The organism is Paenibacillus sp. FSL R5-0636, assembly GCF_037974255.1.
Taxonomy (GTDB): Bacteria; Bacillota; Bacilli; order Paenibacillales; family Paenibacillaceae; genus Paenibacillus_AQ; species Paenibacillus_AQ odorifer.
The window spans coordinates 4,094,672-4,152,342 of sequence record NZ_CP150232.1 but is presented as its reverse complement, the minus strand read 5'-3'; the positions used below and the strand labels follow the sequence as shown (position 1 = coordinate 4,152,342).

The 57,671-nt window shown below is 44.2% G+C and carries 47 protein-coding genes (2 of these 47 running past the window's edge); 40 read left to right on the top strand and 7 right to left on the bottom strand.

The window, feature by feature from the left end:
• The 7 genes from MKX34_RS18865 to MKX34_RS18835 all read left to right on the top strand — a co-directional run.
• Positions 1 to 1,515 carry the 3' portion of an extracellular solute-binding protein gene (locus MKX34_RS18865; protein ID WP_036688263.1) on the top strand. It extends 72 nt beyond the left edge of the window, so 1,515 of the gene's 1,587 nt are visible here — the last part of the coding sequence; its start codon lies off the left edge, out of view; the stop codon is at positions 1,513 to 1,515.
• A 107-nt stretch (positions 1,516 to 1,622) separates the two neighbouring features.
• Positions 1,623 to 3,059, top strand: coding sequence for a glycosyl hydrolase family 28 protein (locus MKX34_RS18860; protein WP_076146463.1), 1,437 nt, complete (start codon positions 1,623 to 1,625; stop codon positions 3,057 to 3,059).
• 31 nt (positions 3,060 to 3,090) lie between these two features.
• Positions 3,091 to 8,610, top strand: coding sequence for a discoidin domain-containing protein (locus tag MKX34_RS18855; RefSeq protein WP_076296251.1), 5,520 nt, complete (start codon positions 3,091 to 3,093; stop codon positions 8,608 to 8,610).
• 193 nt (positions 8,611 to 8,803) lie between these two features.
• Positions 8,804 to 9,226, top strand: coding sequence for an SRPBCC domain-containing protein (locus MKX34_RS18850; RefSeq protein ID WP_036688260.1), 423 nt, complete (start codon positions 8,804 to 8,806; stop codon positions 9,224 to 9,226).
• Position 9,227: 1 nt separating this feature from the next.
• A complete protein-coding gene (locus MKX34_RS18845) occupies positions 9,228 to 9,560 on the top strand; it encodes a metalloregulator ArsR/SmtB family transcription factor (protein WP_036688259.1) in 333 nt (110 codons plus the stop codon).
• A gap of 109 nt (positions 9,561 to 9,669) precedes the next feature.
• Entirely contained in the window at positions 9,670 to 10,701 is a 1,032-nt protein-coding gene (locus MKX34_RS18840) for an ATP-binding cassette domain-containing protein (RefSeq protein ID WP_076146459.1), read from the top strand.
• Between the two features lie 2 nt (positions 10,702 to 10,703).
• Complete coding sequence (locus MKX34_RS18835) at positions 10,704 to 11,519, top strand: ABC transporter permease (RefSeq protein ID WP_036689061.1); 816 nt, start codon at positions 10,704 to 10,706, stop codon at positions 11,517 to 11,519.
• 132 nt (positions 11,520 to 11,651) lie between these two features.
• Here MKX34_RS18835 and MKX34_RS18830 read toward each other — a convergent pair whose 3' ends face one another.
• The gene (locus tag MKX34_RS18830) at positions 11,652 to 12,305 is read right to left on the bottom strand and encodes a TetR/AcrR family transcriptional regulator (protein ID WP_036688255.1); all 654 of its coding nucleotides are present in this window, start codon (positions 12,303 to 12,305) and stop codon (positions 11,652 to 11,654) included.
• 199 nt (positions 12,306 to 12,504) lie between these two features.
• On the opposite strand from MKX34_RS18830, the gene MKX34_RS18825 reads away from it, so the two are divergent.
• The gene (locus MKX34_RS18825) at positions 12,505 to 13,290 is read left to right on the top strand and encodes an SDR family oxidoreductase (protein ID WP_076296250.1); all 786 of its coding nucleotides are present in this window, start codon (positions 12,505 to 12,507) and stop codon (positions 13,288 to 13,290) included.
• Between the two features lie 49 nt (positions 13,291 to 13,339).
• Here MKX34_RS18825 and MKX34_RS18820 read toward each other — a convergent pair whose 3' ends face one another.
• Positions 13,340 to 13,645 carry a hypothetical protein gene (locus tag MKX34_RS18820; protein ID WP_076296249.1) on the bottom strand — a complete coding sequence of 102 codons (306 nt, stop codon included), beginning with the start codon at positions 13,643 to 13,645 and terminating at the stop codon, positions 13,340 to 13,342.
• 853 nt (positions 13,646 to 14,498) lie between these two features.
• Between MKX34_RS18820 and MKX34_RS18815 the strand changes: the two genes are divergently transcribed.
• From MKX34_RS18815 to MKX34_RS18755, 13 genes are all read left to right on the top strand, one after another.
• Positions 14,499 to 14,825: a PadR family transcriptional regulator gene (locus tag MKX34_RS18815; protein ID WP_036688249.1), complete on the top strand. Its 327-nt coding sequence runs from the start codon at positions 14,499 to 14,501 to the stop codon at positions 14,823 to 14,825.
• A gap of 6 nt (positions 14,826 to 14,831) precedes the next feature.
• Entirely contained in the window at positions 14,832 to 15,794 is a 963-nt protein-coding gene (locus MKX34_RS18810) for a permease prefix domain 1-containing protein (RefSeq protein WP_076225189.1), read from the top strand.
• A 250-nt stretch (positions 15,795 to 16,044) separates the two neighbouring features.
• The gene (locus MKX34_RS18805; protein ID WP_076098952.1) at positions 16,045 to 16,803 is read left to right on the top strand and encodes a Wzz/FepE/Etk N-terminal domain-containing protein; all 759 of its coding nucleotides are present in this window, start codon (positions 16,045 to 16,047) and stop codon (positions 16,801 to 16,803) included.
• Positions 16,751 to 17,458 carry a CpsD/CapB family tyrosine-protein kinase gene (locus MKX34_RS18800; protein WP_076296248.1) on the top strand — a complete coding sequence of 236 codons (708 nt, stop codon included), beginning with the start codon at positions 16,751 to 16,753 and terminating at the stop codon, positions 17,456 to 17,458. The genes MKX34_RS18805 and MKX34_RS18800 overlap by 53 nt, the downstream gene beginning before the upstream one ends.
• A 5-nt stretch (positions 17,459 to 17,463) precedes the next feature.
• Entirely contained in the window at positions 17,464 to 18,699 is a 1,236-nt protein-coding gene (locus MKX34_RS18795; RefSeq protein ID WP_076296247.1) for an oligosaccharide flippase family protein, read from the top strand.
• 75 nt (positions 18,700 to 18,774) lie between these two features.
• Positions 18,775 to 20,001, top strand: coding sequence for an O-antigen ligase family protein (locus MKX34_RS18790; RefSeq protein WP_076296246.1), 1,227 nt, complete (start codon positions 18,775 to 18,777; stop codon positions 19,999 to 20,001).
• Positions 19,949 to 21,259, top strand: a complete 1,311-nt coding sequence (locus MKX34_RS18785) for a glycosyltransferase family 4 protein (RefSeq protein WP_081383843.1) — start codon at positions 19,949 to 19,951, stop codon at positions 21,257 to 21,259. Before MKX34_RS18790 ends, MKX34_RS18785 begins: the two co-directional genes overlap by 53 nt.
• Before the next feature lie 66 nt (positions 21,260 to 21,325).
• On the top strand, positions 21,326 to 23,236 hold the full coding sequence (locus MKX34_RS18780) for a nucleoside-diphosphate sugar epimerase/dehydratase (RefSeq protein WP_076296245.1): 1,911 nt from the start codon (positions 21,326 to 21,328) through the stop codon (positions 23,234 to 23,236).
• 3 nt (positions 23,237 to 23,239) lie between these two features.
• The gene (locus MKX34_RS18775) at positions 23,240 to 24,358 is read left to right on the top strand and encodes an LCP family protein (RefSeq protein ID WP_256717597.1); all 1,119 of its coding nucleotides are present in this window, start codon (positions 23,240 to 23,242) and stop codon (positions 24,356 to 24,358) included.
• Positions 24,359 to 24,382: 24 nt separating this feature from the next.
• On the top strand, positions 24,383 to 25,009 hold the full coding sequence (locus tag MKX34_RS18770) for a sugar transferase (RefSeq protein WP_063829847.1): 627 nt from the start codon (positions 24,383 to 24,385) through the stop codon (positions 25,007 to 25,009).
• Positions 25,006 to 25,803 carry a GNAT family N-acetyltransferase gene (locus tag MKX34_RS18765; RefSeq protein ID WP_076225191.1) on the top strand — a complete coding sequence of 266 codons (798 nt, stop codon included), beginning with the start codon at positions 25,006 to 25,008 and terminating at the stop codon, positions 25,801 to 25,803. Before MKX34_RS18770 ends, MKX34_RS18765 begins: the two co-directional genes overlap by 4 nt.
• Positions 25,796 to 26,929, top strand: coding sequence for a GNAT family N-acetyltransferase (locus MKX34_RS18760; protein WP_076272689.1), 1,134 nt, complete (start codon positions 25,796 to 25,798; stop codon positions 26,927 to 26,929). Before MKX34_RS18765 ends, MKX34_RS18760 begins: the two co-directional genes overlap by 8 nt.
• On the top strand, positions 26,926 to 28,092 hold the full coding sequence (locus MKX34_RS18755; protein ID WP_076296243.1) for a DegT/DnrJ/EryC1/StrS family aminotransferase: 1,167 nt from the start codon (positions 26,926 to 26,928) through the stop codon (positions 28,090 to 28,092). The genes MKX34_RS18760 and MKX34_RS18755 overlap by 4 nt, the downstream gene beginning before the upstream one ends.
• A 6-nt stretch (positions 28,093 to 28,098) precedes the next feature.
• Here the strand turns inward: MKX34_RS18755 and MKX34_RS18750 are convergent, their stop codons facing one another.
• Positions 28,099 to 29,745: a glycosyl hydrolase family 28-related protein gene (locus MKX34_RS18750; protein WP_036688232.1), complete on the bottom strand. Its 1,647-nt coding sequence runs from the start codon at positions 29,743 to 29,745 to the stop codon at positions 28,099 to 28,101.
• 101 nt (positions 29,746 to 29,846) lie between these two features.
• Between MKX34_RS18750 and MKX34_RS18745 the strand changes: the two genes are divergently transcribed.
• From MKX34_RS18745 to MKX34_RS18720, 6 genes are all read left to right on the top strand, one after another.
• Entirely contained in the window at positions 29,847 to 30,791 is a 945-nt protein-coding gene (locus tag MKX34_RS18745) for an NAD-dependent epimerase/dehydratase family protein (protein WP_076296242.1), read from the top strand.
• A gap of 27 nt (positions 30,792 to 30,818) precedes the next feature.
• Entirely contained in the window at positions 30,819 to 31,937 is a 1,119-nt protein-coding gene (locus MKX34_RS18740) for an acyltransferase family protein (RefSeq protein ID WP_052097105.1), read from the top strand.
• Between the two features lie 838 nt (positions 31,938 to 32,775).
• Positions 32,776 to 33,831, top strand: a complete 1,056-nt coding sequence (locus tag MKX34_RS18735) for an LLM class flavin-dependent oxidoreductase (RefSeq protein ID WP_076296241.1) — start codon at positions 32,776 to 32,778, stop codon at positions 33,829 to 33,831.
• 82 nt (positions 33,832 to 33,913) lie between these two features.
• Positions 33,914 to 34,597 (top strand): Crp/Fnr family transcriptional regulator, encoded by a 684-nt coding sequence (locus MKX34_RS18730; protein ID WP_076146443.1) that lies wholly within the window; start codon positions 33,914 to 33,916, stop codon positions 34,595 to 34,597.
• A 108-nt stretch (positions 34,598 to 34,705) separates the two neighbouring features.
• Positions 34,706 to 35,518 (top strand): DNA alkylation repair protein, encoded by an 813-nt coding sequence (locus tag MKX34_RS18725; RefSeq protein ID WP_076296240.1) that lies wholly within the window; start codon positions 34,706 to 34,708, stop codon positions 35,516 to 35,518.
• 239 nt (positions 35,519 to 35,757) lie between these two features.
• Entirely contained in the window at positions 35,758 to 37,308 is a 1,551-nt protein-coding gene (locus MKX34_RS18720; protein WP_076296239.1) for an acetamidase/formamidase family protein, read from the top strand.
• A 76-nt stretch (positions 37,309 to 37,384) separates the two neighbouring features.
• Here the strand turns inward: MKX34_RS18720 and MKX34_RS18715 are convergent, their stop codons facing one another.
• Positions 37,385 to 37,831: an Lrp/AsnC family transcriptional regulator gene (locus tag MKX34_RS18715; protein ID WP_038571749.1), complete on the bottom strand. Its 447-nt coding sequence runs from the start codon at positions 37,829 to 37,831 to the stop codon at positions 37,385 to 37,387.
• Between the two features lie 569 nt (positions 37,832 to 38,400).
• Here MKX34_RS18715 and tyrS point away from each other — a divergent pair.
• The 3 genes from tyrS to MKX34_RS18700 all read left to right on the top strand — a co-directional run bounded on the left by tyrS (position 38,401) and on the right by MKX34_RS18700 (position 41,622).
• Positions 38,401 to 39,660 (top strand): tyrosine--tRNA ligase, encoded by a 1,260-nt coding sequence (gene tyrS, locus MKX34_RS18710; RefSeq protein WP_076098963.1) that lies wholly within the window; start codon positions 38,401 to 38,403, stop codon positions 39,658 to 39,660.
• Between the two features lie 205 nt (positions 39,661 to 39,865).
• A complete protein-coding gene (locus tag MKX34_RS18705; RefSeq protein ID WP_036688213.1) occupies positions 39,866 to 40,153 on the top strand; it encodes a hypothetical protein in 288 nt (95 codons plus the stop codon).
• Between the two features lie 224 nt (positions 40,154 to 40,377).
• A complete protein-coding gene (locus tag MKX34_RS18700; protein WP_038571746.1) occupies positions 40,378 to 41,622 on the top strand; it encodes an anaerobic sulfatase maturase in 1,245 nt (414 codons plus the stop codon).
• Positions 41,623 to 41,685: 63 nt separating this feature from the next.
• Here the strand turns inward: MKX34_RS18700 and MKX34_RS18695 are convergent, their stop codons facing one another.
• Positions 41,686 to 42,885, bottom strand: a complete 1,200-nt coding sequence (locus MKX34_RS18695; RefSeq protein WP_076296238.1) for an ROK family protein — start codon at positions 42,883 to 42,885, stop codon at positions 41,686 to 41,688.
• Positions 42,886 to 43,071: 186 nt separating this feature from the next.
• On the opposite strand from MKX34_RS18695, the gene MKX34_RS18690 reads away from it, so the two are divergent.
• The 5 genes from MKX34_RS18690 (at position 43,072) to MKX34_RS18670 (ending at position 47,660) form a co-directional block, all read left to right on the top strand.
• Positions 43,072 to 43,734, top strand: a complete 663-nt coding sequence (locus tag MKX34_RS18690; protein ID WP_256717124.1) for a chromate transporter — start codon at positions 43,072 to 43,074, stop codon at positions 43,732 to 43,734.
• Between the two features lie 11 nt (positions 43,735 to 43,745).
• A complete protein-coding gene (locus MKX34_RS18685; protein ID WP_036688207.1) occupies positions 43,746 to 44,279 on the top strand; it encodes a chromate transporter in 534 nt (177 codons plus the stop codon).
• Between the two features lie 35 nt (positions 44,280 to 44,314).
• A complete protein-coding gene (locus tag MKX34_RS18680; protein ID WP_081382414.1) occupies positions 44,315 to 45,292 on the top strand; it encodes a formylglycine-generating enzyme family protein in 978 nt (325 codons plus the stop codon).
• 39 nt (positions 45,293 to 45,331) lie between these two features.
• Positions 45,332 to 46,165 (top strand): AraC family transcriptional regulator, encoded by an 834-nt coding sequence (locus tag MKX34_RS18675; RefSeq protein WP_076296237.1) that lies wholly within the window; start codon positions 45,332 to 45,334, stop codon positions 46,163 to 46,165.
• A 106-nt stretch (positions 46,166 to 46,271) separates the two neighbouring features.
• Complete coding sequence (locus MKX34_RS18670; protein ID WP_036688200.1) at positions 46,272 to 47,660, top strand: sulfatase; 1,389 nt, start codon at positions 46,272 to 46,274, stop codon at positions 47,658 to 47,660.
• An 81-nt stretch (positions 47,661 to 47,741) separates the two neighbouring features.
• Here the strand turns inward: MKX34_RS18670 and MKX34_RS18665 are convergent, their stop codons facing one another.
• Positions 47,742 to 49,520 (bottom strand): histidine kinase, encoded by a 1,779-nt coding sequence (locus MKX34_RS18665; protein ID WP_036688197.1) that lies wholly within the window; start codon positions 49,518 to 49,520, stop codon positions 47,742 to 47,744.
• Positions 49,507 to 50,946, bottom strand: coding sequence for a response regulator (locus tag MKX34_RS18660; protein WP_076296236.1), 1,440 nt, complete (start codon positions 50,944 to 50,946; stop codon positions 49,507 to 49,509). Before MKX34_RS18660 ends, MKX34_RS18665 begins: the two co-directional genes overlap by 14 nt.
• 249 nt (positions 50,947 to 51,195) lie before the next feature.
• On the opposite strand from MKX34_RS18660, the gene MKX34_RS18655 reads away from it, so the two are divergent.
• The 5 genes from MKX34_RS18655 to MKX34_RS18635 all read left to right on the top strand — a co-directional run.
• On the top strand, positions 51,196 to 52,164 hold the full coding sequence (locus MKX34_RS18655; protein ID WP_038571727.1) for an ABC transporter permease subunit: 969 nt from the start codon (positions 51,196 to 51,198) through the stop codon (positions 52,162 to 52,164).
• A gap of 24 nt (positions 52,165 to 52,188) precedes the next feature.
• A complete protein-coding gene (locus tag MKX34_RS18650) occupies positions 52,189 to 53,088 on the top strand; it encodes a carbohydrate ABC transporter permease (protein ID WP_051491567.1) in 900 nt (299 codons plus the stop codon).
• Between the two features lie 57 nt (positions 53,089 to 53,145).
• Positions 53,146 to 54,777, top strand: coding sequence for an extracellular solute-binding protein (locus MKX34_RS18645; RefSeq protein ID WP_076296235.1), 1,632 nt, complete (start codon positions 53,146 to 53,148; stop codon positions 54,775 to 54,777).
• Between the two features lie 121 nt (positions 54,778 to 54,898).
• Entirely contained in the window at positions 54,899 to 56,794 is a 1,896-nt protein-coding gene (locus tag MKX34_RS18640) for a family 20 glycosylhydrolase (RefSeq protein ID WP_076296234.1), read from the top strand.
• A gap of 15 nt (positions 56,795 to 56,809) precedes the next feature.
• Positions 56,810 to 57,671, top strand: partial view of an arylsulfatase gene (locus MKX34_RS18635; RefSeq protein ID WP_076146426.1) — the 5' portion only. 638 nt of this gene lie beyond the right edge of the window; 862 of the gene's 1,500 nt are visible here — the first part of the coding sequence; it begins with the start codon at positions 56,810 to 56,812; its stop codon lies beyond the right edge, outside the window.

Here is a 57,671-nt window from a genome sequence, read left to right as displayed (position 1 = left end):
TGTGGCGGGAATGCGGCGAATAATAGCACTAACGAAGCTAAGCCGACGAATCAAGGTCAAGGGGGGACATCAGCAGCTGAAGCTCCGATTGAAATTATTTGGGCGAACAACTTTAATACGCCAGAAGAAGACGGTAACTATGTGCAAACCGAGCTAGAGAAGAAATTTAATGTAAAAATCAAAAATATTAAATTGGAACGTGGAACTTGGAAAGAACAATTTTCGGTGCTTCTAGCTTCTGGAGATATTCCTGATATCTTCCCGGTCGATGCAAACGAAACGGATATGGTGCAATGGGCAGATCAAGGGATCATTGCGACAATTGATAAGGCTGAAATTGAATCCCTGATGCCGAAATATGCAGCAGCATTGGATTCCGTTGATTCCGGGGCATGGGGCGTAGGCTTATACAACGAAAAAAACTGGGGGATCCCGAAAATTTGGCCAGGTGGTCTTGATGGATTTATTCCGGGCTATAATGAAGCCTGGCTGAAAAATATTGGCTACTCAGAACCACCCAAGACATTGGAAGAGCTTGAAGATGTACTCACCAAATTTGTTAATGAAGATCCGGACAAAAATGGGAAGAAAGATACTTACGGCTTAATCGGCCGCGGCAAGCTTCCAGAACAATTGTTCACAAGTGTGTTCTCAGCCTATGCTGTTTCCCCTTATCAATTCAAGAAGGATGCTTCCGGGAACGTAGTTTATGGAGGCGTTACAGAAGAGACACGATCAGCATTGGCGTTATTGAGCAAATGGTACAAAGCGGGTCTGATTGATCCTGAATTCATAACTAGTGACAATAACGAAATCAATATTAAATTTGCTGATCAAAAAGTGGGTATGGTGGATAACGGGAAGTGGGGCAATTTTTATAAAGAATCTGGGTTTGTCGCAAAACCTGGTCTAGAGAAAGGTCAAATATTCGTGCCTGGCAAGCCGTTTACAGCTCCAGATGGCGTTGCTTATTCATTCGCGTATGGTGCAAGACAGGCGCCAGTATTGTTCGGTGTTCAACTCGAAAAGGATGAGAAAAAACGCCATAAAATTATGGAAATTCTTGAATATGTGTCTACGGATTCCGAAGGTTTTCTGCTGACAGGTTTCGGTCAATTGGGGGTGAGCTATGATATGGAAGGGGACCTTGCCATTCCAAAAGCGGATGAAGAGGTTAGTGCTCCGAAGATGGGAGCGGGCAATTTCTATAATCCACTTAGCTCCACAGACACTTCAATGGAAAAACATACGGTAAAACAAGAATTGCTAGATTTGAGAGACAAGATCACTCCAGGTGTTACACCATTGCTTGATGTACTAGGCCCAGCGGTATTGACAAGCAAACCCAAGTATTGGGGCAATCTGAAGACGTTACAAGATACGTTTGTTATCAAGGCGATTACAGGAGAAGCGAACACGGGTAAAGATTTTGATAATTTCAAGGATAGCTGGCTAAAAGCCGGAGGTCAGGAAGTAACGGATGAAGTAAATAAAGTGTTGGCGGATCGTAAATAGAGCGGTTGCCCGCTGATTAGTACTGGATGATAGGCTGGAGCAAAAGCTTGCTCCAGCCTATTTATTAAACCCTTAAGAGAGTTGATTCTAAGATAACGGAGGTAGAAATGAGCGAATTAATTATTTATGAGCAGCCGAATGAAGCCCTGGGGAAAGACGATTTTACAGTAAGCGTAAGAGAGCCTGGTGGGGTATGGCAATCTCTGTTTGTTTTTGAAGCAAAGGTGGATATGCATCAGGTTCGGTCGACATCGATGGTTTATTTTGATATGGATGGCACGGTGGAGGTCTCTGTTCATTGTAAAAAACAACAGATTGAACAAGCGGTTATTCGCCCTTTGGCATCCCAAATCTCCTTTCAAATCGAAGAGAATACCCTTTTGTTCACATTGGAGCACCCGTGTAAGCTTTCCATTGAAATCAATGGAGAACGTTTTAGTAACTTGCATCTTTTTGCCAACCCCTTGGAGACAGCCCCTCCTAGACATGACGATGATAATGTAGTGCTTGTCCAACCAGGAATACATCAATTTGCGGCTATCGCAGAACAAGTTCAGCGTTTGTCAGAAAGGGCTAACGGGGAGCGTCAGACGATCTATTTTATGCCCGGCTATCATCAATTCGAGAATCCAATGCTGCATATCCCTTCTGGGACCACCGTTTATATTGCCGGAGGCGCGATCCTTTGTGGATCCATAATGATTGACCATGCTGAGAATGTTGTTGTTCGCGGCAGAGGTGTTCTGTATTTGGCGGATATGGAGAAAACGACTTATTTAAGAGGCGTTCAAATCCAGCATTCTGAACAGATTGAGATCGAAGGGATCATCACGCTTGATCCTCCGCATTACAGTATATATATCGGAGCGTCTAAGCATATTCGCATTCATAACTTCAAAGCTTTTAGTACACGCGGCTGGTGTGATGGAATTGATATGATGGCTAGCTCAAATGTGGATATTAAAGATGTGTTCTTGAGAACTTCTGATGATTGCATTGCCATTTACGGCAGTCGTGGAGAGTATTACGGAGACTCACGCCATATCACGGTTAAAGATTCCATACTCTGGGCGGACGTCGCTCATGCCATACATGTCGGTATTCATGGTGATCACCAACATAATGGCGATTTTATAGAAAATATTTGGTTCGAAAATATCGATGTGCTTGAACATCACGAGCCGCAGGAAAATTATTGGGGCGTTATGGCAATTTGTGCAGGGGACAACAATACCATTCGTAAGGTTACTTTCAAAAATATCCGGGTGGAGGATTTCGAACTAGGTCAGCTGTTTGATGTCCGCGTGGTGTGGAATAAAACCTATAATCCGGTGCCAGGACGCTGTATCGAAAATATTGAATTTAGCGATATCCACTACAATGGGAAGAATGCCCATCCTTCCCGTATATTCGGCTATGACGAGGAAAGAGGTGTGAAGGACATTTATTTTTATAATCTCCAGATTAATGGAGAGGTTATTGTCGACCTGAATAACAAACATTTTGTAGTGAATGAATTTGCCAACGGTATTTATTTGCATTAAATCAGAGGATGTAAATGAATGGAGGAGAACAATGAATTCATTTAAAGAGCTACTCTTTGGAAAATCGCTTAAACGTATTTTTAGGATCACAGTTTCCTTAAGTTTGTTGGTAACGCTAGTGCCTTTATCGGCAGAAGGAGCCGCAGTAGAATCGACAGAGCTGTCGATAATTACGGATTACCAACCTGCCATTAATGAGGTTATAGATGAAAGCGGATTCAAACATCCGGGTGTTGGCCTGACCAAGGATATTCTTGAGAATATTAGGACACAGGTACGGGCGCAAAAAGAACCCTGGATCACTTATTATAATCAGATGCTTCTCTCTCCGGCAGCTTCAAGAACGGTCACTTCCAACAATCAGAGTGGTGCGGATCCGTTGAAACCAGCGAGCGATGCTTTTAATAGCCAAGGCTTTAATTCAAGATTTATAGCGGATGGGTTGAAGGCTTATACACAAGCTCTATTGTATGTAATATCGGGTGATGAGGTTTACAGAGCTAATGCCATGCATATTATCCGGATTTGGTCACAGATGGACCCTGAGAAATACGTGTATTTTAATGATGCACATATTCATACAGGAATTCCGCTTAATCGAATGGTTACTGCGGCGGAAATCTTAAGGTACACAAGTACTCAAACTGAAGAGCTGAAATGGACGGAACAAGATGTCGCTGATTTTACGAATAATCTTATTAATCCGCTTATTGAAACATTCCAACACACAAATGATCGTTTTATGAACCAGCATCTTTATCCGCTGCTTGGAGCTATGTCAGGTTATATTTTTACAGGAAATAAAGATAGGTACAATGAGGGAGTTGAATGGTTTACCGTCAATAAAACCGCTGTCGATCAGGGGCAAAATGGCGCGATAAAAGCATTATTCAGATGGGTTGATACAAATATTGTAACAGGGGAAAAAGTTAATCCTCCCGTAGTTCAGCATGTTGAAATGGGCAGAGATCAGGCGCATGGCGCTGGGGATATAACGAATGTAGAGATTTTATCACGTTTATTATTGGCTCAGGAAACAAAGGTAGATCCGGTAGAGGGGACTGTTTCTAGTGCGCCAAATGCGGTGGGTCCGTATGAATTTCTAGATCAACGGATTTTAAAAGCTGCCGACTACTTTGCGCAGTATATGATTGGCCATAATACACCATGGATTCCAGTGGCGGCACATACAGATGTAAATGGAAATCCAACGATTATCTATAAACACTTGGCTGGCGGTTACAGGGGGAGAATTGGCGGTAATGTATATGACCTTTATTATTATTATAAATATACAGCTGGAATAAATATGGAGGTTGAAGCTCCTTACTTTAGCGAGATGTTTACTAAGAGATTGCCTTTCTATTGGGAGTCTCCGGATGGAGGCGGGGATTATTGGCTGTACATCCCTAAAGAAGCAGAGGGCGAGGGTACGCTCAATCTGCCGAAGGGGATAACGAATCCAGATTTGAGAGAACTAGAAGACCGGTACACGAAGCTTGATAGTCACTCCACCACAAAACAAGAAGGAGACACTACTTACGTTGAGATTACCGCAACAGATGAGGGCAGTAAAATTGCTTATGTGGGTGCAAGCAGCGGCGAACGAACCATTGCTTTTAAGATTCGGACTAATGGCATAGCAACCATGGAGGTGTTTGGCGATACCGTTACGCTGCCTGATACAAAGGGGCAATGGAGGTATATCCAGTATGCGTTCAATGAGTTCCAAGGCTTCAGCGATCTTGTCTATTTTAATGTGAAAGGAAATGGGACAACAGTCGATATTGACCATATTAATTTAAAAGCTGGGGCACAGCTTACCCCTCCAGTATTTACATCAGGGAAGGCACCGGTATCTTTATTTACCTATGAGGGATCTACAGCGGCAATTCAATTTGATTTCTCTGCGACAGACGCAAGTGCAACGGATGTTGTTGCCTATCAAGCGGATCAATTACCTGAGGGCGCACTGTTCAATGAAACTTCAGGTGTGTTCTCTTGGTCTGGAGCACATGCGGGAACGTATTCCTTTGTAGTGAGTGCCTCAGACGGAACTTCGGTTACAACCAAGGATGTTACTGTTGTAGTAGCGAATGATCGGCAATCTGCCGTCAACGCCGTCATTTCTCCTTATCATGCTGATGTGCCTTACATTTCGGCAACGTTAGCTCACTATAAGCAAGTGCATGCTGAGGTAATGGATGTAATTACTAATGTCACTGACGAGGTCTTCTATCAGAAGTTATTTGACCTGAATCTTGCAGTGCAAAGTCTTAAAGAATTGACGCCTTTAATGAAAGATGGAAGTGTTAATTTTACGAATATGTTTGTCAGCTCAACCTTTGGTAATGCAGTCCCGAACCTGCTGGACAACACAAATGATAGTTTTGTGGGGTATTATACAGCGCAGGATCGGGCGCATTACATGGATTTAGGACCGGATTTTCAAATATCAGCAGAAAGCTTTGAGCTTCAGGTAAGAGCTAGTTTTCCGGAGAGAATTGGCGGCGTTGCAATGTTCGGATCAAATGACAAAGAAAATTGGACCCGCTTAACTCCCGGTTTGACAACAGTTACTGAAGAGATGCAGAGACTAGAGGTTCAAGCAGGCCTGGAGCATGAAAAATTCCGATTTTTGAAAATGGAAATGATAAAGCCTTCGAGTACTATGCTGGAAATTGCTGAATTTAGAATCTTTGGCCAGCGGTATGAGACAGTAAATCAATTAGAGTCCGTGTCCATTCACTCAGATCAAAGCTTAAAAAATCGGATTATTCCAGGGGATACGATTCAATTATCCTTTAAGTCTACAGAAATGATCCATAATGTCACGGCCAATATACAGGGTCAACCTGTTGCAGTCAGTTCTGTGGACAATATCAACTGGACAGCTAAGCTTGTGGTGAATGAAAATGTTCCGTCAGGTACTGTGAAATTTAAGATCAATTATAAAACGGCAGCTGGAGAGGATGCAGTAGAGACTATTTTTACAACAGATGGTTCTACTTTATTCATTGCAGATCAGACAGGGCTTGTCGCTAATGTGCTTGAGATAGCAAATCTAATCGATTCCAGTGGAAGGAATCCGGCTGATCTTTTGGCAACAGCAAAAGTTTTATTTGATAATAATTTAGGTTCCATCACGGATTTTCGTTTAAATGGCAGTGGTTATGGTGCATATCTAACCTTTGACTTTAAAGAAGGAGGCCAGGCATTGCTGTCTAGGGTAGAAGTAATCGGAAGGCAAGATAATTATGCGGGCAGAATTAATGGAACAGTGATGCAAGGCTCCAACGACAATGTGACGTGGACTACGATTTCTAATGCAGCCTGGAATACGCCGGAATGGCAGACGCTGACGATTAACAGCACAGAACCCTATCGTTATATCCGCATCACCAATGGGAACAACTGGTATGGAAACATGGCTGAACTACGTTTGTACGGTGATGTTAAAATTAATTCAAAGCTTGATGCGGTGTCCATTAGCTCCGACCAAAGTATCCAGAAACGAATTGTGTCTGGGAACACGGTGAAATTGTCTTTTAAAGCAAGCGATGCAATAAACCAAGTGAATGTCAATATTCAGGGTCAAGTCGCAACCATTGCTACTGTCGATAAGATCAATTGGACGGCTGAAGCGGTGATGGGCAATAACGTACAACCTGGACCTGTGAACTTTAGTATTAAATACAAGACAAAGGAGGGAATCGAGGGGCCGGAAAAAACATCAACTACAGATGGTTCATCTCTGTACATTCCCGATGAGACCGAGTTGATTAGTAATGTGCTTGCGATTACTAATTTAAGTGATTCCAGTGGGAGAACATCCACTGATCTCAGAAATGTTGCGGGATCATTATTCGATGGAAATGCAGGCTCAATTACGGATTTTCGGGTAAATGGCAGTGGGTATGGAGGATTTATAACGTTTGATTTTAAAGAAGGGAATAGGGTTCAGCTGTCCAAGGCAGAGGTGCTTTCCAGGCAAGATAATTATTTTACACGAATCAATGGGACTGTGGTTCAGGGTTCGAATGATAATACAAGCTGGACGACAATCTCCTCTCCTGCAGGAAAAACGATGGATTGGCAGACCTTAAGTATTAGTAATGCAGAAGCCTATCGTTATATCCGGATCTATAATAGTAGTAATTGGTTTGGAAACATGGCAGAATTACGCTTTTATGGTGTAGTAAAAGGGGCAGATCATACAGCTCCGGTGACAATGGATGATGCGCCACAAGGTTGGACTAACAAGGATACGTTGGTAACCTTCACAGCCACAGATGCGGGCTCTGGTGTTGCGGCAACCTATTTCACTGTAAACGGTGGAGAGCAGCAAACCGGGAATTCAGTTATTTTGTCCAATGAAGGAACACATAAGTTAGTTTATTGGAGCGTTGACCGGGAAGGTAATGTGGAACAGCCGCAGAAGACTGCTGTGGTGAAGATTGATCGGACCGCACCACAGGTGGCAATAAACGGAGAGGTTTCCTATACCATTGAGCAGACATTAAACATCACCTGTAGTGCAGCTGATACTGTATCAGGCATCACTTATTCGCCATGTGATTCAACGCTCGCAGATGTAAAGGCGTATACGCTGGAACCGGGAACTCATAGTGTAACTGCGAAAGCCGAGGATGCGGCGGGCAATGTCGGGTTGGCAGAGCATTCGTTTAGTGTATATGCGACATTTGACAGCTTGTCGGCATTAACCGAAACTTTTGCAGCTGAGACGGGTGCTCCAGATTTAGAAAACGTAACCAACTCACTTTTGCAGCAGCTGGCTAACGCAAAAGAAAAAGCTGAGCAGTATGCTGGCGCAGAAGTTCACAGCTTGCTGGAAGCTTTTAATAGTGAAGTGAACCTCCAGAGCAATCAGGTGTTCACTTCTGAGCAGGCAGAGGTTCTAGTCCGTTGGTCACAATGGCTCCAGAATACAACTCCGCTTGCTGGTGGAGCCCCTGGAAAGCCAGTGTTGTCTGACAATAATGGGCACGACACCGGGCTTCGAGATGGCAGATATACCGTCACCATGAATCTTTGGTGGGGGAACAACGGTACCGAATTTAAGCTCTATGAAAACGATGTGCTGATCAGTAACCAGATGCTGACGGACAGCTCACCGAATGCGCAAGCCATGAGTACGGATATTGTGGGCAAATCAAATGGAACCTACACGTACACGTGCGAGCTGGTCAACAGCTTCGGTTCGACAACCTGCGATCCGCTTATCCTTACTGTTACCGATGCAACACCGGGTAAGCCTATAGTATCCCACGACAACTGGAGCGGGGATGGAACTTATGACGTTATGATGAATATGTGGTGGGGAACCAATGGTACTGAGTACCGTTTGTATGAGAATGGAGAAGTGATCGACACCCAGACACTAAACACGGCTACCCCTGCGGCTCAGATGACAGTTACGAAACTTAAAGATAAAGCACCAGGTGTATATGAATATTACGCAGTATTAGTCAATGCATCAGGCGAGACATCTAGTGAGAAAATCACAGTAACTGTCAAGCCAAGAAACTGATCATAGAGCTGATGAAATAGGAAGGCCCTTTCTTCGGGATGACCGAGGGAGGGGCTTTTTTAGAGGGATTGAGACGTTGAATAACGAACGGAGAATTAGGGAATTCTGTAAATTGACATAACACCTATAGGTGTTATAATCAAAAGTGAACCCAAAAGGTGTTATATTAATTGAATGCTGGAGGCTATTTATTATGCAAACTCAAGAACCCTTACAAGAAATTCGTCAAACGATTTTACTAGATGCGCCAATAGAAAAGGTTTGGAAAGCTGTTGCCACGGCAGAAGGAATGGCAGCCTGGTGGATGCCTAGTACATTCGAGCCTGTTGTTGGTCATGAATTCATCCTGCATGCTGGACAATTCGGAGATTCTCCTTGTAAAGTAACCGAAGTTGATCCTCCGAATCGTGTTGGTTTTAATTGGGGGAAGGATTGGCATCTTGCTTTTGAACTGAAAGAAATCGAAGGGAAAACTGAATTTACCTTGATTCATTCTGGATGGGACCCTGAAAAAGTTACTGAATTTGGACAACCACATCCAATCGTACGCGGCTTTATGAACAGCGGCTGGGAAAAAATCGTCCAAGAAAAACTTCCTGCTTATATCGAGGCTTAATATGCCGGTTGCTGAAGCAGGACATGATGTATTTCAGGCGATAGCAGATCCTACCCGCCGCAGTCTGCTAAAGCTGCTCGCTAATAAGGAAATGTCTATAGCATCTATTACGGATTGCTACCCGATCAGCCGAACCGCTGTTAATAAGCATTTACAGGTATTGTCCGATGCGCAGCTTGTTAGCAGTCAGAAAGTCGGACGGGAGACCCGGTATAAGCTTCAGCCAGAACCTTTGCTGGAGCTGCAAGATTGGCTTGCCTTTTTTGAAGGTTATTGGGCTAATAAATTGTTTGCGCTTAAAGAATATGTTGAGGCTGACTCAGAGGAGAAGTAATAAACCGGGAGGCGTGAGATCGCGCTCCCCGGTTTTTTGTGTTGTTTAAATTCAGTTTATAAAAGGGAGTTACCATCACAATACAAACTAAAACGTTGGAGGAATTGTAATGGTAAATGAACGCAAAAAAATAATTGAGCCCAACCCTGGAGATTGGGCCGTCGAAGCGCGTGGGCTCGTCAAAACGTTTGGTGACAATCGCGCAGTTGATGAAGTAAATCTAAACGTTAAGGCAGGCACAATTTACGGTGTTCTTGGTCCCAATGGGGCTGGAAAGACGACGGTAATTCGGATGCTGGCTACGTTACTTCGTCCGGATGCGGGGTCGGCGCGAATCTTCGGGCATGATGTGGTAAAGGAGTCGCAGATTGTTCGGCAATTGATAGGGGTTACGGGACAATATGCTTCTGTGGATGAGTCACTTAGTGCTACAGAGAATCTGATTATCTTTTCACGTCTTTTAGGGTTAGGGCGGGCAGAGGCGCGGCAAAAGGCAGCGGAGTTGTTAGAAGAGTTTGGTCTGACGGAGGCGGCGAAACGGCCACTTCGAAATTTCTCTGGCGGTATGCGCCGACGTCTGGATCTTGCAGCGAGTCTGATTGCCCAGCCTCCGCTTATCTTTTTGGATGAACCAACAACAGGCCTGGACCCACGGACACGTTCGCAAATGTGGGATACCATTCGTCGGTTGGTGAACACAGGATCAACAGTGCTGTTAACTACACAGTATCTTGAAGAAGCCGATCAGCTGGCCGATCGCATTGCAGTTATTGATCATGGCCATGTCGTTGCAGAAGGCACCGTGGATGAGCTAAAAGCTTCAGTGGGCACCACCTCGCTGCACTTAAAAGTCCAAAATCTTAAAGATATCGCTCAAGCGCGCCGGATTGTGGAACATGTGCTGCATATCCAGTCTATTGTGCCGAATGAGGCTGGGAAAATTACTGCACCGATGGCGAACGCTGATTTAGTCACTGATTTGCTTATTGCACTCCGCGAAGCGGGGATTCCACTTGCGGAGATGAGTGTGCAGAAACCGACGCTTGATGAAGTGTTTTTGACGATCACTGGCCATGGAGTTACGGATGAGCCGTCCCAAGCGTCACAAGAATCAATTAATAAGGAGGCAGCAAGAGCATGAGTATGAGAACATCTACTATTAGTCCAGGTGCGACCCGACAATTGAAAAACCATACGAGCTTCAAACAATCTGTTCGTAACTCGTTAACGATGGCTTATCGCGGGATATTGAAAATCCGTCGCACACCCGAGCAATTGTTCGACGTAACGCTGCAGCCAATTATTTTCACACTAATGTTTACTTATATTTTTGGTGGAGCCATATCAGGAGATGTAGTGAGCTATTTGCCCGTTATTATTCCTGGTATTCTAGTGCAGACTGTAATCACGACCTCCATCGTCACTGGGGTCCAACTGCGGGAAGACATGGATAAAGGGGTGTTTGACCGCTTTAAGTCATTGCCGATTGCCCGAATAGCCCCATTAGCCGGAGCTTTGTTGGCAGATACAATTCGATATACGATCGCAACTGTGCTTACTTTTGTCATGGGCTATATTATGGGTTACCGACCTGATGGCGGTCTGGAGCATGTCGCAATTGCTGCGCTTTTGGTTATCGTCTGCTCCTGGTCGATTAGCTGGATTTTCGCTTTCTTTGGTGTGATTGCCCGAACCGCTTCCAGCGTACAGGGGATATCAATGATTGTGCTGTTCCCACTCACTTTTCTATCCAACGCCTTCGTGCCTGTAGATACGATGCCTAACTGGCTGCAATGGTTTGTCAAAGTAAATCCAATCTCGCATCTTGTGTCAGCTGTCCGGCAGCTTGCTAACTCTGGAACCGTAGGCTGGGATTTCGCTATCTCACTTATCGGAGCCGCTGTGATTGTTGCGATTTTTGCACCTATTACTGTGCGTGCATATATGCGCCGGACATAATTAGAGATGAAGAAACGGCAGAAATGCCGTTTTTTTGTGTTTTTTATTATGTTGAAAAAGCCGTGATCAAAGGATATCCCAAGATTACGGCTTAAATTTGTTGAGGAGGGACTTGCAAATGGCTTTTTAGAATTACTTATCTTTTTTAAAGAAGGTATGAATTAAATTGGAGACCGATCTATCATACAATATTTTAGCAGTTTCCTCATTTTGAATATGTCCACCCAAATGCAGATGAATGACGCCATGCAATGACGCCCATACCAGGTTAACAACAAGGAGAGGGTCTTTCTCATTAATAAACCCTTGTTCGATCGCTTCTGTAATAAGGGCTATCACTTGTTGTAGTGCCGTAAAGATAGCATGTAAGCTTTCCTCCTCCGGTTTGAATTCACTAAAGGCCCCTCCGAACATAACCATATAATAGCTGGTATGATTCCGTGAGAAATCCCAATAAGCTTGTCCAAGCTCGCGAAGATATAAATTTAGATTATCTTGTTTTGGAACCGCTTGAAAGGCAGCAGCTAATAATTTACACCCTTGCAAAAAAAGCTCCTTCGCTAAACCTTCCTTGTTTCCAAACAAGTTATAAATGATCTTTGTGGGACATTCCATTTTTTCAGCAACCTTGCGAATAGTTACACCTTCGGGTCCGGATTCATGCATGATGGCCGCAGCGGCTTCGATAATGTTCAGTCTTAATGTTTCCGCATGCTGTTGTTTTGCTTTTGGGTAGGTTGTAACAGATTGAGCATCTATAGAAGATATTTCGGACGATTTTTGCATGTAGTTTCACTTCCTTAGAACTTTACTTTAGCTTTTTTTAGATAGCCGTTATTTCTAAACCTTATTTTACTGATGTAGAAGAGAAATAGCCAATAATTAAATGTGTAGAACTTTATTTGACAACGAAACCTCACTTGGATACAATGATTCATATTGAAACACTGTTTCTGAATAGTCATTAAAGGGAGAGATGATAACAATGATTACAATTCAAAATAAATGGACGTTGATTACCGGAGCTTCTTCGGGTATAGGTGAAGCGTTTGCTCGAGAACTTGCAGCCAAAGGAAGTCACTTAATTTTAGTCGCCCGTTCTGAAGATAAATTGATTGCTTTAGCGGAAAAATTACAACGAGAATTTCAAATTCAAGCGGAGGTTCTAGTTGCTGATTTATCTCAAGAAGGTTCCCCTGAGAGGCTCTATCAACAATGTGTAGAACGTGGCTTGAACGTTGATATTCTTATTAATAATGCAGGTTTTGCTACGCATGGGCTTTTTGAACAACTATCTGGTTCGAGACAACATGAAGAAGTGATGCTAAATGTATTGGCGGTTGTAGATCTGACCCATTTGTTTTTGCCAGAGATGTTAAAAAGAAAAAGCGGAGTGATTATAAACGTTGCATCAACAGCAGCATTTCAACCTCTTCCTAATATGGCTGTATATGGAGCGACAAAAGCTTTTGTATTATCATTTACACAAGCGCTATGGGAGGAAAATCGGAAACGGGGCGTACAATTTCTTGCGTTATGTCCGGGGTCTACGGAAACAGAATTTTTTAATGTCGTGGGAGCCGATGAAGCTTCGGTAGGGAAACGAGACACGCCAGAAAATGTCGTTCAAGTGGCTCTTCGGTCGCTTCAGGCAAAAAAAGTGTTTGCTGTCCCAGGATTTACAAACTATATTTCAGCTCAAATGTCACGTTTTTTCACACGTAAACAAATGCTTTATTTTGTTGGACGCATGCTCCGTACGCGACATTAATGGGTCAACGTATTCAAGCTGGTGTATTCCTTAGCAATGATTAACTATTTTAATTATAAAAAAACAACAAAACAGCGGTTCTCCCCAATATGGGAGAACCGCTGTTTTGTGTTTTGACTTGCTGACTTTGACTCCGTTCGCTTGAATTTACATCAACATCACTAACATCACCAATATCACCAACACCAACAACAACATCAACGTCAACGTCAACGTCAACATCAACGTCACCATCAACATCACCATCAACGTCAACGTCAACGTCAACATCAACGTCACCATCACCATCAACATCAACATTACCAACATCATCAACATCTACAACAACAACATCAACAAAATTACCAATCGACATCTAAATCACATCGCCGACTCATAATCGTCCACTGTGGTACGGACCCCAATGACGCTATTAGTATGTTTTTCGCAGTTCCAGCGTAGTTTCGGACTCCAGTGCAGCTATTCCCTAGAAAGAGTTCTAAATATGATGTTTTGTGCGCCAATAGGTGCATTGAGGTCCGATAGGATCAGAAAAGTGGGGGATTTCTGCGAATAAGGTCAACTGAGTCCGATAGTACCTCGTCCGTCAAAGTAAGGCGAGGTAAACACTTATGTTCTTGCAGTCAACCTTATTGTATTAAGGTTCAATAAAAAGGACAAAAAACCAGCGTTGGTTTGTTGCTACAATAGATATTTGGGCAAGTAAGGCTAACGGACCCCAATGGTGTTATTAGTATGTTTTTCGCAGTTCCAGCGCAGTTTCGGACTCCAGTGCAGCTATTCCCTAGAAAGGGTTCTAAATATGGTGATTTGTGCGCCAATAGGTGCATTGGGGTCCGATAGGATCAGAAAAGTGGGGGATTTCTGCGAATAAGGTCAACTGAGTCCGATAGTACCTCGTCCGCCAAAGTAAGGGGAGGTAAACACCCTCGCCCTCGCAAATAGCCTACTAGTAAACACCCCCGTCCTCGCAAACAACCTACTAGTAAACACCATCGACGTTGCAAACACACTACTGGCAAGAACCTTCGTACACGTAACTCCGTATTGGAAGCTACGTCATGCGCAGAAAGCAATTGGATTTAATCAAAGAAGGTTCGGTCCTAAAATTATTTTGGCCTATTTTTCCATCAACTACTTCATCTGTCGTAGTAATTATGTTATACTGCAACTACTACGACAGATGAAGTAATCATGGGGGGATATTCTTGATCAGCAGTGATGTTATACGCGGCTACAATGATACGATGATCCTCTACATGCTGCTGGACGGGGAATCTTACGGGTACGAGATTTCCAAAAATATCAGGCAGTTAACGCAGGAGAAATATGTCATGAAGGAGACAACGTTATATTCTGCCTTCACCCGACTGGAGAAAAACGGGTATATAGAATCCTTTTATCTGGATGAGAGTCTTGGCAAGCGGCGTACGTATTACCGGATTACCTCGTTGGGTCTCGCCTATTACCGAGAAAAATGTGAGGAATGGAAGGTTACGCAGCAAGTTGTAAACCAATTTATCAAGGAGTGGTGATAGAGCATGGAGACGATCATAGTATATCTGGATAATATGTTTGCGGGTCTGCCAAAGACTCAGGAACTGGAACATCTGAAGCAAGAGCTGCTATCCGGGATGGAGGAGAAGTACCTAGAGCTGAAGCTTGCTGGCAAGTCGGAGAATGAGGCGATTGGTATCGTCATATCGGAATTCGGCAATATTGAAGAGCTGACAGCGGAGCTTGGCATCGATCCAGTTGCGCCGGAACAGGCTATTCCGGTGCTGACGGAAGAAGAGGTTTACGCTTATGCGGCGGCCAGACGAAGCGCTGGATTATGGACGGGTATCGGCGTTTTTCTCTGCGCATGCGGAGTGGCGTTTTTGATCACCCTGGATACAATATTTGAAAATAAGGCTGTTATGAGTGATAAAGGTTCTATGCTGGGGCTGGTCGGAATGTTCGTGCTGGTCGCTATCGCGGTCGGGATGTTTATACACAGCGGAATGAAGCTGGATCGCTTTAAGAGTCTGGAGCAAGGTTTTCAGCTGCCTTACGCTCTAAAGATGGCGCTACAACGGAGCCAAAGTCTTTATGCTCCGACTTACCGTCTTTCTCTGATTACAGGAGTCTGCCTGTGTGTGCTGTCGCCGGCTTTTATCTTCACCACTAGCTATGTCAACGATGACTATGCTCCCTATGGAGTCGCTGCTTTTCTGTTTATTGCGGCTGTAGCGGTGTTTCTGTTCATCTATTACGGGAATATCCAGGGTACTTATACGAAGTTGCTGGAGGAGCCGAATATCATTGCAGAGAAGCAGGAAGAGAACCGATTTGTTGGAGTTGTTGGGGCTGTGTTATGGCCTTTGGCGACGGCGATTTTTCTGTTCACGGGTTTTGTCTATGGGCGCTGGGACATCAATTGGGCAGTATTCCCAATTGCGGGTATCCTGTCCGGCATGTTAAGCAATGTTAATCATGTTCTGAACCGTAAAGATATCTCCTGATGGTGTTGACTACACTTGTACATTCCTGAACTAGATAGATTATATGTAAGGTATTCTACCAGTAGATTTGGCTGGAGAATACCTTTTTTTGTTGGATTTTAACAGGTGAGCTAAATGAGCTCTTTAATATTTTGACATTTAAATTTTAAGTACGGACTTGGACATATGTTGAGAGAAAGAGAATATGAATATACAACAATAATCTTGTTAAAGAGGCGACAATACATTAACTAGTTAGGAGAAATGATCGATGGAATTCGAACTGGGCAGCATTTTGAAACTAGTAAAACGTAGGCTGCTGTTCATTATTGTATTATGTATCGCTGCAGTCGGGCTCGCTGGTAGTGTTAGCTATTACGTTTTACAGCCGAAATACGAAGCGACAGCTTCTATACTTATTCAAGGGGACAGGCAGCAGAAAGCAATTAATGACATTATGGCCGGACAAAAGCTGGTCACTACTTACGGGGAGATCATTCGAAGCAGCAGGATAGCGGAAGAGGTCGTCAGAAAGCTGCAGCTAAAAATGACAGCAGAAGAGTTACTCAAAAATGTGAAGACAAGAACCAATAGCGAGTCACTCGTAACAACGGTAATTGTGACTGATTCAAAAGCTCAACGGGCAACAGATATCGCAAATGGCTTCGGAGAGGCCTTTAATGCGAATATTCAATCGATTATGGGAGTGGAGAATGTTGTATTTCTCGACCGTGCCAAGGTTCCTTCTGATCCTGTCTCACCTAAGCCCGTCTTCAATATGGCTGTTGCCTTCGGATTGGCGCTGATTACCGGGATTGCAATCTCTATCCTCCGGGAATTGATGGAGAAACCCGTGAGAAGTGCCAAAGATATTCAGCTTGATTTGCAGCTTCCGCTTCTGGGAACCGTGGGCAAATTAAAGCCACGCAAACGACGGAATAAAGCGAAAACCAAATCAGCAGAAGGAGCCATCAGTTATGAAGAAGAAAACGCCAAAATTATATTGCCTGGAACAACCGAAGTCATCTAGCGGAGATCAATTCCGAAGCATACGCTCCAATATTCGTTATACCCGCGTTGGTGGAGAGATCCGCTCTTTATTAGTCACAAGCTCGCTTCCGGATGAAGGGAAATCAACGGTAGCCATAAACCTGGCGATTGCCATGGCGGAAGCTGGTAAGACAGTTCTTCTCATTGATGGGGATCTACGTACGCCAACGGTGCATAAGGCATTTGATCTGCCTAATTGGATCGGGCTTAGCAGTATCTTAGTGGATCATACCCGCTTAGAGGATTGCATTATTTCTATTGAGGAAGCAGAAGGTTTGTCTGTAATGACCTCTGGTCCGATTTCACCAAATCCCGCTGAATTACTAGGCTCTGAAGGAATGAAGCGATTGTTTGCAGAGCTGAGCGTGCGTTTTGATACGATTGTCATCGACTCATCCTCTGTATTAATGCCATTTTCGGATGCCCTTATTTTGGCAACGATGACTGAGGGGGTATTGCTAGTTGTGAAATCCGGAAAAGTGCTCTTAAAGCACACGAGTTCTGCCAAGCACTTGTTAGAGCAGCAGGGAGCACATTTGCTGGGAGCCGTATTGAATTATCGGAAAAAGAGCAGGCGTTCCAAGATTCGTGGTGAAGATTTTGCCGAGTGGGCCTCTTCTTCAGGAATGGCCTGACGTCTATGTCATTTGCTTCTCTTCGTTATTTGCTCGGGAATATCACTTACGCTGGTGCTCAGTTTGTGATTGTGATCCTGCTGAATAAATTCGGGTCATCGGCAATCGTGGGGCAATATTCGCTAGGGCTTGCAGTTACTGCTCCGATCTTTATGCTGTCGCATCTACATCTTCGTTCCGTATTAATCGTTGATTCATCGGGGAAATACAGTTTTGGAGACTTTCTGGGTCTTCGGCTGATAACAACCGCCCTTGCGTTTACGATTACCGCAGGTTTTTGCATAATAAGTGGTTTGGATTGGAATACAGTATTGGTTATTTTCTTCATCGGTCTGTATAGAATCGTTGAATCAATCAGTGATATTTTATTAGGCATCGTTCAAAAGGAGGAGAGATTAGATCAAATCTCAATCTCCAGAATGGCAAAAGGGTTATTCTCCATTCTAATCTTCATCCTCGTATTTATCCCTACACAGAGCCTTGTTCTTGCCTTGTTAGTCATGATAATCGGATGGTTAGCGATAACGATTGGATATGATGCTCGTAAAGCGAGAATATACACTTCTCTCAGGCCACTCTTCAACAAAAGAAGCCTATGGAGTTTACTGATCGTCAGTTCACCGCTAGGCCTGGTATTGGCGTTGATGTCGTTAAATACGAATACCCCATTATATGCGATTTCCTATTTTAAAGGGGAGCATGACTTAGGTATTTATGCTTCACTCTCATATATGATTGTTGCCTGCAATGTTGTCGTCACCGCACTTGGTGAAGCCATAACACCACGTCTTGCCAGGTGGCACGCAGGCGGGAGACACAAGGAGTTTATCACTTTACTCAGCCGAATGATAGCGATGGGTTTGGGTTTTAGTGCGGTCGCTTGTTTGATAGGGTGGTTGTTTGGACACAAGCTGTTAACCGTATTATTCAGTTCAGACGTGGCAGGAGAGTTAGGGTTGTTTCATTGGCTGCTGGCGTCCACCATGCTGGTATTTATTTCATCCTACCTGTGGTACGCCATAACGGCTACCGGAAGGTACAAAGCCCAGATTCCATTGTTTTTGTGCACAGCATTCACTAATGGCTTGTGTTGTCTGATCTTCGTACCTCATTACGGGGTAGTAGGTGCTGCGATGGGAGCTAGTTCGTCGTTATTTGTACAGATGATTGGCAGTGTAGTTGTGCTGTATCGTGTCATCGGAAAGGTGAGAAAACGGGAACAATCGGAAGCGGCGGCATAAGTTCTTGTTTTATAGGAAAGTAGGAAAGTAGGGACTTGTATGACATCTGTATCTGTTGTAGGGAAGCCCTACACCATGCACAATTTATTTCTGTTTGCGGTCATGGGGTACATCATATGCCTTCCGGCGCAGATTGATTTTGGGGGAGCCTTCCGTATCGCCCCGTCGGATCTCTTCTTGATGTTAGGTTTATTTGCCGCTGGATTCCATCTCAAATTGGACCGGAGGATATTCAGTTCATGGCATTGGGGCATGCTGTTCATTTTTGTTTTAGCTTCCTTTGTATCCATTTGGCGCAACGGCTTCATTACTCAATACGCCCTGTTGCAAAAAGATATTGGATTTATTCTCCTTTTGTTGACCTACATCATGCTTGTGCAAGCAGCAGATAGCTGGGAACGGTTATATAAAATGCTCCGATTTTTCCTGATCAGTGTGCTGCTCTTAAATGGTGTTGCCCTATTCGCTTTTTTCAGCGGAGTAAAGGTTCCGTTCATGGTGCAAGACGGGCGGTTGTCCGGCATGTTAATTGATCCCAATGCATACGGGGGATTGCTGGTGACGGCTTTTGCCATTCATATCATGACGAGTGGGGAGAAGATAAAGCTGCTGCGGGGATGGGTCAGCATACTAGCGACAATAAGCTTAGCCGGGGGCATTATGATGACTTTCTCGCGCTCGTCTTGGATTGGTCTGTTCCTAGTATTACTTACACTTTTGATTACCAAACCGTCCAGACTGATCAAGATCGGAATGGGGTTTGGGGTGGCATTTATAGCTCTGCTGCTGTATAAAGGCACCGCTTATCTAAATGTGCTGGAGTCTATGTCCAGCAGACCTTCCCAGATTCAGTCGCGTCTTGACATCATTGACAAAGCGGTGGATTGGATCGCACAAAGTCCGTTATTAGGCATTGGGCTTGGTTCCTATAATTACGAACTGCGCATTATTATCCACAACACCCCTATATGGTTTTTGACTGAATTCGGCTTATTGGGCTTGATTGTATATGGCGGATTTATGATTTGGTTCTTCATTGTGGGTATCCGTTCTTATCGTGCAGCAGATCCGATTCATAGACCAATTATTATGGCATTGCTGCTGTCCCATGCGGCGATGATTGGGTTATCGATGGGCATTGAGGCGTTATTCCAGCGGTATTGGTGGTTCATGATGGCGATGAACGGAGCTTGCATCCGGTTAACAGACAAAAACCTGAAAGGAGAGATGCCCTATCGAACCCAACACGTTGAAAGGCCAACTGGGCGCAAGCTTCGACAACGAGCAGAGCAACCTCAATAAAAGCTCAATTAAGGACATCGGGAGTGTTCCAGCTGAGGAAGGCTTACAAGCAAAGGTTGCTTTTGTAGCCTCAATATATGGGCATTTCGAGAGTTTTCATTTACCTTACATGGCGTTATTGCAGCAAAAAGGGTGTGAAGTCCATGCTTACGCTCAGCCGGGCGAAGCCAGACAGCGCTTGGAACAGCGGGGAATTGTATGTCACGACGTACCTATACAACGAAGTCCTTTACAGTTGAAGAATTGGACGGCTCTGCGGATCTTAACTAAAAGCTTCCAAGCGGAAAAATTTCAGTTCGTCCATGTACATACACCAGTGGCTTCGATTCTCGGACGGATTGCAGCCCATAGAACAGGTGTCCCCAGCCTATTGTATACAGCTCATGGTTTTCATTTTTTTAAAGGTGCTCCTCTTCTGAACTGGATGCTTTATTATCCGTTGGAGTATTTGATGGCCCGTTGGACGGATGTGCTGATCACTATCAATAGTGAAGATTATGAGCGCGCTCAAAAATTCCCTGTCCGAAAAAAAGTAACTTATGTGAGTGGAGTCGGGCTTGATCTTCAGGTATACGGTAGCGGTGAGAGGGATAATGAAGTTGCAAAAATGAAGGGGGAAAGTCGTCGCCAGCTATTTGATTTACCTAAGAGATACAATGATAATCCTTCATTCGTTGTTCTCTGCGTCGCTGAGTTAAATGCTAACAAGAACCAAAAACAGTTGATCGAAGCACTACATCATTTGGGTGATCAAGCAAGCGATATTCATCTAGCATTCGCAGGTACAGGTCCTTTCGAGCAAACTCTTGTAGAACTTGCTACTCGGTTAGGGGTTAGGGATCAGGTGCATTTTCTGGGGTTTCGAAGAGATATACCGGATTTGCTACAAGCGTGTGATGTTGCGGCACTCGTGTCCTATCGCGAGGGGTTACCCCGGGCGATTATGGAGGCGATGGCAGCAGGTAAACCCGTGATCGGCACACATATTCGGGGCATTCGCGATTTGATTGAGCATGAGTCAACGGGCATGTTGGTTCCAGTAGATGATATTGCTGCTACGGCAAAAGCACTGGTTCAACTGCGAGCGGACGCAGCTTTGACCGCAGCAATGGGGAAAGCGAATAAGGACAGGATTATTCGCTATGGATTGCCTGCGGTGCTTTGTGAAATGGACTCGATTTATATAGAAGCGCTGAATGAACCAGGGATAAAGCCATTTCAGTCTGAATTACAACCGGGTCTGACAGCAGATAGATAATTCATTCTCGCATATACGACAACATACGAATAAACGAATAATTAGTTAATTAGGGAGAAAGAAGTGATGAAAATGCGGATCGTACGTTTAGTCATGTTGGATGCGGGAATTATAGCGGCTTCAGTGTGGCTTGTGTTTTTACTTCGGTTTGATTTTCAAATCCCTGAGCAGTACATGTGGATGCTTCCGTGGGCGATACTCATTCACATTATGGTGTACGCAGCGTTCTCATTTGGATTCAAGGTGTATAACAATATCTGGCGATACACCGGTATAGGTGAGTTATTGCAGCTGCTAAAAGTGAGTGCTTTAACACTCTGTGGAGTGGTCGCTGTCAATGTATCTACGCATGTATTCGTCCCTTCTTATCGATTGCCGATTTCGATTTATTTTGCAGCGGGATACGTATTTCTCGGCATTGCCGGCTTACGTTTAGTAAACCGTCTCATCAACGATAGATTTGAAACAGCGGGGGCAAAGGGTTCATCCGAAGGCAATCTGCTAATCGTAGGGGCAGGGAAAGCAGGCATCCTCGTTACCAAAGATATCAAGCATTCAAGATTTAAATTCATGAACCCAGTCGCTTTCATAGATGATGATATCTCAAAGCGCAAGCTGGAGCTTATGGGGTTGCCGATTGTCGGTAACCGTAACTTCATTCCCCAGGCAGTCGAGCAGCTGGATATTTCGTTCATTATCATCGCTTTGCCTACGGCTCCTCAAAAGGAATTACTGGAGATCATCGAAATCTGCAAATCTACCAAAGCTCAGATCAAGTTAATGCCTAGTATGACCGATATTTTGGACGGGAAAATGGCCATTAACATGATCCGTGAAGTATCCGTAAATGATTTGCTGGGGAGAAGCCCCGTAGAAATTAATACGGAAGAGATTCGTGAGAATTTGGGAAGCGAGTGTATTCTCATCACGGGTGCAGGCGGTTCAATTGGTTCGGAGTTATGCCGGCAATTGGCTGCGTATCGTCCAAAGGAAATGCTGCTTTTGGGCCATGGAGAAAATAGCATTTATCTTATTGAACAAGAGTTGCGGCAGTTATATCCCGATCAGATCATTCATCCCATTATAGCGGACATTCAGGATGTATCGCGGATCGATAACGTTTTCCAAAAATTCCGCCCCTCCATTGTGTATCATGCCGCTGCTCACAAGCATGTTCCTCTTATGGAGATGAATCCAGTAGAGGCAGTTAAAAATAATGTGATCGGCACAAGGAATGTAGCGGAAGCGAGTGCTAAATATGGCGCTAAACGGTTCATCCTCATCTCATCGGATAAGGCGGTTAATCCTACCAGTGTTATGGGGGCCACGAAACGAGCCGCGGAAATGATCATTAATGATCAGAATTCCTTAAGCAAGACGGTTTTTGCTGCTGTACGTTTTGGTAATGTGCTGGGCAGTAGGGGAAGTGTCATTCCGTTATTCAAAAGACAAATCGAAAACGGCGGCCCGGTGACGGTTACACATATGGATATGGTGCGTTACTTCATGACGATACCCGAAGCGGTACAGTTGGTTATTCAAGCAAGTGTGCTGGCACAAGGGGGAGAAGTGTTTGTGCTGGATATGGGTAAGCCAGTTCGTATATACGATCTAGCGAGGGATTTAATCCGCTTGTCGGGTCTCGAGCCTGACAAAGATATTCCCATTGTGGTCACTGGCATTCGTCCTGGAGAAAAATTGTTTGAGGAGCTTTTGACTGAAGAAGAAGGGTTATTGGTCACTAACAACTACCGTATTATGATTAGCCGCCCGCAAAGCGTCTCCAGATCTGAACTGAATTTGGTGTTGGGGGTTCTGGAGAACTTGTGCAAACGGTATGAACTGATGCCAAGCAGTCATCAGATCAAAAAACTGCTAAAGCAGCTAATTCCAAGCTATTCGGGTTTTCAGGAAGAACCGCAGGTGGGTACACATGATCTTGAACGCATTAAATCCGAAGTTCATGCGGGAATCTGACCTATGAAGTCGACTAAGCATTCATGGAGGACAAGATTATGGGGCAAGCGCGACAAGCCAATTACAGGTAAACGTTCACGCATGCGGCGGGTGGGACGATACAGCCTGATTGTTATTCTTGTTGTGGTTGTAGTTGGGGGGATCTGGATTGGAGGGATATTGAATCCAGAGCATCGTTTTAACAAGGCGATTCTTAACCCCTTGACGATCCCTAGCTCTAATGTGGTTACGGACAATGAAGAGAGGGTGCAGCCGCTCAGCACACCAGCCCCACAAGCGCAAACGGATGAGCTTATCCTAACAACGCCTACACAAACTCCAACTGCGGCGACATCCCCAGCAGACAAGAAAAGCTCATCCTTTAATGTAGTGCTAATTGGAACAGACACTTGGGGGGGAGAAAGCTCGCGGGCAGATACGATCATGGTTGCCCATGTGATGCCGGATCAACGGAAGGTGAATATCGTATCTGTGCCGCGGGACACGCGGGTTTATGTGCAGAATGTCGGTTATACCAAGATCAATCATGCACATATCGTTGGTGAGACAAAGGGTGGGAATCAGCAGGGTACGCTGACACTGATTCAAGCCGTTAGTGATTTTATGAATATTCCTATTCATTACTACATCAAGACGAACTTCTCCGGTGTTCGTGATTTCATCGATTCGATTGGCGGGATCGATATGCTAATTGATCAGGATGTGACCATCACTCCGGAGATCACCATCAAGAAAGGTGAGCAGCATCTGGATGGTGCCCACACGCTTTATTTAGCAAGGGAGCGCTACTCGACTCCGGAGGGTGACTTTAGCCGCCAACGGGAGCAGTTCAATATCGTTCGGGCTGTAGCCAAAAAGCTATTAAGTCCGGAACACCTTCCTGATTTAGCGGGACTGCTACTACATGAAAAGAAAGACATTATTGATACGAGTTTTAGTGACAGTGATTTGATCAGCTTAGCTTGGCTATTCAAGGGAATAGATTCCGCTGATTTTGCTTACGAACAGATTCCTGGCCATAACAGCTCTGCTCTAGATCCGCTCGTCCGAACTAAATTGTATTACTGGAGTGCTAATTCGGAAGAGGTAAAGTCACTCACAGAACGTCTTTTTACGGAATAAGAGAAAGGCGGGGGGATGACTACCATGTATCGCCATATGAAGCGGGGCTTCGATTTGGTGGGAGCGATCTTTATGTTAGGTGTGTTTAGTCCGGTCATGGCTGTAGTGGCGTTGCTGATTCGGATAAAGTTGGGAAGTCCTATTTTGTTCAAGCAGCAGCGGCCGGGAATGGGAGAAAGACCCTTCTACATCTACAAGTTTCGAACCATGGCTGAAATGTATGATGCGCAGGGCCAGCCGTTATCGGATGCTCGGCGTTATATCAAATTCGGCGGATTGATTCGAAAGCTGAGTCTGGATGAGCTGCCGCAATTAGTGAATGTTGTGAAGGGAGAAATGAGTCTGATCGGACCAAGACCTTTGCTCATCCGTTACAGCCCGCATTACTCTGAACGGGAGCGGCTGCGATTCACTGTAAGACCCGGAATCACGGGATTGGCGCAGGTATCTGGACGTAATACTTCGGAATGGAAACAGCGGCTTTCCTATGACGTTACCTATGTTGAGAAGCTGAGCTTTAGATTAGATGCGTTGATCTTATGTAAAACTGTGCTGAAGGTTATCCGCCAAGATGACGTTGTGGCCAATCCGGGTGAGCATAGTCTGCCGCTCGATGAGTACAGAATGAACCAAAAGGAGGGGTCGGCATGAATTTGCGGTTTAGTCCGCTTCAGGAAGATGATATTCACCTTGCATGCCGGCTCTTACAGAGCAACTTGCCAGAGTCAGTCTACAATCAAACCATATTCGCCTGTGGCGGTTATCCCGAATATTTGAAAGCAGCATGTAAATGCGGAAGCCATTCAGCAACACTGCTGATTGGTGCCTATTCTGAAGATCTTCTTATTGGATTCGCTGAATGGAGAAGAATGGAGCAGATGCTGGTTCTGAATAACTTGAATGTGGACGCAGCTTATCGAAAAGACGGCATCGGCGGCAAGCTTATGGCCTACGGGGAGACGTTAGCCCAAAAGGATGGCATTTCGAAGCTGGCACTTGATGTATTTTCGTGGAATGAGCAAGCTCATGCTTGGTATTTGCGGCTTGGTTTTGCAGAGGAAGGCCGGACTTACTGGTATGTAAGAGATTTGGCTCCATCGATTGATAGGGATAGAGAAGTATTGGCGTACATCATAGATGATTACCCGATGGCAGAGGCACATCATCAAAAGTATGGATTCTCTGCTCTTAGGATTAGAACAAAAAAAGAGACTTCAGTAGTGGGCCGGCTAGGTGAACAGTATTATCGTATCCAACTGCAAAATGGAGGGTGGAGTGGCTGCAATCTTTTGACAGACGTATTAATGGATTTAGACCGGGAGAAAAGGCTGCTGTTGCTTTCTTCAGATGCTTATTTGCGTGAGCGAGACCCCGAGCTAATCTTAAGCACTGAAAGTATACGTATGATCAAAATATTGGAGAATCAAGAGGTGTTGTATGAGTAACTTCATCGTGCTAGGCAGCTCTAGTTCAGAGGAATGGGATGCCTATTTGAACCAGTTAGAGACGAAGGATATCTATTTCTCCTCAGCGTTTTTTCGGCTGTTTGAGGACGGAGAGCACCAGCAGGCAGAGCTGTTTGTATTCAAGCAGGGAGACCAGCTCATCATTTATCCTTACTTGCTTCGTTCCATAAGCCATCTTCCTGCTGTAATCCAACTGGGGCTTGAAGGTGATTGGTACGACATTAGTACACCTTATGGATACGGGGGACCGATATCGAATCTCCCTCCAGGAGCCGAACGAAGTGAGCTGTACCGGCAATTCAGTGAAACGTTCACGGATTACTGTAGAGAGAAAAAGATCATGACTGAGTTTGTGAGATTTCATCCCTTAATAGGCAACGCTACGGAATATCAAAGCGGGCTTACTACCGAGTGGAATAGAAATACAATTTATATTGATTTGACTGTGGGTTCGGAGGCAGAGCTTATCCGGAATTATGGCAGCAATCATAAACGGAATATTCACAAAATAAAGTCTGCGCCCTTTACAATTCGGAATTCCAATCTGAAAGATCGTATTGAGTCCTTCAGTGAATTGTATTACGGAACACTAAATGATTTACAGGCGGATTCTTTTTATTATTTCCCCAAAAAATTTATAGAAGATACTAGTTATCTACTTGAGGGGAGAGTAGAGCTATTCGAAGCTATGGTTGGGGAGAAAACGGTGGCAACCAGCATCGTGTTACATGAACGACCGTGGATGCATTATCACCTATGTGGTTGGGATCGCGCCTATCTGCAGTGGTCACCTACCAAATTGCTAATTCACGCAGCAGCCAAGTGGGGGATGGAAAATGGCTTTGAACGTTTTCATCTTGGCGGGGGATATAAGGGGAATGACGACTTATTTCAATTCAAGCATAGATTCGCGACACAACTGGAACCCCTTGACTATTACTTAGGTAAACGAATTTTTTTTCCAGAGTTGTATGAGCGGATCATATCCTTTTGTGACACTAGAGTATCAGGAAGTTACTTTCCGCTCTATCGGCATCCAGATCTCGATATGATATGTATTCCATCTGGAGAAATCGGTCCAAATGGAGAAAGGAGCTTCGCATGAGCATTCGTCAAACGAGCATTCTGCCACGAATCTTGTTATCCCCGCCGCATATTAGTGGACGTGAGCAGGTCTACATGGAGGAGGCGATACACTCTGGTTGGATTGCTCCTATTGGTCCGCAAGTCGATGCGTTCGAGCGGGAGATGGCCGCCTACACAGGATCAAAGGGTGCACTAGCGTTAAGCTCTGGCACGGCGGCGATTCATCTCGCACTTCGTCTAGCCGGTGTCACACAAGGAGATTACGTGATCTGTTCAACGCTCACGTTCGTTGCTAGCGCCAATCCTATTTTATATTTGGGGGCCACCCCCGTATTTGTCGATTCAGAGCCTGAGACCTGGAACATGTGTCCGCTGGCTTTTCAGCGGGCCTGCCAAGATTTGAATGACAAAGGACTGCTGCCAAAAGCGGCTGTTGTCGTCAATTTATACGGACAAAGCGCAGATATGGAGCCCATTGTAGAAATAGCTGACCGATATGGAATTACCTTGATTGAAGATGCTGCCGAATCATTAGGTGCTTTCTATCAAGGCAAGGCCAGCGGAACCTGGGGCCAATTCGGAATCTATTCTTTCAACGGAAATAAGATTATTACAACCTCAGGTGGGGGCATGCTCGTATCCGACGATACCGAAGCCTTAGATCAGGCGCGCTTCTGGTCTACGCAAGCCCGAGACACTGCCCCTCATTATCAACATTCCGAAATGGGATACAACTATCGGTTAAGCAACCTGTTGGCAGCTATAGGACGCGGTCAATTAGAACTGCTTGAAGAGCGGGTTGAACGGCGCAGATCTATTGGCCGGCGATATAGGGAACGTTTAGGTTCCATACCGGGTCTTCGTTTTATGCCGGAAGCACGCAATTGTCGCAGCACGCACTGGTTGAGTGCGCTGACCATCGATGAAGAAGTGGCGGGGTTCTCTTCACGACAACTTCTGTCATGTCTGGAACAGCACAATATCGAAGCTAGACCTGTATGGAAACCGCTACATTTACAACCCTTGTTCGAGAGCAATTACTACTATCCTTACAGTGAGGAATACAGTGTATCAGATAACTTATTTTCAACAGGTGTCTGCCTGCCTTCTGGAAGCTCTTTATCGGATGAGGATTTGGGACGTGTCATTTATGCGATAGAGACATGTAACCAATACCGTTGATTCATCTTATTTAGCCTTCCATCCGCTGGCAGCTGATCCGCTTTCCTTCACATACAAAGTGGCTTGTGCCGTGCCATCCGTTCGCATGGCCAGACTGCCAACTGGGGCGGTTACGACTCCCTCGGGCGAACCCTCCACTATGAACACCGCGGGCAACACTGCCCCGCCAGTGAGGCGAATGGCCCGTTTGAAGTTACCGTAGGTCGAGAACCATTCAGGAAGCGAATAAGGATTATACAAGGTACCTAGTGATGTGCCTTGCATACCGATTAGTGTTTCGAATTCTAGAATTCGCTTTACTTTCACTGCCCGTGTATCGAACACAGCTACATTATTGAGGCGCAGAGACGGTTTAGCTGCACCGTAAGAAGAGACTAGCACTACCTGATTGGTTCCGCTATTGCGGACGATCATATTGTCGACAGTAGCCATGACGTCAGACTCCGTTGTGAATAAATGCAAAGTACTGCCCGTTAAGTCCTGTGCATCCATCGTCCCCACATAAAGATCTCCCCCGTCGATTCGTACACCACTTGCTAAGGTGGAACCCGAGCCGTACATTCCTAACGAACCGATATGCAACCTTGGTTTACCTCCGGCAGCATTAAACGCTGCATAGATCGCAGGGCCTCCGATGCCATCGAACTTGGCGCTAGCGATATCAATAAATTGTGAATAGATCGTCTGTAGACCGAAGTTAGCTTTATGATCGGTGGAGCGGATAGCCAAATGATTGATTTTCAGCGTCAGTCCATAGGACAGTAAGGCAGGACTTACCGATCCGCTTACACGCATATCTAGTGAACCGATGTCGAGTGTCCAGAGTCTAGCGATAGCATCTGTAAGCCCTGCTGATAGATCGTTACCGAAACCAATGGTAGTCAAGGAGTCGAATCGCTGATAAAAGCTGCGCGTTCCTTTAAAGACGTCGGGTTCAAGATCGAGAGAGTTAGCGCCAGTAAAACCCGGTGCGCCACCGCGGCTATTATTCAGGACTGCTCTGTTGACATGAAGCTGGTCTACAAAATGGACCACAAAGTTCTTTCGTCCAGCAGTCTCACAGCGTGCATATCCGATGTGCACATTAACGGAGGGGATTTCTTCTGTCCCCCCAATGAAGATATTATCTCCATAGCAATCGTGAGAGTACACTGACTCTATCGTTATATTTTGCGAAGAAGATATGAACAAGCCGTGAAGTTGATCGTTGACGGCTGTTTTAACAGTCGATGCACTTCCATCAATTTCAAGGGTGCCCGCGATTGTAATATTTGAGGCATTTAAGATGACTAGAACCCTAGTGTCTGAGGGTGGATTCGGGGCAAGCACAAGTTTGGAGCCGGCTTCAAAGCTTAAATTCGTTTTGGCCGGAATTCGAAGACACCACCAGTCGAGGACGGAGGGGTTACGCATGCGTCCCGAAGATACCTTATATACACCAGGAGGAAAGATTACTACTTTGTTTTTGGCGTTTCCCGCATTGATAGCATTTTGAATCGCTACTGTATCGTCCTTGATACCGTTTCCTACAGCGCCGTACGATCGGACGTTCACATAACCGTTAGTCTCAGGGTCTAATTTAATAGATGTGACCGCACCATCAGAAAGAATGGACGTAGTCACCGAGCTGTCTGGAATAGGGGCAGTAGCCATATACTTCACTCCTTTATACTTTGATTTTGTATTTTATGTGAATTTTTCGGGGAATGCACGGTACAAAGATCACTCTTAGCGGGCGAAAGGAGTTTTTTATTTTGAAGGTATTGGTAACTGGGGGGTTAGGCTTTATTGGGTCCCATGTGGTTGATCGGCTAATAAAAAAGGGCATAGAAACTGTGATTGTAGATAATGTATCCGGAGCCTCCGGTCTGACTTATATGAATCCTGCTGCGGTTCTGTATAAGTACGATATTCGGGATGAGACTTTGCATGAAGTGTTTAACCTTGAAAAACCAAATGCAGTCATTCATATGGCTGCACAGATCGACGTCAGAGAATCACAGCGGAACCCGTTATTTGATGCGAATGTGAATATTGTTGGCACGCTGAATGTACTGCGCATTTGCGAGATCCATCAGGTTCAAAAGCTAGTTTATGCCTCGTCGGCAGCGGTTTACGGGAACCCGGAATATTTGAGCATTGATGAGCAGCACCCCTTAAATCCCGAGTCCTGCTATGGTGTATCCAAAAGTGTACCAGAGTCATATATTCGGATGTTTGCCAGCTTACATGGGCTGAAATATACGATACTGCGTCTCGCTAATGTATATGGGCCAAGGCAAAGTTCACATGGGGAAGCTGGCGTTGTTTCCGTTTTTCTGGATCGTATAAAGCAAGGGGAGGATCTCGTTATCTATGGGGACGGTGAGCAGACTAGAGATTTCGTCTATGTGGAGGATGTGGCGCAAGCGTTCGTTGATGCGGTTCAGACCGACGGCAGAGTGAATAATGAGACGATGAATATTAGCTGCGGAATACCAACCTCGATAAATACGATGGTTCGGATGTTAGGGGACATCACGGGTCGGGATTTCCTGACAACCTATGCGGATCCTCGTCCGGGGGATATTCTCCATAGCTATTTAAACAATCAAAAAGCCCAGGAATTATTGTCTTGGTTCCCTAACCATAACTTTCATACCGGGCTGGAAAAAACAATTACTGACCGCTTAAGTGTAGGAAGCGCAGTAGATCATTAAAAGCACCCATTGAAAGGGGCACTCCGCATGGAACGCAAAATGAACTCGGAAATGTTCGTTCTTCGTAGTGTAGCCTGCTTAAGTATAGCCCTGCTGCATGCTCTTTATCGGGTTTATGACGATGGAAATACACCTTGGGTAGAATCGGTGGGTTTACTGCTAACGTTTGGCACACCTGTATTCGTATTTATCTCCCAATTCGTGTTGTCATTTGCCTATCCCAATGAAATTCCAGCGAGATTTTGGGAGAAAAGAATCAAGTATATTTTATTGCCTTACTTTTTTTTCGGGACCTTGTATGCAGGACTAAAAGGATTGGAGATGTCGGGTAGTGACGGCATTCCTTTGCTGCAGGCTTTTTGGTATTACCTCTGGCGTCATTTGCTGATTGGAGATTTCCATGGCTATTTTATACTGATTATCTTTCAGTTTTATGCTTTATTCCTCTGGTTTCAGACGTATGCGAAGCGGCTTAACCCCCGCACTATTCTAATCGTATCGTTCCTTATTAACGTTATCTATTTGGGTTTCTTCAACTTTACTACGCCCGCAGATACGGCTGCCGCCCATTATTTCTGGGATAAAATGTACTGGATTTTCGCACCTGGTTGGATTTTTTACTTTACAGTAGCCTATTACTTGGGACGAAATGAGCTGTGGTTCCGGGAAAAATTAAAAAAGTTCCGCATAGCGGTATACACGCTCCCGGTTCTGACAGGTGCGCTTGTGCTGTTCGTGAATAGTCAAGGCTGGATAACGGCGCATAGCTCCAAAAGAATTGATATGCTTCTATTCGCCTTAAGCATGATTTTGCTGCTCTTCTCCGTGGCATCGAAAATGAAGAAAGTGCCACGTGTACTGGAATGGAGCAGCAGATACTCTTTTGGCATATACTTGCTTCATCCTTTGCTATTGGCTATATTCGTCAAGCTTCCAGCTTCATTTGGGTTGCAAAACCTTGGGCTATTCAGTGTTCTGCTGCAATTTGTTGGTTGTGTGGTAGGCTCGGCACTTATAATGAATTTAGCGAATCGAATTCCTGGCGGAGCGTATGTATTCGGTCGGATCGGTGTAGGGATAAACCCAAGCAAACCACCGAAATCGCTGGATAAGCCGATAACTCCGAGTATTGGGAATGCAAACTAGCTTGAACTTGACCGGCCGCTAATCGTCTGTGTTTAGGTGATTAGTGGTCTTTTTTTGTTTTTGCATTTATTGCGATTACTTCGCTAATTACATTGCTATTACATCGCGATTACATCGCGATTACATCGCACTAGCAGCATCCTCTCAATTCTCATAAAAAAGCAAAATAGTTGTAAAAAGTACAATTAAGCTCTTATGCTCGCAGCTTTGGGGCAGTTTAATTGCATATTTTACAACTATTATTCTAGAATCCCGCCATATTGAGGCAAATGCTCGTATTTAAGTGTACAGAGTGCAACTAAATCCACAAAGGCTACCTTCAAAGCGTATATAGTTGCACAAAATACAATTAAACAAACTTCGTCGTTACCTCATCTTAGCTACACTGTGCATTGGTGGTAGAGGCAATTAAACAAACTTCGTCATTACCTAACATTAGCTGTACTCTGGCACATTGGCGACAAAGTCCCAGTATAATTGTTGTATTGTAGTCAGTTCACACGAGGTTTTGTTTGTTCGGACCGTATTGCAGCTATTTTCACTTTTTAGTTGATTTTACGATAGTTTCGGACTGTATTGCGCTTATTTCCATAAAAACACACATTATGGAAGCTACTTTACACGAATAGCTGCATCTAAGTCCGATAATTTAGCAAAATGAATGAAATTATTAAAATAACGGCTCCTCAGTCCGATCTATAGTGAGGGGGATCTAATTAGATGAACTTCGATTATAGTCGAAGGGAACTAAATTAGTTAGAATAATTAGGTAGTCCCTTTATGGTTTTTTACATCCAGAGAATAATACATTGTGCAGAATATTAGGAGGAAATGAATAGTGGAACTTGGAGTAAGCACATTTGTCGAGACCACACCGGATGTCCAAACGGGTGAGACAATAAGTCATGCAGAACGACTACGTGAAGTAGTGGAGGAAATTGTACTTGCCGAAGAGGTGGGATTAGATGTATACGGAGTAGGTGAGCATCATCGGCATGATTATGCGGCATCTTCACCTGCGGTTGTACTGGCTGCAGCTGCTTCGTTGACTACTAAGATCCGGTTGAGCAGTGCTGTAATGATCCTGTCTTCAGCCGATCCGGTGCGTGTGTTTCAGGACTTTGCAACGCTGGACGGAATTTCGAACGGACGTGCGGAGATTATGATCGGCCGGGGTTCGTTTACAGAGTCTTTTCCTCTATTCGGATATGATCTGAAGGATTATGAAGAACTGTTTAATGAGAAGCTGGAATTGTTATTAGCCATCCAAAAGTCAGAAAAAGTGACCTGGAAAGGCAAACACCGAGCAGCTATAGAAAATTCGGGGATTTATCCGCGTCCGGTTCAAGATCCTTTACCGATTTGGATCGGGAGTGCAGGAAGTCCAGAGTCTGCGATCCGCACAGGATCACTAGGTTTGCCTTTTGTTTTAGCGATTATAGGGAATGTTCTACCGCTGGATTATGCGTCACATGTACAGCTTTACAAAAAAGCAGCAGCTGAAGCCGGGCATGATATTTCAAAATTTCCAATCGCTTCGCATTCACACGGGTTTATAGCGGAGACTAATCAGTTAGCGCTGGAGAAATTTTTCCCTTCAACGCATGCCCGGACCAATGTGCGGGCGAAGGAAAAAGGAACACCTCCGTACCATCGTGCAGATTATGATGCAGCGTGCAGCTTAGATGGCGCCCTTTACGTAGGTGATCCAGAAACTGTTGCTAATAAAATCATTCATCTGCGCAAGCATGTGGGAATTACGCGATTCTTTTTACATGTGCCGCACGGCACGATGCCTCATGAGGATGTTATGCAGGCGATTAGACTGCTTGGCACCGAAGTGGCCCCACGTGTTCGGGAAGAAGTAGCGCGCTGGGAAGCAAGTAATCGGTAATTTAGTAAGCTGCGTCCTTAGGACGTGGCTTTTTTTGTAAGGTATACTGAAGAAATGAATAACGTTTTATACAGGAGGGGCAATGGATAAAATTCATTATTTATCTCAATTCAATTTGCTTCAATCGTTAGGACTGGAAGACCTAATTGAAATGGAAGAATTAACGCGAATAACAGTAGTCCCCAAAAATACATATATCCAAACACCGTCAACCTTTTCTGAAGGACTGTTTTTTGTGAAAAAAGGGAAGGTTCGTTTATACCAATTAAATGCAAACGGTAAGCAATTTACATCGGATATCCTTAATGAAGGCAATGTTTTTGGTGAAATGGGTGTGATTTCTTTTGGAACGAAGGAACATTATATTGAAACGATTGAGGAAAGCCATATCTGCACAATTGATCCTGGAAGGTTTGAAGAATTCATCTCTCACCGGCCTAGGTTTATGATGTCATTATTGCAAGTATTGAGCGACCGCATAAAAAGTATGAGTCAGTTAACGCAAAATCTAGCCATCGGAAATCTGCATGATAAAATATTGTGCGTTCTTTTAAAGCTGGCGGATCAGCATGGGGTTGAGCATGAGGATAATTGTTACAAAATTAATGTTCCTCTATCGCATCAAGAAATCGCTAATTTAATTGGGGCCAGCAGAGAGGCTGTAACAGTGGCACTACAAGAATTGGTGAAAGCTGAAGTTATTCGGACAGGGTTCAGAACTATCTATATCCAGCGAGACAAGATTTTGGAAAGAAATATAACATAGCTATCGAGTTGTAAACGAGATTACAGCTTCATTTTTAAAAACAACGGTATCCTAGCTATGACATGAAGGTGATTTAAGCTTTCAAATCATAGTGAAGGGACGATTTCCATGGAACACAGGAAGGGCGCTCGGAAGGTTACTGAAATTCCCGTTGAGATTGTAGAACTGCTGAATAAAGGATATTTACAGACCGTGAATTTAACGGAATGGCTTGCTGTGGATCATCTTATATTGCTGGAAAATGTACTGAGTGAGCTAGTTTTTGAACAGGAAGCTAAACCAATATTACAAAGGCTGAATGCGTTATCGGAAAAGAAAATCATGAAGCTCATCCCGGTGATTTCACGTGAGTGGCAGCTTCTATTTGACTGTAAATCACAGCTGGAACGTTCCCGACTATTTGCTGTGTTAGCTCATCATAAATCCGATAGTGTTCGCTGCTGGGCTGCTTATATCGTGGGCCAGAATCATCAATGGAGTCTAGTTCAAAAACTAACAGCAATCCGTCCTTTTGCAGCGGATGGTCATTTTGGGGTGCGTGAGATTTCTTGGATGGCTTTGAGGGAATCAGTCATTGCCGAGCTGGAAGCGTCCATTGAATTGTTAAAGGTTTGGGTTCATGACCAGGACGCGAATATTAGGAGATTTGCGGTCGAATTGACGCGCCCACATGGGGTATGGGCAAAGCATATTAAAGCGCTCAAAGAAAATCCAGCGATTGCCCTTCCGCTATTAGAACCGCTTAACTCTGATCCGGCAAAATACGTTCAGGATTCTGTAAGCAATTGGTTAAATGATGCTAGCAAAATCAATCCGGCATGGGTACAGCAAATTTGTGATGAATGGTTGAACCTATCGGGTACCAAGGAAACAAAGCGGATTGTAACCCGGGCAACAAGAAGTATTACTGATCAAAAATGAAATTAGCGCATCACTTTAGACTGGATATTCAAACGCCAAACACTATGGACTAATATGTGTTGGCGTTTTTTATTATGGAGTTAACTTGGATAATTCAAGAGAAAGACTACTTCCTATTTATTATTTAAACCAAACTTCGTGAAAATATTTATATTGTTAATCCTCAGGTCATCTGTTATACTCAGAAACACCAAATGTTATAAAAACTAACACTAATTAAAGGAATGGAGGATTTTCGTATGAAAAAACAAATAATTCGTAATGTAGGCGTCACGTTATCCATGTTTTTAGTGGTGAATTCGTTATCCAGTGTCATGTATGCTAACACATCGAATGATGCGTATAAGCCAAAAACCCATGTTCTGAAGGCGAATTCGGAGACTGTTCGATGGGGGAATATTGGTAAGGGAGATCCAGCTCTGACTGTACATTCGGGAGACATCGTAACGGTTGAGGCTATTACACATCACTCTGGTGATGATTACGAGCGGATGATTAAAGGAGATGCGGGAGTGGAGGATATTTTCCACTGGATTGAAGGGGAGAAGAACGAAGCGCTCCGCGGGCCAGGCGTACATATTATGACGGGTCCCATCGCAGTAGAAGGTGCTGAACCAGGGGATGTGCTGGAAGTGAAGATTCTGGACATGAAGCTGAGACCTAATGGAAATGAACAATACGCTGGAAAAACATATGGCGTGAATGCCGCGGCGAACTGGGGTTATCTATACGGAGATATGGTGGAGGAGCCGAAAAGGCGTGAGGTAGTAACCATCTATGAGATGGATACGGAGGGTGGAACAGATTATGCAACAGCTTTATATAACTACAAATGGTCTGTGCAAACCGATCCGGATGGTCAAGTGCACCCGACAATTGACTACCCGGGTGTTATCGTTGACCATAAAACGATTGATAAGAATTTCGATGTGCTAAAAGGTGTGAAAATTCCGGTGCGTCTCCACTTTGGTACAATGGGTGTGGCGCCGAAAGAAGCGGATGTTGTTGACTCCGTTCCACCTTCTTACAACGGCGGTAACGTAGATGATTGGCGGATTACCGAAGGTGCAACGATGTATTATCCTGTATCCGTAGCTGGTGCACTACTGTCGATCGGTGACCCGCATGCCGGTCAAGGCGATTCGGAGATTAACGGTACTGCGATTGAGACATCGGTCACTGGGGATATACAAGTTATTCTTCATAAAAAAACATCGCTTAACAACAAGCTGAAAGGTTTAAACTTCCCATTACTTGAAAATGAGAACGAGTGGGTCGTGCATGGATTCAGCTACGCTAATTATTTGGAGGAGCTGGGGGCTAGTGCTCAGACGGATATCTTTAAAAACTCATCCATCGACAAAGCAATGAAGGATGCCGCTCATAAAACAAAAGATTTTTTAATGGCTGGAATGGAATTGAGCGAAGATGAAGCATACTCTCTGATGTCGGTGTCAGCTGATTTTGGAATTACACAAGTGGTGGATGGAAACTGGGGCGTTCACGCCTTAATTGATAAAGGTCAATTCGGCGATTCCGAGCGCAAGCCCGTGGTTTTACGGAGCAGCTTTGAGAACTTTGGAGCAAAGGTTGGCTGGCAGCCAGCCACTAAGACAGTTACGCTGAGCTATAATGGCAATGTACTGGAGATGAAGGTTGGAGCGACAACGGGAATTTACAACGGAGAGACAGTGAAGCTTGTAGCCCCATTAAGTGTTGTGAATGAGAAGGTTGTGGTCAGCGAATATTTCGTGAACTTTTATAAAGCTAAGCTGGCTAAGACAGAGTAGGACGAAATAGCAATTATTTGATAATTCTAATAAAAATCCAGATGAGAAAAGAACCGTCTATAGGCGGTTCTTTTTCTTATATATTTAAGCCGTCTTGATTTTTGTGGCGTTTCAATAAAATTTGGTTTTCTACACGTACCAGTCCATCCAGACAATAGATTGATTCATGCATAAACCGTTCCATCTCTTCAAGATTCTCAACTAAGATGTGAATATGCAGAATACAAGGTCCTGTCATTTCGTATAATACAGCTACACGTTCGTTTTCTTTTAATACGTCGACGATATGATTCAAATGAGCAGGTTCTACTTCAAGTTCCAGGTAGGCGGAGATTTTCTTTCCTAACTTTTCGGCACTGATGACAATCGAGAACTGTTCAATAATCCCTTGATTGACTAGCCTATCAATACGGTCTTTCACCGCGACACTTGATAAACTGACTTCTTTAGCTAGATCAGTATAGGAAATTCTGCTGTTTTGGGCCAGCCGCATCAAAATATGGTTATCGATAGGATCTAGCATGCGGATTCGTTCACCTCTTTTTTCGTAATTGTATCAGAAAAAAAGTGGAAATGCCTAGTAGCGCTTTACAGTAGAAGTGTGTGACGGCATTCTCTGCTGAAGATAGTTGACATAAAAGAATTATTTCACTATACTGGCTGTAATCTTATATACGATATACGTTGAAGGAGCCCAGTAGTAACTTAGTCCCTGTTCCAGAAAGCCGGGGGTTGATGAAACCCGGTACACACTAAGCTTGCGAATTACACTTTGGAGTATCTCGGGTAACACCGAGCGGAATGGCGAACGATATCTCGTCAAGAGTGGTATCAATGGTATGCTTGAGCATAAGCGTTTCATGGGTGCAATCTGGGTGGTAACACGGTTATTCAATCGTCCCTATGTCTACAATAGACAAGGGGACGATTTTTTTGTTTTTAAATATAAGGATTTATAGGGTTCACTTCATCAATGATCCTTATATTTCTCGCTGAAACGGTACCGTCCTAATCAGGAGGGCAAAGCCGTTTCCGCTTGGCGGACTGATGTTTCATTATAGGATAACTACTAATTTTGAGGGGTGTAAGGCAATGAATATTATCGACGAACTAGAATGGCGCGATGCCATCAATCAACAAACAGATGCCGAAGGGCTTAGAGAACTGACCAATCAAAAATCGGTATCCCTGTACTGCGGTGTAGATCCAACTGGTGACAGTATGCATATTGGCCACTTGATTCCATTCATGGTGCTCAAAAGATTCCAGCTGGCAGGACATCGTCCGGTTATTCTAATTGGTGGGGCTACGGGAACGATCGGTGATCCAAGTGGACGTCAATCCGAGCGCTCTTTGCAAACGCTGGAGCAAGTCCAAGCCAACGTTGATGCACTTACAGCACAAATGAAAAAATTGTTCGTGACTGATGGCGACAATCAAATCCGCATGGTGAACAACTACGATTGGACGCATAAAATCAATGTTATCGAATTTTTGCGTGACTATGGTAAAAACTTCAGTATCAATTCGATGCTTGCCAAGGATGTTGTAGCGAGCAGATTGGACAGCGGAATTTCCTTTACGGAATTCTCCTACCAAATCCTGCAATCCCTGGACTACCTGCACCTGTTCCAGCATGAAGATGTGCAGCTGCAAATCGGTGGTTCTGACCAATGGGGGAACATCACAAGTGGCTTAGATCTGATTCGTAAAAAAGAAGGTTCTGAAGCGGTGGCATTCGGACTTACCATCCCGCTTATGCTGAAAGCCGATGGTACAAAATTCGGTAAAACAGCTGGTGGAGCCATTTGGTTGGATCCGAACAAAACGACAGCTTTTGAATTCTACCAGTTCTGGGCAAATACAGATGACCGTGATGTTGTGAAATACCTGAAGTACTTTACATTCCTCTCTAAAGAGCAAATTGATGCACTAGCAGAAAAGGTGCAAACCGAACCGCATAAACGTGAAGCGCAAATAACACTGGCTGAAGAAATGACCAGATTCGTGCATGGTGAGGAATTGCTGGCGCAGGCTAAACGCATTACTGCCGCTCTGTTCAGTGGAGATATTAAATCTCTGACCGCTGACGAGATCGAGCAAGGCTTCAAGGAAATGCCGACCTACGAAACGACATTGGAGTCCAAAAATATCGTGGAGTGGCTGGTAGATCTAGGAATTGAGCCATCCAAACGTCAAGCGCGTGAAGACATCACCAAAGGCGCAATTTCCATGAACGGTGAAAAAGTTAGCGATGTAGCATTTGAAGTTACAGCCAGCGAAGCCATCGGCGGACGTTTTATCATTATCCGTAAGGGTAAGAAAAACTACAGCCTGGTGAAATTGTCCTAATAATAAGAAGCCTTCCTTATGAATAAGGAAGGTTTTTTGTTGTATTTTAAGTATAGAGGCAGACTATTTGCATATTAAGTGAAATTTGAAAGGTGAAATCGTCAAAATTATGGTAAGCTTAGGATTCGTGTGATTTATGGATTAACATGATATTCTACAACTATAACAGAAAATTAGGAGTGGTAATTTGAGAAGACAAAAACCAATGACCATGGAAGAATTGATGAATGAGTTACAAGGACAGAAAACGTATCAAGAAGATCCCAATCACATCTCTTTCGAGAAATTGTTTAATGAAGCGTTTATGAGTAAGTATTCCAATTACAAAAGTTTCGATGAGTTTGTAACCAAAGGGAACTTTCAAGTAAAGACAGAAGAAGATGTTGCTGACATACCTGATGAACTCTTTGATCGTCATGTTGTTAGGGAGACGAAGTTTGCGGATTGGAAATCCATGTTGGAAACAGCAAATAGAGAATACGTCCGTAATTAATAAGACTTAGTCTCTAACTACCGTTAGTTAGACTCATCCACAAAGAAACTGCACACCCTTATTGCTTTGTTCCAACGGACAATGGGGAGTGCAGCTTTTTTATGCCCAGTTATTCGACCAGCTATGATGTTTTACTCATCGTTGACTTGCAGATCTATGATTTAATTGAACAAATAGGAATTAGGTTCTACAAAGATAGTATTACATAGGAGGGGCAGAATCGTATGACTGCATGTATACAAACCTCTAAGCAGGAGACCCTTCATGTCATGTGGAAAACCGTCTCAGAGGATTGTAATCTAGCCTGTGATTATTGCTATTACAGTACAGCCGGGGGACATCCTCAGCAACCGATCCGGGTGATGGATACGGAGCTTCTGGAGCGGTTTATCGCTCAGTACATGAAAAGATCATCAGGGATAGCGACTTTCTCTTGGCAGGGTGGGGAGCCATTATTGGCCGGACTTTCGTATTTTGAACAAGTGATTTCATTTCAAGCTAAGTACGCTCCGCCTCATACGATGATCAGTAATGCACTGCAGACCAATGGAACGCTTATCCATGAGAAATGGGCGAAATTTTTTAAACGGTATAACTTTTTGGTTGGGATTAGTCTGGATGGCCCAGAGCCTATTCATGATGCTCATCGTGTAACGGGTTCGGGGAAAGGCAGTTATAGTCTAGTTATGCGTGGGATTCGTCATTTACAGAATGAGGGTGTGGAGTATAGTATTCTGACGGTGATTCATGAAGATAACGTGACGAAACCAGAGGAGTTGATGGCATTTTATCTAGAACATACCTTTCCGAATATTCAGTTTATCCCCTGCATGGATTTTGTTTCTCAGAAAAGTGATGTAGCGGGACGTTTCCGAATTACACCTGAACAATACGGAGTCTTTTTATGCCGTACATTTGACCTTTGGTACAACGGTGGGTATCCAGAGCTTCCTATTCGTATTTTTGAGAATATGCTTCTTGTATTCATGCATCGTGAGGCAGAGTTATGCGTTCACAACTCATGTTGCCCGAAGATGATGGTGCTTGAAACGAACGGGGATGCCTACCCTTGCGATTTCTTTATTGATGAAGAGCATAGGTTAGGAAATATCGGCCAAACTGACCTGAAAGCGCTGCTAACCAGCCCAGTATATGATGATTTTTTGTTAATGAAGCCCAATATGAATGAATCATGCTATAAGTGTGAGTACCTTAGCTTTTGCAATGGGGGATGTCCGCGCAACCGGAATTGGCTTGATGTTAATGATCGGACTGAGGTTGATTATTTCTGCCATAGTTACAAAATGTTCTACTCACACGCCTATGAACGCATGTTATTACTGGCGAACCGACTTAGATCGGAGCGGATGCTGGAGTACAGGAAAAGTGCAAAACCACTTCCAGGTCGAAATGATCCATGTCTCTGCGGAAGCGGGAAGAAATTCAAAAATTGCTGTCAGGCATTATAGCTTTGACTAGATAAGGTTGTCCCAACAGTCATGCAAAGGATTGGGAACAACCTTTTTGTTATGCTATAGAACCATATGATTTCTCGCCATTATTGCCGCACCAGTCACCACAGCTTCTTCTTTTAATATACCTAGGGAGAAGTGAGGTTGGTATTCAGGATAACGGTAAGTGTTTCTCTGTGCCACCTCCACCGCTGTTTGGAAAAACAACTCGTGAGAGTGAATGAGCGCACCGCCTAGAATGATGGTCTCTGGATGAAACAGGTTGATAACGTTAGCGAGCCCGATCCCGAAATGGCTGGCAGCTTGGGTAAATAATTCACGCGCATGTGGATTACCGTCTCTAAAGGCTTGTACCAATACATCATAAGTCAGCTTCTCAGGCGCCACTTTATATCTTTGGAGGATCAGATCGTTGTCCATTTTCGCCTCCGAGCGTGCACTTTGTTCTATGGCCTGCACAGATACAAATGCTTCCAGAGCCCCGTAGTTCCCGTCATGATTTAATCGGGGTCCATCTGTCTGGATGATCATTTGACCAATGGCATCTTCCATATCCATTGTGCCATGAACAATACTTCCATGCGACATCATCGCATAGCGGAGTCCTGCTCCAGCATGTACATAAAGCATATGCTGAATGTTTGCGTGACGGATAGACCATCGTTCCCCAAGCAATGCGGAATTGGCACCGTTGTCCAACCAAGCTTTGAACCCCGTCCGTTCCTCCACCAATTTGCAAATCGGAAGATTGTTCCAGCCCGAAGAAGGGAAGTGCAGCGGCTTTAGGATCAAGCCATGTTCCCGATCAAGTGGCCCCACAGTCCCTATTCCTATCCCGATGATTTGACTGTCCACTAACTGATGGTCCCGAAGGAAAGCGCGTATTTGATTACTGATATGATCTATAAATCTTTCAGGTGTGAATGCCTGATCCATTCGCCAGTGAACAATTGATTTTGGGTTCATTTGCATATCAAATAAACCAAGAGAAGAATACACCCTGGAAATCTCTAAACCGATTATATAACCGTAGAAAGGATTGATCTGGTATAAAATAGGTCTTCTGCCGCCGCTAGATTCTCCAAATCCGCTTTCTATCAGCAAGCTTTCTTCGGTCATCTCATCCAATATCCGCGTCATTGTGCTTTTGGTAAGTGAAAATGTCTGTAGAAGATCTAACTTGGAAACAGTGCCTTGTTCGGCGATTCGGTCGTATAGGAGTTTTTTTGGTGATGGAATTTGTGTCGAGCGCTTTTCCACGATATACCTCCAAGCTATATATAGGATGAACTTGTAAGATCGTTTTTTATATAGTTTGTATTTATTAACATGAATATAGTATAACTCATAAACCCTTGGTTGTATTTTACCGTTCAAAAAACTTAATTCCATTTTGGGAAAAAGTGATATAATGAAATTACGACAGATTATAAAAGGGTGGATTCCATGAGAACAACTATGAAAACAAATATGATACCGAATACAGACCTGAGGATAAGTCTACTGTTTCAGTTGTTTTGGGTATTTGTTCGAATTGGTCCAGTAACCTTCGGGGGAGGTTATGCGATGATCCCTATGATCGAACGGGAAATTTCAGCTAAACGAAAATGGCTGGGTGAAGAAGAGATGGATGAAATTCTATCTTTAGCTGGTGCTGCACCTGGTGGTGTAGGTGTAAATGCAGCGGCATTCATTGGTTATCGTCTTGCTGGTGTGACGGGGGCGATTGCTGCAATCGCAGGGATAACGATTCCGACCTTTATCATTGTTTGTTTGCTTAGCGCCGTGTACTCCCAACTGGCCGACCAACCAAAAGTCATTGCCGCTATGAAAGGGATTAATGGTGCAGTTATTGCTTTGATCCTAGTAGCTGCATATCGAATGGCCAAGAACGCTATAATTGACAAGACTACCGCAGTTACGGCGTTAGTTATACCGGTTGTTTTACTGGTTTTCGGAATTAATCCCATTTACGTGATTGCAGTTGGTTTATGTATTGGGTTTGTATATCTGCAAATTAAACAGCTCTTAGGGCTCCAAGTTCGAACGGAGAAGGAGTCCTTGAAAGCTTCTGATGAAGAATCGAATTATCCGGAGTATTACATCTAGGGGGAAGCGATGTGATTTGGAATTTATTTTTCACTTTTATAAAAATAGGTCTTCTGTCTTTTGGAGGAGGGTACGCCATCATTCCGATGATTCAGCATGAAGCCATGGCTGGGGGTTGGTTATCCGAAGGGGAATTTCAAGAGGTAGTTTCCATCGCAGGGATGTCACCTGGTCCTGTTGCGACGAACAGTGCAACCTTAATCGGATATCGTATAGCCGGAATGGAAGGAGCGATTGTGTCAACATTAGGCATGGTTCTGCCCTCATTTTTAATCATCATTGTTATTTCTGTCTTCTTTTATCGGGTGAGGGATAGTCAATGGATTAAAACGTTATTTTATGGTTTGCGGCCAGTGATTACAGGCTTGATTGCCTATGCTGCGATTCGTTTTGGCTTAAATAGCGTGGAACATGCTTTTATTACTTGGCAGACCCTTGGCATGTTGATCATTGTATTCGCTGCACTTTATGGTTTAATGAAATATAAGCTGCATCCGCTCACCATTATCGTTGCTTCTGGCATTCTTGGGGTAGCTTTTTTTTAGACAGAGCCGGGACGATCCCAGATTGGAGGTAAATCATGTCAGAGAATATAAGGGCATGTTGTTCAGCTAGTCGAAATCAAGTCGCGAAACAAGAATCTATTGATGTTTGTAAGGAGAACACAACGGTTCAAGGAGTAACAGGGGAAAAAGATTTCTCGGACATGATCCTTATCCCTGGAGGCACTTTTCTTATGGGGACGGATGATAAGGAAGGGTTCCCCGCAGATGGAGAAGGGCCGACTAGGAAGGTTACCTTATCTTCCTTTTTGATGGATGTAACGGCGGTTACGAACAAGCAGTTTGCTGCTTTTATCAAGGAAACAAACTATGTTACAGATGCGGAACGTTTTGGATGGTCTTACGTGTTTCATTCTTTTGTTTCCATGGAGACAGGGAAAAAGGTGACCCAAGTAGCCACTCAAACCCCCTGGTGGTGGGTGGTGGAGGGAGCGGATTGGTGTCATCCTGAAGGTCCGGATTCCCATGTAGATGAACGACATGATCATCCGGCTATTCACCTATCATGGCATGATGCGGATGCATATTGTCGCTGGGCTGGTAAACGTCTGCCTACGGAAGCGGAGTGGGAGTATGCCGCACGAGGAGGACTGGTTCAGAAACGGTATCCTTGGGGGGATGAATTAAAACCAGGCGGAGAGCATCGCTGTAATATATGGCAGGGAAAGTTTCCCGATAAAAATCATGCCAGCGATGGTTTTGCAGGTACCGCACCTGTAAGTTCCTATCTGCCTAACGGCTATGGTCTTTATAATATGTCAGGAAACGTGTGGGAATGGTGCGCGGATTGGTTTACTAAAGACTATCATTTATCTTCCGAATCCGTGAATCCGAAAGGTCCAGTAAGTGGTGTCGCAAGATCGATGCGCGGAGGATCATATTTGTGCCATAAATCTTACTGCAACCGTTATCGGGTGGCGGCTAGAAGCAAAAATACTCCAGACAGCTCTGCCGGAAATATTGGCTTTCGATGTACGGCTGATTATACAAGTTAAAGCACTTTTACGACTACTACATAAGAAGGAGGAACTTCCTTGTCCTCTATCATCCATAGTCAGTTTGACATCAACGTGCTGGACGTCCTAAAGATTCAATATCAGAAGCGGATCCTGTTCGATTATGTACAGTCTTGTTATACCGTCTCTTATATCCAAAAAGGTGAGGTATTGACGACATCCTCCGAAGGAGAATATGTTGCTTCTGCCGGAGATGTGATGATCCACCGTCCTAACGAGCCTTTTAATGTGATCTCCAAAACGGATGGTGTACATTATCTGTTTAATATTAACGCTAAAGTTAAAGACGGAGATGACTTCTTTAAGTTATTCCCTTTAGGCAAGGTGATTCGGGTCCGGGATCGAAGCGAATATGAGCGAAGGTTTGACGAGTTGCGGAGCCTGTGGTTGCAGGAGGAAGATGATTTCAGGAATGTTCAGGTTGGTTCATTGGCATTTTTTCTTCTTTATGAAATTATGGAGAGTACCAAGCTTGGCGGGCGACGTTCTTCACGAGATCCCTTTATCACGGACCGCTTTAATGAAGCGTTGCAATATATGGAGGAGAGGCTTGATCAGGAGATTAGTAGAGAGGAGCTTTCCAAGCTCTATCATATGAATCCTGTTTATTTTAGCCGGGCATTTCAGAAAATATATAAACTGACACCCATGCAAATGCTGCGAAAATTGCGGCTGCAGCAAGCTAAACAAATGCTGGAATATACGTATTATACAATCGAGCATATCTCCCAGAGATGTGGTTATTATGATGCTTCACACTTCAGCAAGGTATTTCGTGGCGAATACGGTAAGGGGCCGGCAGAGTACCGGAAAAGTATCGAATTTACAAAAACAAACATCGCTACTCCATAGCGGAGCTTTCCATATTCATTTACTCTTATAAGCATGAGCAGATCATTCTAAGCTGCCCGAATCGAGCGTAACCATTTCGATGAAAAGGAAAGGCAGGGAATAACTCATGAGAATCTTGTATTTGGATTTGGATTCGCTTCGCCCGGACCATCTGGGATGTTATGGCTATCATCGGAATACCTCCCCGAATATCGATTCAATCGCAAAAGAAGGTGTCACCTTTACCAACTACTATTGTTCAGATGCTCCTTGCCTGCCGTCTCGTTCTGCTTTAATGTCGGGGCGATTTGGCATTCATAATGGGATTGTAGGGCATGGCGGAACCGCTGCTGATATGCGTAGAGAAGGAGCAAAACGTGAATTCAATGACCGGTTGGGGATGGAGAGCCTTCCGGCTATATTAAGGCAAGCGGCGATGAAAACTGCATCGATCAGCACCTTCTCCGAACGACACTCGGCTTGGACCTTTAACGCCGGGTTCCAAGAAGTGTTTAATGTTGGTGGCAGAGGGCATGAGACGGCAGAGCAGGTGCTTCCAGTGGCACTTAAATGGCTTGAGGATAATGGGGAGTCCGAAAATTGGTTTCTGCACCTGAATTTCTGGGATCCGCATACACCTTATCGTACACCTGAGAGCTATGGTAATCCGTTCGAGAAGGAGCCTTTACCCGATTGGATCACGGAAGACGTGTTTGAGCTTCACCGAAATAAGAAGGGGCAGCATAGTATTGAAGATATGAATGCGCTCGCGAAATCGCATTATCAGCAGCATTTCAGGCATCAGCAGGAGATAGAGAACCGTGATGACCTGCGTGTTATCTTTGACAACTATGATGCTGGAGTTAAGTATCTGGACGAGCATCTCGGGAAAGTTTTTTCTAAGCTGAGAGAACTTGGCGTGATGGAAGATACGGCTATCTTGATCTCTGCGGATCATGGAGAGAGTCTGGGTGAACTAGGAATTTACTCCGAACATGGCACAGCAGACGAGGCGACTTGCCGTATTCCGATGATTGTTCGCTGGCCAGGGGGCAAGAAGGGAATCGTGGAGGAGGGGCTACATTATCACCTTGATCTAGGACCTACATTAGCAAGCCTTTTGAATTTGAAAGCGGCTGCTTCTTGGGATGGTGAAAGTTATGCAGGTACCATTCTGGAGGGGGATTTGGGAGGGCGTGAGTATCTCGTAATCTCACAATGTGCGCATGTGTGTCAACGCAGCGTTCGGTTTGCGGATTGGTTATATATACGTACCTATCATGACGGACACCATGGATTCCCGCAAGAAATGCTTTTTGATTTGAAGCATGATCCTTATGAACAACATAATCTTGCCGAAGTGCGTAAAGACGTTTGTATGGAGGCTGTCTATCTGTTGAATGAATGGCATGATAATATGATGGGCTCCATGGATTGTGATATCGATCCATTATGGACGGTACTTATGGAAGGTGGACCCTACCATGCCAAAGAGTATCTGAGCTCATCCTTATAGGATGCTTAATAATATCCTAGTAAATGCGGCGAATGAAAGACATATGAAATGGAGGTTGCCCTGAATGGGCAACCTCCCTATTTATGTTCTCGCTTTTTGTGGATCTATTAAAGATCCGGGAAGCCTCAAAACGGTCTTAGTCCCGCTACCCTCCTTACTATACAGCAGAACGCCGCAAGGATCGCCATACTTAAGATTTAGACGATTATTGACATTTAGGAGACCGATATGATCTCCTGATTCTATATTCTTACCAGCCAGCAACTCCGTAAGTTGTTCCAGTCTTGTTGTATCGATTCCTACACCATTATCTTCTACCACGATTTCAAGCAGCCCCGCTTCGTTTTTCTCTACGGAGATCAGCAAAATTCCTTGTCCTTGTGCCTCAAGCCCATGACCAAGCGCATTTTCAACAATAGGTTGAAGGATCATTTTAGGCACGGGAATGTGTAACCATTCCTGGGGACACAACAGCTTGTAAGTAAATTTGTCCGGGAAACGGCCTTGGTAAATCCTCACACAAGATTCCGCGATTTTCAGCTCTTCCCCAAGAGTTACCTCCTCTTTGCCTTTGATGCTGTACTTGAGCATTGTGCTTAAGGCGGTAGTCATCTCGAAGATATCCCGATTTCCTTTTACGATCGCAACGCCCTTGATTGTATCTAAAGTATTGCTTAAGAAATGCGGATTAATTTGACTTTGTAAATACGAATATTCCGCCCGCTGCTTTTCCAGATCGGTCAGATAAAGTTGAGTTGAAGCATCGATTAATTGGTCCGTCAAATCGTGGATCCGTGTGGTCATATCGTTGAACTGTCGAGAGATGATTTCAATCTCAGCATAGCCCTTTAAATCGACCTTGTTGTTCAATATCCCCAGACTTCCGCCCTTTAATTGATTCATATAGCGCATAAGCCTAGACAACGGTCTTAAGAGATTCATCATAAGCACAGAATAGGGGATAGAGACGACCAGCAAGATTAAGGCTAGAAGAGCATAGCTGACCTTCTTCAATTTCTCCAGTTCTTTCATTAAATTATGGACAGGAACAGCGGTTATGATTTTTCCAGAGATCTCCGGTAAGCTAAAGGACTGAATTGCATATTTCTTTCCATGAACGGTCTCGACGATGGACTCTCCATCCCTTCCAGTTGCCCGAGTTTGAAACTGCTGGAGCATATCCTCCGGCTCATTGCTATTAGAGTAGATCATGCCTTTATCATCCATCATAAAAAAGCTGGTTCCGACCAATCGGGGATACTCAGAAATTTCAGTTTGAATGGCCTTCATATCTACAATAACTGCGAGATAGCCAATTTTTTCACCATATAGGGACGTGTCACCTGAAGCGAAGATGTTCATCCCGAAAAGCAGTTTTCTCTTGTCGATGACTTTGTCTGGAGGACTGTATCCGCGATAATGAACGATTCCATCCTCCTCAGCTGTTTTCATAAGATCGATAGCATATTTTGTTCTTCCTGCTAAGGAGATACGTGTGTTTGAGCTGCCGATAACAATAATATCTAAGATATCCGTGTTCATATTTCGGGCGATGCTCAACAATCCTTCAACTTTTTGGGATAGATCGTAGACTCGAAGCTTATCATTCTCGACTAGGAACTTTTGGACGGTCGAATCGTAACCCACATTCATCATCATGGAAGAAACGTTGGCATAGTTGTCAGAAATCCGTTGCTTGAGGAGGGAGACCAGCTCTGTATTGTATTGCGTATTTTGATTAATGATAGTTTCGCTTGATAGTTGGTAGACTCGTGAAACGATGATTGGGATAATGGCAACAATAAATAACCCGAATAGCAAAACCTGAGTACGGATGGATAGTCTCTTAAATGTCTTCATTGTTTTGTTCCCTATATTGTGTAGGTGTCATTTTGAGATGCCGTTTAAAAATTCGTGTGAAATAGAAATAATCCTGAAAACCGCATTTCTCACCGATTTGGTAAATGGAAAGGTTGGTTTCGATCAGCGTTTTACAAGCGTATTCAATTCGTAAACGACTGATATGTTCGATGATGGTCTCGCCGACCTCTTTTTTGAATAATTGGCATAAGTAATTTGGACTTAAAAAAAACTGATTGGCTAAATGCTGGATCGAAATTTCTTGATTGAAATGGTTGCGGATGTATAACATGATTTCTTTGACTTTGTGGTTTGAGATTCGTGAAATATCAGTTTCGTTTCTGTTCATAAAAATATCAAGTGTCATAAGAATCAGATCATCAATCATAGCTTCAGCCGTGCCGTACCGATAATAGAGCTGTTCATATCCTTCAAAAAAACGGCCGCTAACCCGAGTCCCTTCCCGAGGAAATAAGTAGAGGATCGATGTATAGAGCAAATAGGCTTCTTTAATGGTGAACGTTCCCTCTTTGAATAATTTCTTTATCGATTCCATGGCTGCTATGAAACCGAGCCGGTCTTTATTATGAAGAATCCGGGAAATCTCTTTGAGTTTCTCGTCGATCGGTATTTCCTGTTGTGGATTCACCCGGTAACATCCGGGCATCCCCGTTGCGAACATACTGAAAGCAGCATGAGAGGCGGACTCTAAAGACGCATCCAATTGTTGTATATCCGAAATAGGTGGACCGATCCCGACTCCGCACTCTTGTACAACTTCTGTTTGTTCAAGACCCTGGAGGAAGACTTCGTATTGGCACTCTTCCAATAAGTAACCGTACCGACGGCGGCTCATTGGGAAGACCAGGGAGGAGAACTGCCTAACATCTACAGGTGAACTTAACCCTTGGATAACAATGGGGATATGAGGGGTATCTTTCGACAAGGGTATTTTCTTCTCATCCAACCATAAGTTAATTCGTTCAAGATCTCCGGAACAAACCGCTTCATAAAGTTCGAAGTCGTGGATAGGTTGTTCTTTAACTGTCTTGGAATCGTGTTGCTGGGCTATTCGGTTGAGCATTCCTTCAATTTCTTCGATTTCAAAGGGTTTGAGACAATATCCGAAAGTACCATAATTCATTGCTTTTTGTGCATAAGCGAACTCGGCATGTCCGCTGAGTACGATAAAGATCGTATCAGGCGCGATGGCCTTGCCACGTTGAATGAGCTCTAGTCCATTCATAACAGGCATCTTGATATCTGTTAGAACAAGGGTGGGGCGAAGCGATTGAATTAATTGAAGGGCTTCTTGCCCGTTTTCGGCATCGCCGATTACTTCAAAGCCGTATTTCTTCCAATTCACTCCTGCTTTAATTCCTTCTACAATCCACTTCTCATCATCTGCAATAATCACTGAACGCATAAGTGAATCCCCCTTTCTTTATAGAGCTCTTAGATTTATCCTAGCGATTGTGGACCAAGGGGGGTATGGACTATCTTACGCTCACTATGTCCGATATTACGAGTCACGGGAAGGTCACCCGCCAAGGTGTGAAAAATCCACATGACCGGAGTTGTATTCTCTATACAAGAGAATTTACACTCCCGATATAATTTACCATATAAATCGCTTACAAGCATAACAATCTCATACAGAAAGGTGGGGAGAAGATTGGCTGATTCTGTAACCACTCGAACGCCTAAGCGAAGCTTAAAAACTCTTGCTCCAAAGCAAAGTTTAGGGAAAACGATTTTACAGTACAAGTATTTTTACCTTATGGTTCTACCGGTGTTAATCTGGTACGCCCTCTTCAGCTATGCTCCCATGTACGGTGTAACGCTAGCGTTCAAAACATTTAATTACAGTGAGGGGATTCTGGGCAGTCCTTGGGTTGGATTGGAGAATTTTCAAACGCTGCTGACCGACCCCGATTTTCGCAAGGCGTTTTGGAATACGGTCATTATCAGCTTGATGAAGCTGGTCACTCATTTCCCGATGCCCATTATCCTGGCGATTGTTTTATATGAGTTTTCCAGGACAAAAATGAAGCGTTTTTTTCAGACGATCCTGACGTTCCCGCATTTTATATCGTGGGTTGTACTGTCGGGGATTATTATTAATATTTTAAGCAAGGACGGGATTTATAACCAGATCATCATGCTGTTTGGTGGAGATCCGAATTCTCCTCTTGTCGATGAAAGTGCATTCAGACCCGTTCTGTATATCACGCATGTGTGGCGAGAGATCGGTTGGGATTCAATCATTTACCTGGCGGCTCTGGCAGGGATCAATCCTGAGCTGTTTGAAGCGGCTGAAGTGGACGGAGCGAATCGGTTTCGCCGTTTACTAAACATCGCATGGCCGGGTTTGAAGAGTACAGTCGCAGTCCTGCTAATCCTTCAAGTTGGACAACTACTAACCCAAGGTTCGAGCTTCGAGCAAATTTTCAACCTGTATAGTTCGCCGGTATATTCGGTTGCCGACACGATCGATACTTACATTTATCGGACTTCATTCACGATTGGAGGAGACTTTGGATATATGACCGCCGTGGGTGTCGTCAAGTCCATTATCAGCCTAATCCTTTTATGGGCGGCCAATACGTTCGCTAAGAAGATGGGCGAGGAAGGACTGTATTAATCTGCAGGAAAAGGGGAGAAGCAAGTGACCGACATAACGGTTAAAAAGAGAAAAAAGTGGAGTGTTTTCGATATCGTCGCATTCGTGGTGCTGGGGCTCCTAGCAATAGTAACATTTTTTCCCTTCTATAATGTTCTTATTATCTCTGTGGCAAAGTTCGAAGCGATTAGTAAAAGCGACTTTTATATTTTTCCGCTTTCGTTTGACCTGTCCGCTTACAAGCTTTTGCTTCAGGATATGAAGTTTTGGACTTCCATCTTTAATTCTGTCATCGTAACAGTGGTTGGCGTGTTGTTCAGCATGACAATCTCTGTGGCGGGAGCTTACGCATTATCCAAGCGGGGTATGCCCGGCAGAAACATAATGCTTAGCTTGATCTTGTTCACTATGTTTTTCAATGGCGGTTTAATTCCTTTTTACTTAGTCGTTAAAGATCTAGGATTCGTAAACAATATACTCGTCATGATCATCCCTGCGGGTCTCAATACGTTTTATCTAATCATTATGAAAAACTATTTCAATACCATTCCAGAAAGCTTGGAAGAATCGGCTAAGCTGGATGGGGCGAATGATCTGTACATTCTTTTCAAAATCATTATTCCAATTTCTGCTCCATTCATGGCGACTTTTGCTTTGTTCTATGCTGTGGAAAGATGGAATGAATGGTGGTATGCATTAATTTTTATCAGTGACGCGGCAAAAGCACCCCTTCAGATTTATCTACGGGAGACACTTATTACTTCGAATTCCTTGCTAAGCCAAATGGCACAAACGATGGCCGAGCAGGAGCAGACGGGAAAGGTCTACACACCTGCACTTCAAATGGCAGCGATTGTAGTTTCGAGTATTCCGATTATTGTTGTTTATCCGTTCCTGCAGAAGCATTTTAATAAAGGCATTATGGTGGGTTCAATAAAAGGATAAGAAAGATTTTAAATAGATTGATTCTATCCTAAAATAGTATAAAGGGAGGTTTCAAGCATGCATAGAAAGAAAATAATGACATTGGCATTATGTATAACTTTGTTCGCTTCAGTACTCACGGCTTGCGGTGGAGGCAATAACGGCAAAGGGCAGGCTGGTTCAAACGGTGAAACATCTCCGAATTCTTCTAACTCTACGGATAATCCTTACAAGGATCCAATGACTATTTCTCTTGGGTTTTGGGATGCAGATGCCGAGATTGCTAACATCGAAAAGGACCCGATTGCTAAACAAGTATTGGAGAAATTTAACATCACACTAAAACCTGTCAATTTGTCTTGGGATGACTATACCCAGAAGATTCAAATGTGGGCCGCTTCCGGCCAATTGCCAGACATTTTCGCGATTGACGCCGTAGGTACACAATATCAGCGCAAATGGGTGAATCAAGGCGTTGTCAAAGCGCTCCCGGATCTTTCAAAGTATCCAAATCTTGCAAAATACTTCGAATCGCCAGATATTAAAGGATTAGGAGTGGATGGAAAGTATTATACTGTGCCTCGCCGGATGTTCCCGAGTGTCGATTGGAGCGCACTGGATCGTATGGTCTTCTATCGTTGGGATCTTGCTCAAAAGGCTGGGATCACCAAAGAACCAGAGACATGGGAAGAGTTTGAAGCTATGCTTGATGCAATCGTAAAGTCGGATCCGGAAGGCAAGCATGTTACTGGTCTTACAACGACAACTACCAAGATGCTGGGCGGATTCTTCTGGTTGTATGGCAACCCGGTTGCTACTAGTGATGGAAGCGGCAGTGATTTTAAATGGATCAAAGAGGATGGGAAGTTTATCCCTGCTGTATTTTCGAAAAATGCGCTGCCAGCGCTGCAAAACATGAAGAATATGTACGAAAAAGGATTGATCGATCCAGACATCGCGCTTGTTAAACCAGCAGAGTCCTATGACAATTTCGTAGCAGGCAAAGCAGCTGCTCTCCTGAGCGGTGGAGGTTTCATAAATTTAAATAGCGATATGTATGAAAAACGCTGGAAAACAGCTTATCCGGATAAGGATATGACGGAGAGCGTGAAGGCGCTCAAACCGCTTATCGGTCCTGATGGTGAACGTTCACACGCTATCTTTAAAACATACTGGTCAGAAAGCTATTTCAGCAATAAGATTGACGATAAAAAGATGGATCGCATCATGGCACTCTATGATTATGTGTTGTCTCCTGAAGGCAAGGATCTGTTGACTTATGGCATCGAAGGTGTAGATTACAAGCTCGAAAATGGGCAGAAGGTTGTCATTGAAAAGGGTTCGTTAAATGAGAAGTATCCAGCTAGCAGATTTCTGAAGAATTTGGTGGCATATGAAACTTCAGATAGCTATAACATGGATAACCCGACGATTGCTAACGAAGGAATCCGCAAAGAAGCTGTCGATTACATCGACTGGATTCAGAATAATACGAAGGTTCCAGAATATGATATTCGGTTAACTTATATGTCCACCCCAACAAAGGATAAATTTACTGTGCTTGACCATGATGATTTGCTTAAGATCATGCTTTCCAAAGAACCTGTTGAGAGTTACTGGAATAGCATTGTGAACGATTATAAGGCAAAAGGCCTTGATAAAATGATTGAGGAAGTAAATGAGAAGGCCAAGGAACAAGGTATTGAATAATGGATAAATAGAGAAGATCCGGGCGGAAGTAGCCCGGATCTTCCGTTTAATTATTTGAAGTATGGCTTAGACGGTGCGGCGCTACTGACCGCATACTTATAAGATTGGGAGGGTAAAGTTTATGAACCTTAGCATTCACTTGACAGGGTTAACTGAGAAACAGCTAGCAGCTGTTTCAGAAGTAGCGGGAATATTGAGTATTCGAATGGAACGCTCAGGGATACCAGTGAATTGTAAGAAGCAAGGGAAGGGCATTCGAATATCTTACGATGAGGCTCAGGTCACCATTGTGTATGAAGAGGAACATCAGTTGATCCGGGCACTCAGCCGATTTCTTGAGAACATACGCCGTGGAGAACGAGTTGAAATTAATGAACGACCGGTTTATGAACAGTTAGGCTTCATGGTAGACTGTTCGCGAAATGCGGTTCTTAACTATGAAGGATATAAGGAATTGATCCGGCGTTTAGCGGTTATGGGATATTCAACGGTTCAGTTGTATACGGAAGACACCTACGAACTGGAGGGATACCCTTATTTCGGCTATTTGCGAGGCCGATATACAGGAGATCAAATTCGGGAGCTGGATCAGTATGCCGCGTTATTTGGCATAGAACTGGTTCCTTGTATTCAGACCCTGGCCCATCTCGGACAAGCATTGAAATGGCAGGCACATGCACCGCTTGTGGATTTCCAGGATATTCTCCTTATTGATGATTCCAGAACTTACAAGTTAATTGATCGAATGTTTGCTTTTATGTCGGTTCATGTAAGCAGTCGCCGCATAAATATCGGGATGGACGAAGCTCATATGATGGGACTTGGTAAATACCTGGATAAGCATGGGTATCAGGATCGATCTTCATTAATGTTAAAACACTTTAGCACTGTTATGGAGATCGCCAGAAAATATGGTTTCCAGACGATGATGTGGAGCGACATGTTTTTCCGTCTGGCCAGTTCCGGAGAATATTACGATGCTGAAAGTCCAATTAGCCCTGATATTGTAAAGCTGATTCCTGAAGATGTTACCTTGATCTACTGGGATTATTATTCGGAAACGCAGGAGAAATACGACGGGATGTTAAGCAAACATAAGCAGCTGAATGATCATATTGGATTTGCAGGTGGTGCTTGGAAATGGATGGGCTTCGCTCCAAACAATGAATTCAGTCGCCATGTCAGTCTGCTGGCTCATGATAGCTGTGTTAAGCATGGAATTCAAGAAGTGTTGATTACCGCATGGGGAGATAATGGCGCTGAAGCTTCCGTTTTCTCGGTTCTTCCTACCCTTCAACTTTGGGCGGAGCTGAGCTACACGGGATGTTTCGTGGAGAACCATGTCAAAGAAAGATTCAGCAGCTGTGTGCAAGGCAATTATGATGACTTTATGGCACTTGATGCGGCCAACCTGGTTCCGGGTAATTCGGCTCCGGGGGGATGTTCTATCAATCCGGCTAAATACTTGCTTTATCAAGATATTTTGTGTGGTTTGTTTGATCGACATGTTATTCCTAACGCGTATTCGAAGCATTATCAGCAAAGTGCAGAAAAGCTCGAACAGGCGATCACTCGCAATTCGCCTTGGCAATCCTTATTCTCTGTACAAGCCAGCTTGTGTCGCTTGCTCGAAATAAAGAGCGAAATCGGGATTTCTATACGCGACGCTTATCATCAGGGGAATTTAGAGGAATTGGCTCACTTTGCCAAGGTGACTTTGCCACAATTATCTGATTTAGCCAGACAATTCATGGACGACTATCGAGTGCAATGGGAGCTGGAAAATAAGGTATTTGGTCTTGATGTTTTTGATCTTCGTATGGGAGGAATGCTTGAGAGAATCAGAACGGCGATTCATCGAATCAATCGTTATGTCGAAGGGAACGTGGAGCAGATTGCTGAATTAGAAGAGGAGCTTCTGACGTTCGACGGTCTTGTTGACGAGGGCGACCCCAGGACGATAAGTGCGAATTTATGGCACACGATTGCAACACCATCCGTGATCGCTGGGGTTTAAGGAGGGGGTGAGGTTATGATTGATACTAATCTGGACCATCAAAAGGGCACAAAGCAGCCCAACCTTTTGCTTATCACCGTAGATCAGATGCGTTTTGATTGCCTGAGCATTATGGGACATCCCGTCGTTGAGACACCCAACCTGGACGCTCTGGCATCAAGGGGGATCTTATTTGAGCACGCTTACTCGGCTACCCCCAGTTGTATTCCCGCCAGGGCTGCTATCATGACAGGAATGGGGCAAAGATCACATGGGCGGGTTGGTTATCGGGATAAGGTTGAATGGAATTACGCCCATACGATTGCCGGAGAGCTTGCTCAAGCTGGTTATCATACGCAGTGTGTTGGCAAGATGCATGTGTATCCTGCACGTAATCTATGTGGTTTCCATAATGTGGTGCTTCATGATGGATATCTTCACTACAATCGGGATAAGAGCAAAACGTTACAGGATGAACACTATGATCAAGTGGATGATTATTTGCAGTGGCTGCGAAGACAAACTAATGCTAACTCGGATATCACTGATTTAGGCCTTGATTGCAACGCCTCAACGGTTGCCCGCCCCTGGCACTTGCCGGAAGCGATGCATCCCACGAATTGGTGCGTGACCGAGTCGCTAGACTTTTTGCGAAGAAGGGACCCTGGGAAACCATTTTTCTTATGGTCTTCCTTCGTTCGCCCGCATTCCCCATTGGATCCGCCACAATGTTATCTAGATATGTACAAGGACTTGGAATTTCCCGATCCTCCAATCGGAGACTGGGTGGACGAGAGTGCGGCCTTAAACGGAGCTAAGGATCCAACTTCTTCGTTCACTAATTTGCCAAAGCGCAGATTGGATCGTGCCCGTGCGGCGTATTACGCGCTAATTACGC

Coding starts and splice junctions, on each gene's coding strand:
- MKX34_RS18665 (WP_036688197.1), bottom strand. CDS start 49,520: ATGAAGACATTTAAGAGACTATCCATCCGTACTCAGGTTTTGCTATTC.
- MKX34_RS18730 (WP_076146443.1), top strand. CDS start 33,914: ATGGATAAAATTCATTATTTATCTCAATTCAATTTGCTTCAATCGTTA.
- MKX34_RS18750 (WP_036688232.1), bottom strand. CDS start 29,745: ATGGCTACTGCCCCTATTCCAGACAGCTCGGTGACTACGTCCATTCTT.
- MKX34_RS18670 (WP_036688200.1), top strand. CDS start 46,272: ATGAGAATCTTGTATTTGGATTTGGATTCGCTTCGCCCGGACCATCTG.
- MKX34_RS18760 (WP_076272689.1), top strand. CDS start 25,796: ATGAGTAACTTCATCGTGCTAGGCAGCTCTAGTTCAGAGGAATGGGAT.
- MKX34_RS18840 (WP_076146459.1), top strand. CDS start 9,670: ATGGTAAATGAACGCAAAAAAATAATTGAGCCCAACCCTGGAGATTGG.
- MKX34_RS18640 (WP_076296234.1), top strand. CDS start 54,899: ATGAACCTTAGCATTCACTTGACAGGGTTAACTGAGAAACAGCTAGCA.
- MKX34_RS18805 (WP_076098952.1), top strand. CDS start 16,045: ATGGAATTCGAACTGGGCAGCATTTTGAAACTAGTAAAACGTAGGCTG.
- MKX34_RS18690 (WP_256717124.1), top strand. CDS start 43,072: ATGAGAACAACTATGAAAACAAATATGATACCGAATACAGACCTGAGG.
- MKX34_RS18795 (WP_076296247.1), top strand. CDS start 17,464: ATGTCATTTGCTTCTCTTCGTTATTTGCTCGGGAATATCACTTACGCT.
- MKX34_RS18850 (WP_036688260.1), top strand. CDS start 8,804: ATGCAAACTCAAGAACCCTTACAAGAAATTCGTCAAACGATTTTACTA.
- MKX34_RS18775 (WP_256717597.1), top strand. CDS start 23,240: ATGAAGTCGACTAAGCATTCATGGAGGACAAGATTATGGGGCAAGCGC.
- MKX34_RS18855 (WP_076296251.1), top strand. CDS start 3,091: ATGAATTCATTTAAAGAGCTACTCTTTGGAAAATCGCTTAAACGTATT.
- MKX34_RS18770 (WP_063829847.1), top strand. CDS start 24,383: ATGTATCGCCATATGAAGCGGGGCTTCGATTTGGTGGGAGCGATCTTT.
- MKX34_RS18700 (WP_038571746.1), top strand. CDS start 40,378: ATGACTGCATGTATACAAACCTCTAAGCAGGAGACCCTTCATGTCATG.
- MKX34_RS18765 (WP_076225191.1), top strand. CDS start 25,006: ATGAATTTGCGGTTTAGTCCGCTTCAGGAAGATGATATTCACCTTGCA.
- MKX34_RS18715 (WP_038571749.1), bottom strand. CDS start 37,831: ATGCTAGATCCTATCGATAACCATATTTTGATGCGGCTGGCCCAAAAC.
- MKX34_RS18705 (WP_036688213.1), top strand. CDS start 39,866: ATGACCATGGAAGAATTGATGAATGAGTTACAAGGACAGAAAACGTAT.
- MKX34_RS18860 (WP_076146463.1), top strand. CDS start 1,623: ATGAGCGAATTAATTATTTATGAGCAGCCGAATGAAGCCCTGGGGAAA.
- MKX34_RS18810 (WP_076225189.1), top strand. CDS start 14,832: ATGGAGACGATCATAGTATATCTGGATAATATGTTTGCGGGTCTGCCA.
- MKX34_RS18800 (WP_076296248.1), top strand. CDS start 16,751: ATGAAGAAGAAAACGCCAAAATTATATTGCCTGGAACAACCGAAGTCA.
- MKX34_RS18835 (WP_036689061.1), top strand. CDS start 10,704: ATGAGAACATCTACTATTAGTCCAGGTGCGACCCGACAATTGAAAAAC.
- MKX34_RS18820 (WP_076296249.1), bottom strand. CDS start 13,645: ATGTCGATTGGTAATTTTGTTGATGTTGTTGTTGTAGATGTTGATGAT.
- MKX34_RS18830 (WP_036688255.1), bottom strand. CDS start 12,305: ATGCAAAAATCGTCCGAAATATCTTCTATAGATGCTCAATCTGTTACA.
- tyrS (WP_076098963.1), top strand. CDS start 38,401: ATGAATATTATCGACGAACTAGAATGGCGCGATGCCATCAATCAACAA.
- MKX34_RS18660 (WP_076296236.1), bottom strand. CDS start 50,946: ATGCGTTCAGTGATTATTGCAGATGATGAGAAGTGGATTGTAGAAGGA.
- MKX34_RS18740 (WP_052097105.1), top strand. CDS start 30,819: ATGGAACGCAAAATGAACTCGGAAATGTTCGTTCTTCGTAGTGTAGCC.
- MKX34_RS18755 (WP_076296243.1), top strand. CDS start 26,926: ATGAGCATTCGTCAAACGAGCATTCTGCCACGAATCTTGTTATCCCCG.
- MKX34_RS18845 (WP_036688259.1), top strand. CDS start 9,228: ATGCCGGTTGCTGAAGCAGGACATGATGTATTTCAGGCGATAGCAGAT.
- MKX34_RS18780 (WP_076296245.1), top strand. CDS start 21,326: ATGAAAATGCGGATCGTACGTTTAGTCATGTTGGATGCGGGAATTATA.
- MKX34_RS18725 (WP_076296240.1), top strand. CDS start 34,706: ATGGAACACAGGAAGGGCGCTCGGAAGGTTACTGAAATTCCCGTTGAG.
- MKX34_RS18790 (WP_076296246.1), top strand. CDS start 18,775: ATGCACAATTTATTTCTGTTTGCGGTCATGGGGTACATCATATGCCTT.
- MKX34_RS18825 (WP_076296250.1), top strand. CDS start 12,505: ATGATTACAATTCAAAATAAATGGACGTTGATTACCGGAGCTTCTTCG.
- MKX34_RS18680 (WP_081382414.1), top strand. CDS start 44,315: ATGTCAGAGAATATAAGGGCATGTTGTTCAGCTAGTCGAAATCAAGTC.
- MKX34_RS18720 (WP_076296239.1), top strand. CDS start 35,758: ATGAAAAAACAAATAATTCGTAATGTAGGCGTCACGTTATCCATGTTT.
- MKX34_RS18645 (WP_076296235.1), top strand. CDS start 53,146: ATGCATAGAAAGAAAATAATGACATTGGCATTATGTATAACTTTGTTC.